The organism is Stenotrophomonas sp. YJH_SMC_29 (assembly GCF_059371235.1).
The window spans coordinates 166,597-214,745 of the sequence record NZ_JCAFUK010000007.1; the positions used below are offsets into that span (position 1 = coordinate 166,597).

Consider the following 48,149-nt stretch of genomic DNA (forward strand, 5'->3'; position numbering starts at 1 on the left):
TTCCGCATCCCGTTCTGGTACGCCCCGGACCCCTGAACGTTGGATCGATGCGGCCATGCCGCGCCGCTTGAACAGGCCGCTTACGACTTAATCCCCTCCGTCCCCTTTTCGGGCGAGGAGGCGCCAGGTGGCGAGGCTGCCGTAGAGCAGCAGCAGGACGGTGAGGGTGATCAGTTCGTGGCTGACGTCGGCCAGGCGGGCGTCCATCTGGTTCAGGCGGACCATCAAGTTGATGCCCGAGGTGGTCGGCAGCAGCTGTGCCAGCCAGACCAGCGGTTGCGGCGTCATCACCGCCGGCCATGACAGGTTGGCCAGGAAGAACAGCGGGATCGAGGTGGCGATGATGTACTGGAAGGCGCGCTCGCGGGTGCGGAAGAAGCTGCCCACGAACAGGCCGAAGGCCACGGTGGCAGCGATGAACAGCGTGCCCCCCAGCAGCTGGCCCGGCGGGTTGCCACCGCGTGGATAGTCCTGCACCCAGGCAGTGAAACCGGCATACCAGAACAGGCCGAACAGGCCGATCAGGCCGAAGCCCAGTGCCATGCCGGCCAGCGTCGGCAGGTCGAAGCGCAGGCGCCGGCCGAGTGCAAGGCGGCGGCCGCCGAGCAGGACGCCGATGCCCATCAGCAGCGTCTGGTGCACGATCAGTTCGGCCACGCCGGGTACGATGGCGCTGCCATAGCCTTCCTGCGTGTTGTACAGCGGGCGCTGCACAAGCGTGACCGGCGGTGCCTGCGGTGCACCCATGAAGGCGGCCTGGCCGACCACGGCATCACGCCCGAACGCACCCAGCGCATCAGCCACGCTGCCCAGCACCCAGCTGGCGCGGCCCAGGTAGGCACCGTTGCCAAGCAATACCAGTTTGGCCGGATGGCCGCGCAGGATGTCGCGTTCCAGGTTGGCCGGGATCACGACGATGCCTTCGGCATGGCCGGCTTCGAGCTGCCGGCGTGCGCTGTCGACGTCCGCCGGTTGCCCGACCACGCGCGCGACGCGCAGTGCGTCGAGCTTGCGCAGCAGCTCGCGGCTGGTCGCGCTGTGGTCTTCGTCCACCACCAGCACCGGCAGGTTGCCGGCCACCTGGTGCCGGTAGGCGGCTGGATAGAAGAACGAGTACAGGATCACCGCACCGACCATCACCACGATCGCGTAGCGGTCGCAGAGCACCGCCATCAAGGTCTGCCGCAGGCTGCGCCAGAGTGCGCTCATGCGTCGGCCCCTGCGGGTCGTGCGGCGGCGGGTGTGCGTGCAAAGGCGATCAGGCGCAGGCCGCCAATGCCACCTGCGACCCCCGCCATCAGCAGCAATGTGGCCAACGGCCCCAGCGAAACCTGCAGCGGCGAACCGATGAACTGCTGCTGGGTCTGCAGCTTGATGTAGGCGCTGAGGGGCAGCAGCTGATGCCAGACGCGGGTGAACAAGGGACCGTCGAGCACCGGGAAGGTGGCGCTGGAGAATGCCAGCGCGGTGCCGATGCTGAGGCCGACCGCCGACAGCGCGGTACCCATGTCGCGGGTGACGCCGACGAAGAACAATGCGTAGGCGGCCGTGGCCAGGTAGAACAGCGGCTGTGCGAGCAGCAGCAGGAATACGCTGCCCGCCACGCCATCGCCACGCAGCCAGGCCAGGTAGCCGATGCCGAGCGCGCCATACACCGAGAACAGCAGGATGTACGGCGCGACCTTGCCGGCAATCGCCGCCCACGGCGCGCGGCCCAGCCAGGCGGGCAGGGTGCCGTCGCGGATCTCGCGTCCAAGGCTGCCGGCCACCGCAAGTGCCAGTACCAGCGACAATACCGCCGGGAAGATCAACGGCAGCAGGAACAGCTCGTAGCTGCGCGCCGGGTTGTACAGAATGTCCGACTGCACCGCGATGGGTGCCGCGCGCAGCTTGCCCGGGCCGACCTGCAGGCCGATGCGCTCGCGCAGCAGGCGTGCGTTCCATGCGGAAACCGCGTCGCCGATGTCGCGCGACGCCGACTGGCCGGTGGTCATGTAGGTAGCGTTGTAATAGGCAAACACCGTGCCCTGGCGCCCACGCAGCGCCTGCCGGGTGACATCGCGCGGCACCAGCACGATCGCGAACACGTCCAGCCTGCGCAGCTGCGAACGTGCTTCTTCCAGATCGATCGGCTGGCTGGCGACGCGCACGCCGGGACTGGCGTCGAGCATGCGCAGCAGCAGGCGGCTGTCACCGCTGTGGTCGAGGTCGACCACGGCGATCGGGATATCGCGCATCACCGAGGGCGTGAACATCCATGCCATCACCGCCAGCATCAGCAGCGGCAGCAGGGTGACCAGCATCAGGTCGGCGCGGTTGCTGCGCAGCGACCGCAGCTCGCGCCGCCAGGAAGCGGAGAAGCCAGCCTGGCCGGGGCTCAGTGCTGGGGCCATGCGAACAGCACGCTCATGCCAGGGCGGAAGCCCTCGATGCGGCGTACCGGGCGCACCCGCACCTCGAAGCTGCGGACATCGTAGCCGGACGACTGGCGGGTGGTACGCCAGGTCGCATAGTCGCCAGCCGGGTTGATGAAATAGACCTCGAACTCGCCGTCCTGGCCGAGCGCGGGCACGCTGCCTTTCAGCTTGCTGCCGACCTTCAGGCCCTGCATCTGCGATTCGCGCAGGTTCATCGCCACCCACATGCGGTCGATGTCGACCAGGGTGAACACCGGGTAGCCGGCCGGCACCAGTTCGCCCGGGTCGGCCATGCGCTTGTTGATCTCGCCCGCCACCGGCGCGCGTCCTTCCACTTCGACACGCGCGGCGTTGACTTCGGCCACCGCGCCCTCGGCCTGCTGCACCTGGCCCTGCGCGGCGCGCTTGTCCTGCTCACGCGCGCCGGCCAGGGCCATGTCGTACTGCGCGCGTGCGGCACGGGCCAGCTCACGCGAACTGGTGGCCTGGGCCTGCGCTTCATCACGCTTCTGCCGGGTCATCACCCCTTCGTTGAACAGGTTCTGCACGCGCTGGTAGGTCGCTTCGGCCAGCGTCGCGCCTGCTTCGGCGCGCCTCCAGTTCGCTTCGGCGGCGCGGATGTCTTCGCTGCGCGCGCCTTCGTCGGCCTTGTCGGCCACTGCCTGCGCAGCGGCCAATGCGCCATGCGCCTGCTGTTCCTTGGCGGCCACTTCGGGGCTGTCGAGCAGGAACAGCACCTGCCCGGCCTGCACGCGGTCGCCCTCGCGCACCTTCAGTTCGGCCACGCGCGCGGTGATCTTGGCGGCCACGTTGATCGTGTCCGCATCGGCCATGCCCTGGATCTGGTCGCCAGGGCTGCGCCAGGCCAGCCACAGGCCGAGCACCACCACGACCAGCAGCACCACCACCAGGATCGGTCCCAACCGGCGCTTGCCCGGGGGCGTCGTCGCATCGTCGTGCAGCACATCACTCATGGTCGATCACCTCGTCCGCACGCCGCCGGAACTCTTCGAAACGGTCCATCTGTCCACTGACCTCCAGCAACTGTGCCAGCGCAATATCGTATTGGTAGGCGGCCTGTGCGCGCTCGACACGGGCGCCGCCCAGGCCGAGCCGCGCGTCGATCACATCCAGCGAGGTGGCCTGGCCTTCGCGGAACGCCAGCTCCTGCAGGCGCAGGTTTTCCTGCGCCTGGGCGATGCTGCTGTCGAGCAGCACGTACTGCTGGCGTGCGGTTTCCAGCTCGTTCCAGGCCTTGCGCACGCCCAGTGCGACCTGGTTCTCGGCCTCGCGCAGGCCGGCTTCGGCCTGGTCCTGCTGCGCACGCGCGGCGCTGATCTGCGCCGGCCGCGAGTTCGGCGACAGGAAGGTGTACTTCAGGCCGATGCCGAATGCCCAGTCCGGATCGGTCAGCATCTCGTCGCGGCGGCGGAAGTCGTACTGGCCGAAGGCGAAGATCTGTGGCTTCAGCTTGGCCTGCTGCACGCGCACGCCCTGTTCGGCCTGCGCCACCATCGCCCGCAGGCGCGCGATCTGTGGCTGCCGTGCCTGCGCGGTGCGCTCGAAGCTGGCAACCGGTTCCAGCGGCGCACGCTGCACGAACAGCGGCGACACCGGCTGCACCTCGCCGCCACTGCGCAGCAGCGTGGCCAGTGCGGCCTTGAGCGTGGCCAGGTCGTTCACTGTCTTCTGGTACTCACGCTCGGCCTTGTCGCGGGCCACGGTGGCCTGCAGGCGCTGGGCGCGGGTGGCGAAACCCTCGCGTTCCAGCTTCTCTGCGTCGGACAGGTGGCGGTTGAGGCCATCGCGCACATCGCGGCGCACGTCCACCGCCTGCTCGGCCAGGCGCTGCCCGAAGTAGGCCTGGGCCAGCTGCACGGTCAGCGATTGGCGTTGTGCTTCGCGCTCGGCGCTGGCCTGCTCGTGGGCGGCACTGGCCGCACGCTGCGCGGCCGGGATCACGCCGCCGGTGTACAGCGGCAACACTGCGGTGACCACTGGACGGGTGCGCCAGTCGCGCTCGGTGAACGACAGCGGCGAATCGATGCCGAAGGCTTCAGCCACCGGCGCCAGTGAGCCCAGCGGCAGGGTGAGCGTCTTCTGGAACTGCAGGCGGCGCACTTCGCCGGTGATCTCCGGCAGGCGCAGCAGCCGGGTGGCGTCCTGCAGGTCCTGCTTGTTGCGCACGGCGGCATCGGCAGCGGCCAACGCATCGGAGACCTGCTCCAGGCGTTGCCGTGCCTGTTCCCAGTCCAATGCCGGTGCGTCGCTGGTCGTCTGCGCGGGTGCCGCGAATGGCAGGCACGCTGCCAGCGCCAGCACGGCCTTCGCGCGGTGCGTCCCTGTACGTCGGCCGATCACGCCCATGCCGTCCCAGTGGTAAAGAAGTGCGCAAAAGGTAGTGCGCCTGGTGTGAAGCCGGGGTCTGCGGTCATCGTCTCGTCCTCAACGAAGGGTGCCGCTGGCCGCAGTGCGCAGCGCCTGGGTGATGTGCTGCAGCGTGCTTGAGCGCACGGCGGCATGCTGCCAGTACAGTGGCACATCGAGCCAGCGGCGGGGTTCCAGTACCACCACGCGGCCGGCGCGCACGGCGGGCGCGACCAGGGTTTCCGGGGCCATGCCCCAGCCGAGTCCGCACGCAGCGGCTTCGACGAAGCCGGTGGAGGAGGGCAGGTAGTGTAGCGGCGGCTGCAGGCGGGCGCGGGTCAGCCGTCGCACGAAGCGCCATTGCAGTTCATCTTTGCGGTTGAACACCAGCATCGGTGCGTGCGCCAGGGTTGCGGCCTGCATGCCATCGCTGAAGTACCGGCGGGCGAAGGCGGGCGAAGCAATTGCCTGGTAGCGCATGGCGCCCAGCGGGTGCACGTTGCAGCCCTTCACCGGCCGGCCTTCGGCAGTGACCGCACCCAGCACGCTGCCATCGCGCAGCAGTTGCAGGGTGTGGTCCTGGTCGTCCATGCGCAGGTCGAACAGGTAGCCATGGCGCTGGTGGAGGTCGGCGACGGCCGGCACGAACCATGTATCGAGTGAGTCATCGTTGACCGCCAGAGGGATTGGCCTGCGTCCGGCGTCGCTGCCGCGTTCGGGCAGCAGCTCGGCAAGGGCCTCGGCTTCCAGTGCCTGCATCGGTCGCACGCGGCGCAGCAGCGCTTCACCGGCGGCGGTAGGCCGGCACGGGGCCTGGCGCACCAGCAGCACTTGGCCGAGCCGGTCTTCCAGTGCCCTGATCCGTTGCGACAGTGCCGACGGGCTGATCGACAGGCGGCGTGCCGCAGCCTCGAAGCTGCCTTCTTCCAGCACGGCAGCGAATGCGGACAGTTGCGGATGTACCAGGTCCACGCCGGCGCCTCTTCAGTTTTTCTGTACAGGATAAAGAAAAACAAGATTGCCTGAAGGTGACCATCGGCCGCACCCTGCGCGTCCTCCTGCTGCCTGGCCCGTTCCTGATGTGGATCACCGCTTTCGCTGCCGGCCTGTTCGCAGGCGCCGGCCTCATCATCGCCATCGGTGCGCAGAACGCCTTCGTGCTGCGCCAGGGCCTGCAGCAGCGGCATGTGGGCAGGGTGGTGCTGGCCTGCGCCGGCGCGGATATCGCGTTGATCCTGGCCGGCGTGGGCGGCATGGGCGCACTGGTGCTGCAGTGGCCGCTGCTGCTGCAGGTGCTGCGCTTCGGTGGCGCGGCGTTCCTGCTCTGGTATGGCGTGCAGGCCGGGCTGCGCGCGTGGCGCGGTGGCAGCGTACTGGCCGCGGCCGAGGCGCAGCCCGGCAGTGCGCGCCAGGTGCTGCTCACCTGCCTGGCCTTCACCCTGCTCAATCCGCACGTCTACCTGGATACCGTGGTGCTGCTGGGCAGCCTGTCCACGCGCTATCCGGGTGACCTGCGCTGGGCCTTCGGCGCCGGGGCGTGCCTGGCCAGCGTGGCCTGGTTCTGCACGCTGGGCTATGGCGCGCGACTGTTGCAGCCGGTGTTCCGCAGGCCAGGTGCCTGGCGGGTGCTGGATGCCGCCGTGGCAGTCTTCATGTTCTGCCTGGCGACACTGTTGCTGGTGCGCCCGCTCTAGGCCGCGTCCACCGCGCACAGTGGCGCTTCGCCAGGGCGCAGGGTCAGCACGCGCACGCCGTTGCGGGTTACCGCCACCGTGTGTTCGAACTGCGCCGACAGCTTGCCGTCGCGGGTGTAGACCGGCCATTGGTCCGGCTGCTGGCGGATGGCCGGCTTGCCCTGGTTGAGCATCGGCTCGATGGTGAACACCATGCCTTCTTCCAGCACCAGGCCGGTGTTGGGATGGCCGTAGTGCAGGACCTGCGGTTCCTCGTGCATCTCCTGGCCAATGCCATGGCCGCAGTACTCTTTCACCACGCTGTAGCCGTGGCTGCGCGCGTGGCGGGCAATGGCGTGGCCGATGTCGCCCAGGCGCGCGCCGGGGCGCACTGCGGCGATGCCTTTCCACATCGCCTGGTAGGTAGCCTGCACCAGCCTGCGCGCGGCGTAGTCGACCTCACCGACCAGGTAGGTGGTGCTGGAGTCGGCGATGTAGCCGTTCTTCTCCAGGGTGATGTCGAGGTTGACGATCTGGCCGTTGCGCAGCACGTCGGTGGTGCTGGGAACGCCGTGGCAGACCACGTTGTCGATCGAGGTGTTGAGCACATACGGGAAGCCGTACTGGCCCTTGCTGGCCGGCCGCGCCTGCAGCTCGTCAACGATCATGCGCTCGACGAAGTCGTTGATCTCCATCGTGCTGCGTCCTTGCAGCGGCAACCGGTCGAGCGCGGCGAACACCTGCGCCAGCAGGCGCCCGGATTCGGCCATCAGCTCAACTTCTTCCGGCCGTTTGATGATGCCCATGGACTCAGGCCTGACCTGGCGCCAGCAGCGGCGGCTGCACCCCGGCCGCGCGCAGTTCACTGGCGACGATGTCCTGGAAACTCAGCGTCGGGTTCATTTCGCACAGCATGCCGACCCGGATCCAGAAGTTGGCCTGGGCGTTGATCGAGCGGCTGGAAACGGTGCAGGCACGGCGCAGCTGGTCGTGCAGGGTGTCATCGATGTTGACGATGCCCATGGGCGGTCCTGGAGGGGTGAATATATGAATCGTATATGTTTCGTATATCCAGCTCAAGGCCGCATCGTTCAGTCCACGTCGGTGGCAAAGCGCAGGCGGTTGCCGTCGGGGTCGCGCAGCCGCATCTCGCGGCTGCCCCATTCGGTGTCATGCGGCGGCTGTTCGATCGGCACGTTGGCAGCGCTGAAGGCGCGGTGCAGGGCGTCTACGTCCTCGACGATGAAGTACACCGCGCCGCCGACTTCACAATCGCCGCTGTGCTCGGTGAGGAAGATCGTCTGGCCGTCGCGGGTGAGCTGGGCGAACAGTGGGAAGCCTGGTTCGAAGCGGTGTTCCCAGTCGACCACGAAACCCAGTCCCTGCACGTAGAACGGCAGGGTGGTATCGGCGTGGCGCATGCGCAGTTGCGGGATGACGGTCTGGGGCATCGCGGCGGCTCCGGGGCGGGAGTCCAGTGTAGTGCCGGCCGCTGGCCGGCATCCGCATGCGCCCGGGAACAACGAGGCTGCCGGCCAGCGGCCGGCACTACCGGAGCTACGCTGGCCAGCGGCCGGCACGACCGGACGCGGTCAGCAGGCGGTTGGCACCGAAGCCATCGCCGCCAGCAGCTCGCGGTTCACCTGCTGGTGCCGCGCCTGCCACGCGGGCAGGTCATCGGCACGGATGTCGGGCTGGCCATCCAGCGAGGACAGCCAGCGCTTGAAGCGGCTGCGGTAGTGGGCCAGCGACACTTCGCCGGTGATGTCACTGCCGACCAGGCCACCGGCGCGCAGTGCTTCGATCACCACCAGCGCGTGTTCCAGCTGGAAGCGGCCCTGGTCCCAGTTGCTGCGGGCAACGTCCTCGGCGAACACATCCTTGTCGATCGACAGGTAGGTCGGCTGCGGTGACTTGGCCTGCTCGGCGGCGAACGCGGCGACCAGGGCCTCGGGATGCTCGAAACGGCGGAAGGCGTGGCCCATGCCGAGGCGATGGCCCCAGCCCACGTCCACATCCATGCACCAGTAGGTCAGGCGCCCGCCCATCAGCGGGCGCCAGTGGTTCTCCCAGGCGTGGCCGAGGCCGATGTCACTGGAGGTGATGCCCAGCACATGGACGTGCGAGATCTGCGGCAGCTTGCTGGCCGCGTTCACCCAGGAACCGCAGTGCATGCCGAACGGGAAACGCATGTTGTCCGGATGGTTGTCCAGCACCACCAGCTGGAACGGCGCCTGCGCGCGCATGCGGCGCAGCAGCGGCAGGCTGAGATGATGGAAATCACCACTGCCGAGCATCACCGTGCCGAGCTGGGCCGGCAGCGGTGCCAGCACTTCAGCGGCGAAACGATCGAGGGTGGCGTTGCTGCACGCGAAGCGCAGTGGATCGTGCCACTGCGGCAGCGCCAGGGTCTGCGCTTGGGGCAGCGGCAGCACGCCACCGTCCAGGTCCAGGATCAGCGGGGAACGCAACGGCATCGTTCAACCGCCTCCATCCGGTTCGCCCTGCAGATAGGGCGCCAGCCTGCGCAGCGCAACGCGCAGCAGCGGGGAGCGTGCGTGGATCGCGTGCCGGGTAGAAGTGAAGCGGGCGCCCAGCTCGGCCTTGATCCGCGAGTCGGTCCAGCCGGCCACGTAGTGGCTCAGGCCGTGCTGCAGCGCGTACTCCAGGTTGTGCATCCAGCTGACTGCGTACAGGTTGTGCTCGCGCGACTGCGGATAGGCCAGGCCGATGTACTTGTCCACCAGTTTGCCGGCATGCACGTAGCACAGGTTCCAGCCGATCAGCTGGCCCTGGTGGCGGTACAGGAACATCCGTCCCTGGCCCTGGCTGTCGGCCAGCAGGTACTGGAAATAGGGCAGGTCGAGCTGGTCGAAATGCACCGCGCTCTGCGCGTATACGCCCAGGTACAGCGCGTACAGCTCAACCTGCAGCCGCGGATCGGCCAGCGCCGGATCACCGGTGGCGATGCAGTCGACCTGCAGGTCGTCACGCGAACGCAGCTTGCGGCGGATGTTCTTGCGGCGCGAGGACGACAGGCGGCCAAGATAGCCATTGAGCGAATCGAAATCGATCGCCACCCAGGCCAGTGGCATGCCTTCCAGCTCGACGAAGCCCCGTGCCAGCAGCGCCTGCAGGAAGGCGCTGCTGTGGGCGTTGGCGGCATCGTCCAGCAGCGGCGAATCGACCGCCAGGTCCTTGACCACCAGCAGGCGCGCATCGCCGATCGCGTGACGCGTCACGTCCTCGGCCAATGCCTCCGGCGCCACGTGCGCCGGCAACGGGGTGTACTCGGTGCTGGTGGCACCGACGAAACGGGTCTTCCAGGTGATCCATGGCCGCCACAGGCGCGACAGCGGCAGGCCGAGCAGCCTGCCGCGCAGCCCGTCGTCCATCGTGGTGGTCAGGTCCAGCGGCGCACGGAAGGTCGGCAGGCCGCTGGGAAGGCGGCCTGCCTCGAATCCGAGCGGCGGGTGGGCCAGGAAGCCCTCCAGCAGCGCGGCCGGTTCCAGCGCGGTGCTGGATGCGCGTGACGTCATCTCCATCGGCACGGGAACCGGCGGCGCACCGGCCTCAGCCCTTGGCCTTGGTCAGCGCCTGGTCGAGCAGGGTGATGGCCAGGTCGATCTCTTCGTAGCTGATGTCCAGCGACGGCGCGAAGGTGATCACGTTCTTGTACCAACCACCCACATCGAGCACGAGGCCCATGCGCTTGCCGTCGTGCAGCAGGTCACCGGCCAGGCCGATGTCGACCATGCGGTCCAGCAGCTCCTTGTTCGGGGTGTAGCCGTCGGCCTGGCAGATCTCGGCGCGCAGGGCCAGGCCCAGGCCGTCGACGTCGCCGATTTCCGGGTGGCGCTTCTGCAGGCCACGCAGTCCGTCGAGGAAGTAGGCGCCCTTTTCCGGCACGGTGCGCTTGTAATCCATTTCCTTGCCCAGCTTCAGCACTTCCAGGCCCAGGCGGGTGCCCAGCGGGTTGGAGTTGAAGGTGGAGTGGGTGGAGCCCGGCGGGAATACGGTCGGGTTGATCAGCTCCTCGCGCGCCCACAGGCCCGACAGCGGGTTCAGGCCGTTGGTCAGCGCCTTGCCGAACACCAGCACGTCCGGGGTCACGCCGAAATGCTCGATCGACCACAGCTTGCCGGTGCGCCAGAAGCCCATCTGGATCTCATCGACCACCATCAGGATGCCGTACTTGTCCAGCACGCGCTTGAGGCCGGTGAAGAAGTTGCGCGGCGGGATGACGTAGCCGCCGGTGCCCTGGATCGGCTCGACGTAGAACGCGGCGTACTCGGCCTGGCCGACCTTGGGATCCCACACGCCGTTGTACTCGCTTTCGAACAGGCGCTCGAACTGCCACACGCAGTGGTCGGAATACTCGTCCGGGGTCATGCCCTTCGGGCGACGGAAGGGGTACGGGAACGGGATGAACATCGCACGCTCGCCGAAGTGGCCGTAGCGGCGGCGGTAGCGGTAGCTGGAGGTGATCGACGATGCACCCAGGGTGCGCCCGTGGTAGCCGCCCTCGAAGGCGAACATCAGGCTCTTGCCGCCGCGCGCGTTGCGCACGATCTTCAGCGAGTCCTCAATGGCCTGCGCGCCGCCGACGTTGAAGTGCACGCGGCCGTCGAGGCCGAACTTCTCGTGCATGTCCACGGCAATGGTCTTGGCCAGCTGCACGCGGGTCGGGTGCAGGTACTGGCTGGCGACCTGCGGCAGGGTGTCGATCTGGTCCTTCAGGGCGTCGTTCAGGCGCTTGTTGCTGTAGCCGAAGTTGCAGGCCGAGTACCACATCTGCAGGTCGAGGTAGGGCACGCCCGCACCGTCGAACATGTAGCTGCCTTCGCCGCGCTGGAAGATCTTCGGCGGGTCGACGTAGTGGACGGTATCGCCGAAGGAACTGTAGCGGGCTTCGTCGGCCAGCAGCTGCGCATCGGAGGCAGCCGCGTCGGCGTTCTTGTCAAAAATGTTCATGCAGTTCGGTTCCGTGGAGGACGTTCGGAAGGGCGCAACAGGGGAGCGTGCGTGGAGGAGAGGGCTCAGGCGGTGGCCAGCAGCAGGGGCAGTGCGGCGGGCTGCGGGCTGGCGTCGAGGCGACGTGGCTGCAGCAGGCTGCCATCGAGCAGGCGCGGCAACAGCGCGATTGCATCGTGGAAGGTATCGATGGCGGCATGCGCGATGCCGGCATTCGTGCAATGGGTGATCAGGCGGCGCTTGGCGAACACGAAGTCGGCATCTTCAGAGACGCAGAAGTCCGAGCTGCCGTCGCCGATCATCAGCACGCGGGGGGCTTCGTTGGCGCGCGCCTGCGCAGCGCAGGTGCACTTGCAGGTCCCGCTGCGGCACCCTTCGGCCTGGTAGGGCGACTCCAGTTCCCAATGATCTTCGCACCAGCGCAGGTGGTTGGCCACCACCGGCAGCGGTGGCAGACCATGGTTGGCAAGGATGCGGTGGATCGCGTAGTCCAGGCCGTCGCTGACGATGCGCAGCGGCAGGCCCAGCTGTTCGGCGCGGCTGACGAAGGCCGCGAAGCCCGGATCGATCTGCACCTGGTCCAGGTGCGCGTCGAGCGTGGCCGGGTCCAGCTTCAGCAGCCGCACCTGGCCCTGCATGCATTCACGCGAGCCGATCACGCCCGATTTCCACTGCTCTTCCAGCGCCTGCCAGCCGGGCTGACCGTACTTTTCCAGCAGCGAGTCGATGACATCTTCCAGGCTGATGGTGCCGTCGAAGTCACACAGGATGCTCCAGCGCATGGGCAGGTCCGTCGATGAGAGAAACGTCCGGCACGATGCCGGGGCAGGCTCAATGTAGGCAGGCCGCCTTTCGTGTTCCTTTCCTGTTGAAAGCCTGCACCGCAGGCGGGGGAAAGTGTTCAGGAATCGCGCTTGCTGAACGGGCGTAATGCCCTGGAAACCGCGGTTTCAGAGCTGCGCAGCGGCCAGCGCCCGCAGGATCTCCGCGGTTTCCTCAGGGGTCTGCCAGGCGCTGTTGCCGACGGTCAGCATGCGTGCGGCGAAGTCACGTGCGTTGGGCATGTCGTCCTGCGGCACGACGCCGCGCAGGTAGGCGTAGTCGGGCAGGGCATGGATGAACATGCGGCTGGCGCCAAGGCCGCGCGGCCACAATGCGTCCAGTGCGGCATCACGGGCGCGTTGGCTTGGCATCAACAGCATCAGCATCGGCCAGGTTCCGCCGGTACCGGCCAGGCCGTCGACCACCTCCACCGCCGGCAGCTGTGCCAGCTGCACACGCAGCTGCAATGCGCGCAGGCGCCCGGCCTGCAGGAACGCAGGCAGCCGCCGTGCAGCGTGGGCGCCGATGTTCTGCCGCCATTGGCTGACCCGGTGCTGCGGTATGTCCAGCGGGAAAATGTCACCGACCGCCTCTTCCAGATCACCGCGCTGCAGCGCGTTGCGCAGTGGATTGCCGTACACCAGCGACAGCAGCGAGGGGCGGTAGCAGGCGGCAAGGCCCAGCAGCTGCACGCTGCGCAGCAGCTCCCAGCGCAGGCTGGAACGCACCTGTTCTGCGGCATGCTCGGCCAGCGCGGCCCGCAGCTCGTCATCGCGGCTGACCAGCAGGCCGCCTTCGTGCAGGCTCAGGCCCTTGCCGGCGGCCAGGCTGAAGAATCCGATGTCGCCACGCAGGCCGACGCTGCTGTTGCCGATCCGGGCGCCCAGCGCCTGCGCGGCATCTTCGATGACCCAGGCCCCGGCGCGGCGGGCGATGTCGCAGGCCCGTTCGACATCGGCGATGCGACCGCCGAGGTGGGTCGGCAGGATGGCCAAGGTGCGCGCATCGGCCAGGCGCGAGAGCTGTGCCGGATCAAAGTCGAAATGGCCACGGCGGGTATCGCACAGCTGCACGCGCAGGCCGAGGCTGTGTACCGCGATCGGCACCAGCGGGCAGGTGTAGGCCGGCAGGATCACGGTATCGCGCTTGGGTGCGCGCTTGCGCAGGGTGCGCAGCGCGATCAGCAGGGCATGGGTGCCGGAGCAGGTCAGCTGCAGGGGAGGCGTGCCGAGCTGGCGGGCCAGGATCTCGCGCAAGTCGCCGCCACCAGGCAGGAAGTCGCTGGCCTGCATCGGCAGGCCGGCCGTCGGCGGCAGTTCGCGCGCGAACAGGCTCATCGCCGCGCGCTCATGGCGTGCTTGCGGCGGGGCTGTGTGGATCGTCTGCTTCGGCGCGACCGAGGCAGACGATGCCGGCCACGATCAGGACCGCACCGACCAGGTGGTGCAAGGTCAGTGGCTCGTTCAACAGCCACGCCGACAGCAGCAGCACGCTGATCACTTCCAGGTGCGAGGCCGCGAATGCGGGGCCGATCGGCGCATGGCGCAGCAGGCTCATCCAGGTGAAGAACGCGCCGACGTAGCCCAGGATCGCGCCGTACACCCACGGCTGCGACAGCACGCGCAGCAGCCAGTCGGTGTTGGCCTCGACCGGCAGGGCCGCCTCGCCGGCGTACTTGAAGCACAGCTGGGCCAGCGTATCGAAGGCCATCAGCAGCGGGAAGCCGATCACATACAGGCGCCTCATGAGCCGGCCCCTACCACCGCCACGCCTGCCGTGACCAGCAGCATGCCGGTCACCCGCAATGGCGTGAGCTTCTCGCGGAACAGGATGCGGCCAGCGATCATCAGCGCGACGATGTTGATCGAGCCCAGCAGCACGCCCTTGGACAACGGCACCAGCGACAGGAACGCGATCCAGGCAACGAACTCCAGCACGTAGCAGGCGATGCCGATCCACAGCCACGGGCGGCTGAGCATGTGCTTCCAGCGTTGCAGTCCTTCGCCGTCCTGCGGGTCGCTGGCGGCGGCCTTGAAGGCGAGCTGGCCACCGGTATCGAGCACGACATTGGCCAGCCACAGCAGCGTGGCGAGTGCCCCCATCTCAGGCCACCGCCTTGAGCACGCCGCTGCGTTCACCGATCCCGGTGAAGAAGCGCGCGCTGCGGCGGATCACCTCGCGGCGCTCGCGGTCGATCGTGATCATGTGGTAACTGTCTTCCAGTACCACCAGTTCCGCCGGGCCACTGACCCGCGACATCACCAGTTCGGCATTGCCCATGCTGGCCACGTCGTCTTCGCGGGCGTGCATCACCAGGCAGGGGGCGGTGACCTGGTGCAGGTGGCGGCGGGTCCAGATGCTCAGGGCGCGCATCTCGGCCAGTGCATGCCAGGGGTTGCCCGGGAGGCCGGCGGCCGCGCTGTCGCCGGACAGCATGGCGGCGCTGACCTGCGCGCGCAGGCGCTCGTCACGCAGGCCGTAGGGTGGTTCTTCCATGAACATGCGGTCGCGGCCGATGTTGAAGCGCTTGAACCACGGCAGCAGGAACGACAAGCGGGCCACGGCGGGAATGTTCCAGCCGTCGTAGCGGAACGTGGCGCCATACACCCCGACCCCGGACACCCACTCGGGGCGGCGCGCGGCCAGCGCCAGCGACAGCACCGCACCCATCGACAGGCCCCCGACGAACAACTGGTCGACCTTGCCACGCAGGCTTGCCGCCGCGTCTTCCACGCCCTGGTACCACTGTTCCCAGGTGGTCGCCAGCAGGTCGTCCACGCTGCCGCAATGACCGGGCAGCTGCACGCCGTGTACGGTGAAGCCCGCGTTGTTCAGGCCCTTGCCCAGCATGCGCATTTCCGCCGGGGTGCCGGTCAGGCCGTGGACCAGCAGCACGCCCTGCGGGCCACCAGGGAGGAAGAAGTCATGCGATTGGGTCACCTGGCGGCTCCGGGGCGGCAGTGGGGAAGGTCAGGATCGCAAGCGCGATTTTCACCAGCCTTTCAGCCCCCCGGTCCGGGTCAGGGGGCCTTCAGCAGCGGCAGCGTGATGGCAACTTTCAGGCCACCACCGGCACGGTTGAGGAAGGTCAGGCGGCCGCCGAGGTGCTCCACCGCTTCATGGGCGATGGCCAGGCCCAGGCCGGTGCCGCTGGCGGTGGTGCCGGGGGCGCGGAAGAAGCGCTCACCCAGCCGCGGCATCACATCCTCGGGCACCCCTGGCCCATTGTCCTCCACGTACAGTTCGACGTCATTGTCGTCCAGCGCGTGCACGCCGACGGTGACGGTCGCATCGCGGCCGGCATAGCGCAGTGCGTTGTCGATCAGGTTGTCCAGTGCCTCCTGCAGCTGGGCACCGTTGCCCAGGATGCGCAGCGGCTGGGGACTGCCGCGGTACCCCAGATCAATGCCATCGCGGATGGCTTCGGGCACGCGCATCCCGACCCAGTGCGGCACCCGTTCGCTCAGGTCCAGCGCTTCCACGGTTTCCGGAACGGTCTGCGCCCGGCTCAGCGCCAGCAGCTGGGTGCTGACCCGCGCGGTACGCTGGTTGAGGCGGCGGATGTGCTGCAGGGCCTCGCGTACCGTGTCCGGGTCTCCATGGGCCAGCGCCTGGTCCACGTGCAGAGCCATGCCGGCCAGCGGCGAGCGCAGCTGGTGCGCGGCGTCGGCGATGAAGCGGTTCTGCAGCGTGATCATTTCCGCCTGGCGGGCAAACAGGTCGTCGATGGTGCTGATCAGCGGCTGGATCTCCTCGGGTACATCGGCGTCGGAGATCGGTGCCAGTTCGCCCCGGCGCTGCGCCAGGCGGGTCCGCAACGGGGTCAGGATGCGCAGGCCGTAGGTCACGCCGAACCAGACCAGCGCGGCGGTGCCCAGCGCCAGCATGGTCATCAGCGGGATGATGATCATCAGGATCTCGCGCGCACGCTGGCGGCGGTCGGCCATGCTTTCGGCCACCGTCACCGCCAGCTCGTCCTGCGGGTCGTTCATCGCCCGCGTGCAGACAGTGGCCATGCGTACCTGCTGGCCGTTGAGCGTGCCGTCGTACAGCGCCGGATGCACCCCGGTGCAGTCCTGCGAAGGCGCATACGGGCTGAAGTCCGCATTGCCGCTGAGCGTGCCCTTGCGGCTGCTGTCGACGTTGAAATAGCGGTGGCCGTCGGGGTCGTATTCGATCAGGAAGCGCGCCTGCGGTGACAGATCGCTGGTCACCGGCATGGTGCTCAGCATCTGCGCGAACGAGTGCGTGTCGTCGATCAGGTTGCGGTCGTGGATGCGGTTGGAATAGTCCAGCGCAACGTAATAGGCCAGGATCGTGTTGAAGATGAGCAGGCCCAGCATCGGCAACGCCAGGAAGGCGAGCAGGCGCCGGCGCAGGCTCGGGGGGCCGCTGATCACGGGGCGCTGTCGTCCTGTGCGTCTTCCAGCATGTAGCCCAGCCCACGCACGGTGCGGATGCCCATGCCGCCGGGCTGCAGCTTGCGGCGCAGGCGGTGCAGGGCGATGTCCAGGCCGTTGTCGGTCAGGTCCTGTCCCCAGTCGCACAGGGCTTCCACCAGCTGCGCGCGCGACACAATGCGCTCGGCGCGTACCGCCAGCGCCGACAGCAGCCCGAACTCGCGTGCGGTCAGTTCCAGTGACTGGTCGTCGATCCACACCCGGTGCCCGGCCAGGTCCAGGCGCAGGCGGCCGATGCGCAGGTCCGGGGTGCCGTTGCTGGTGACCCGGCGCAGCTGTGCGCGCACGCGTGCTTCGAATTCGTCCAGTGCAAACGGCTTGACCAGGTAGTCGTCGGCGCCGAGGTCGAGCACGCGCACGCGCTCGGCCAGGCCGTCGCGGGCGGTCACCACCAGCACTGCCAGGCCATCGCCGCGCTGGCGCAGGCGTTGCAGCACGTCGCGGCCATCCAGTTGCGGCAGGCCCAGGTCCAGCACCAGCAGTGCGTACTGGGTCGAGCCCAGCGCGGCGTCGGCGTGCGCGCCATTGTCGACGTGGTCGACCACGTGCCCCTGCCGGCGCAGCGAGGCGCACAGGCCGGAGGCGATGTCCGGGTCGTCTTCAGCAATCAGTACGCGCATGCGCGGAGGCTCCTGTAACGGTCAGGCCCACCGGCTGGACGGGGCAGGCCTCTCGGCTGCCGAGGGTAGCCGCAAACCGGGGGAAGGTGGAGCGGGCCGGCACCTGCCGGCGCCGTCACGCTGTCCTGCCATTCAGTCCTGCAGGCCCGGTTCACCGAGCGCCAGCGGCACCCGCGAGCCATCCAGCAGCCCACGACTGAGCACACCGTTGTCGATGAACAGCAGCTCGCCGTTCTCGCCGTTCTTGATGCTGCTGTCGATGGCGATCACGCGGTCACCGTGGAAGCTGCTGACGTGTGGCATCGAGGTATGGCCGACCACGATCCGCTTGAGCTGCAGCCGGTCGAGCACGGCCTGCACCCCCGCGGTGTCGAGGCGGCCGTCGAAGTAACCGCGGTACCAGATCGGGCTGGTCTTGCCGTCGTACAGCGGTGCGGTGGCCGGGTCGGCCTTCACTTCGGCCTTGGGCAGCCCCAGCGAGGCCTGGTAGGCCGCGTTGGTGCGCGCCGGGTCCAGCGCCAGCTGCACCGCTTCGGGCGAGATGCCGCCGTGCAGGAACAGGGTGTCGCCGATCTTCAGCAGCACCGGGCGGGTGCGCAGCCACTGGCCGATCACCGAGTCCTTGCCGTACAGCTGCGGGTAGCTGCGGCCCAGCAGCTGGGCGCTGCGCAGGTACTTCGGGTTGACGTAGCGCAGGTCGTCGTACAGCACCATGGTCTCGTGGTTGCCGAGCACGAAGTGCACCGCACCGCCGGCGGCAGCGGCCTGCTGCTGCAGGCCATACAGCAGCCAGAAGGCTTCGGTGACCTGCGGGCCGCGGTCGAACACATCGCCGGCGACGACCAGCGTGTCCTTGCCCAGTGCCCAGCGGTCCTGGGCGTCGATGACCTGGTGGGCGCGCAGCAGGCGCACCAGCAGCCCGTACTGGCCATGGATGTCGGACAGCGCGACGATGCGCGGCGCGGCCGGCAGGACGGAAATCGAAGGCGCATTCGGCGCGGCCACATGCACGGTGTGCTCGTAGCCGCAGCGTGGGGCGATGTCGGTGCCTGCGGTCTGCGTGGCCAGCGTGCGCGATTCGACCCTGTCGGCGCAGATCCATTGGGCCTGCAGCTGGTCGCCCTGGCGGAACACATACGGGCCATCGGCCTGCACGTGGTCGGCGGGCGCGGCGACCTCGCGCGCCTGCGTGGCTGTCGCGCAGGCCAGCAGCGGCAGCAGCAGGGCGGTCAGCAGGGAAGGGCGAAAGCGCGGCATCGGCGGCATCCAGCGGCGGAAAGACCCGATGCTAACCGGCGCCGCCGCATCGCGGTGTGCGCGAATGGGCGGGTCAGGCGCCGCGCCCGTCGCCCTTGAGTTTGCGCACACGCGTGGCGGCGGCCTGCAGGGGCTGACCGTCGCGCCCGCACGGCTGCATGTACGGCAGCGGCCGCCGCGTCGCCGATTCGATCAGCTGCGAGTGGGCTTCGCCCGCCCCGAAGCGATGGCGCTCGCCCCATTGGCGCAGCGCCACCAGCAGCGGGAACAGTTCCTGGCCGGCGTGGGTGAGCACGTATTCCTGGTAGGCCGAGCCATCGGAGGCCGGTTGCAGTTGCAGGATGCCGGCCTCGACCAGTTTGCGCAGGCGATCACTGAGGATGTTGCGTGCCGCGCCGAGGCTCCGCTGGAAATCGCCGAAGCGGGTGATGCCGTCGAACGCGTCGCGGATCACCAGCAATGCCCAGCGGTCACCGAGCAGGTCGGCGCTACGGGCGACGGGGCAGGGGCTGTCGGCGTGCATGGCGGTCTCCGTTCTATGTGGTTGCAGTTTAAAACCAATGGAGCTAGCCTGCATATGGTTTCAATATGCAACCAGTCCATGAATGCCATGCCGATTCCACGCTCCCTGCTGGTCCTGCTCGCGGTGGCCGCCGGTGCCAGTGTCGCCAATGTCTATTACGCGCAGCCACTGCTGGATCGGCTGGCACAGGCGTTCGCGCTGGAGCGGGCGGCAGCCGGTACCGTGCTGGCGGCCACCCAGGCCGGCAGTGTGCTGGCACTGCTGGGCGTGTTGCCGCTGGCTGATCGAGGGGACCGGCGGCGCCTGTTGCGCGTGCAGCTGGCGGCACTGGTGGCCGCGCTGCTGTGGCTGGCGGCGGCACGCACGGCCAGTTGGCTGTTGTCGGGCATGCTGCTGGTCGGGTTGTTGGGGACCGCGCTGACCCAGGGCTTGATCGCCTGCACGGCGGCGATGGCAGCGCCCGCGCAGCGCGGGCGCGTGGTGGGCACGGTGCAGGGTGGCGTGTTCATCGGGCTGCTGCTGGCGCGGGTGCTGTCCGGCAGCGTGGCGGCCATTGCCGGCTGGCAAGCGGTCTATCTGCTGTCGGCTGCGGTGATGGCGGCGCTGGCCGTGCTGCTGTGGCGGCGCCTGCCGGCCGTGCCGGTACCGGCGGTGCGGCCGCGTTGGCGCGAGCTGCTGGGCTCGATGCTGGGCATGCTGCGCCGGGATCCAACCTTGCGCGAGCGCGGTCCGCTGGCCCTGCTGCTGTTTGCCGGGCTCAATGTGTTCTGGGCGGCGGCACCCTTGCCGCTGTCGGCACCGCCGCTGCACTGGTCGACGGCGGCCATCGGTGCGCTCGGTTTGGCCGGGGTGGCCGGTGCGTTGATGGCGGCGCGGGTCGGGCACTGGATGGACCGTGGCCTCGTGCATCGGGTCAGCGTTGGCGCGTTGCTGTTGATGCTGGTCGCGTGGTGGCCGCTGCTGGGGTTGCCGCAGTCGCTGCCGTGGCTGCTGCTGGGCGTGATCGTGCTCGACCTCGGCGGCCAGGCGTTGCATGTATCGAACCAGGCGCTGCTGCTGCGTGCACCGGGTGAGCAGCACGGACGCCTGGTGGCGCTGTACATGCTGTTCTACGCAGTGGGCAGCGGCGCCGGTGCGGCGGCCGGGCCCTGGATGCAGGCCCGGCATGGCTGGCCTGCGGTGTGCCTGCTGGGTGCCGGCATCGCGGCGCTCGCCCTGCTGTGGTGGGCAGCGTGGCGGGTGGGGGGCGTTCAATGCATCGGCTGGCGCGCGAACCGGTAGAGTCGACTGTTAGTCGACTGCTCTTCGTTCCGACGGCGAAAAGCTCCGCGCTGCGCGCGATAGTCGACTGGCAGTCGACTCTACACCTGGGTTGCCGTCCGCGTCGGGCTACCGCTGCAATGCCCGCCGTCCCGGCGCTTCCTGTAGTGCCTCGCTGGCCACCACCACGCGGTTGCGGCCGCTGCGCTTGGCCTCGTACATCGCTGCATCGGCCCGTGCCATCAGCCGCTCGTAGTCCGGATGGCCGTCATGGCCAGCCACGCCGATGCTGGCGGTCAGTGCCAGCACCTGGCCATTGGCCAGCGCAACGGGCGATTGTGCGATCTGCCGGCGCAGGCTCTCGGCGATCACGGTCGCCTGCGATTCGCTCGCCGCCACCAGCACCACCACGAACTCCTCGCCGCCATAGCGGAACAGGTAGTCGCTGCCGCGTGTCAGCTGGCCGAGCAGGCCAGCCACGTGCTGCAATGCGCGGTCGCCGGCATCGTGGCCGTGGCCATCGTTGATCGCCTTGAAATGATCCAGGTCGAGCAGCAGCAGAGAGAACGGCGTGCGGTTGCGCGTGGCCAGCTCGATCTCCCTGCGCAGGACCGTGGGCAGGAAGCGGCGGTTGAGCAGGTTGGTCAGTGCGTCGCTGCCGGCGTCCAGTTCGCCGATGCGCTCGAACAGCAGCGTCATCAGGGTGCGGATGGCCGCCAGGTCCTCGCGGATGGCAGGCAGCACCGCCAGGCGCTGCGCCGGCTCATCGCTGCGTGCGCGCTGGAGATGGCTGTCGATGCGGGACATCAACTGGCCGACCTGCTGGGTCTCGCTGCTCTCGCCGAAACTGGGAATCCCCTTGTGGGTGAACCACAGGCCGAATTCCGAGGTGGCCAGGCGGGCGCTGTCACTGGCCTGCACATGGCCGGCCAGCGCGTAGAGCAGGGTGTTCTCCCAGTCCAGCAGCAGTGCACGCTGGCGCTCGCGTTCGGCGCCGACGTTCTGCACCAGAGAGAACAGGCGGTATGCCGCATCGGCACGGGTCGAGCGCTCGCGTGCATGGGTGTAGGCCAGGGTCATGCCTTCCATGGCGATGTCCATGATCGCGCTGAGGCAGTCGATGGCGGCGAACGCGGTGGCACTGTCGGGCGCGTCGTCGCGCAGGCGCACGAACAGGTCGTGCTTGAGCACGCGCGCGCCGCGGGTGACCAGGTCGACCGGAATCCCGACCCGGGCATGCACATCGCCGATCACCCGTTGCGAGGCAACTGCGCTGGCAATGCCGTCGGCACCCGTGGTCAGCAGCTGCACCAGCCAGCGCTGCATGGCCGGCTGAAGGCGCTGCTTGACCTGGTCGTGGGACAGGAAGCGGCGCGCGCGCGGGTCCTGCAACAGGACGTCATAGAAGCGCTGGGCCAGCGCAGGTGGCGCATCGGCAGCGGCGGCGTGCAGCAGCGCGGTGGCGGTGGGGCCGGCCTGCAGCAGGCACTTCTGCCAGGCGTCGGCCAGCGGCTGGCTGGCGTCGTCCAGTTGGGGTGTTTCCACGTCGTTCTCTGACTGCGTACGGCAAACCACCGATATCGGCCGGGCTGGCGTGCGGTTGATGGCGGGTTGGCCCGCCAGTTTAAGCGTGATGCAGGCGCGTGCCATGCGCGCAGCACATCGGCATCGCCGCTGCAATGAGTGAACGCATTTGAGAATCACTCGCATTGATGGGAGAATGCCCGCACGGATCGGGCCGCAGGCGACTGCAGCGACGCTCCGCCTCCCTCCTCGTCGTTGCCTCAAGCCCTTTGCCAGAGGCCCCGTTGCCCTGCCAGAAGGTCCAGATCATGTCCCCTGCCGTTGTCCTTTCGCCGCGCCCGCTGGCGCTTGCCGTTGCTGCCCTGCTGGCCGGCAGCGCCCTGACCGCCCAGGCTGAAACCGACGCCACCGATATCGACACGGTGCATGTCACCGCTTCGCAGATTGCCCGCCAGGCGCTGGGCACCTCGACCATTACCGCCGAGGACATCGCCCGGCGCCCGCCGGCCAACGACATCGCCGAACTGCTGCGGACCATGCCGGGCGTCAACCTCACCGGCAACAGTGCCTCGGGCCAGTACGGCAACAATCGCCAGATCGACCTGCGCGGCATGGGTCCGGAAAACACCCTGATCCTGGTCGATGGCAAGCGCATCGGCGCGCGCGATGCCGTGCGCATGGGCCGCAGTGGCGAACGCAATACGCGCGGCGATACCAACTGGGTGCCGGCGGAAATGATCGAGCGCATCGAAGTGCTGCGCGGCCCGGCGGCGGCACGCTATGGTTCCGGTGCGTCCGGCGGCGTGGTCAACATCATCACCAAGCGCCCGACCGGCGACCTGACCGGCGCGGTCGACCTGTATGGCCTGGTGCCCGAGCACAGCGCCGAAGGCGGCAGCGAGCGCGTCGGCCTGCAGCTGAGCGGGCCGATGACCGATACCCTGTCGTTCCGCCTGTACGGCAACCTCAACAGGACCGACGCCGACTCACTGGACCTCAACCGCCAGTACGCGACCAACCCGAACGCGGTGCCGCCGGCTGGCCGCGAGGGCGTCAAGAACCGCGACGTCAACGCGTTGCTGCGCTGGGACGTGACCGCCGACCAGGTGGTGGAGTTCGAAGCCGGCACCAGCCGCCAGGGCAACATCTATGCCGGTGACCGCGCGGTCAGCACCACCGGTACCTCGACCGGCGTTGACCTGGCGGCGCTGGCCGAAGGCGAAGCGGAGACCAACCGCATGTACCGCACCACCGGCGCGATCACCCATCGTGGGCGCTGGGGCGACGTGACCTCGCGAGTGACGGCTGCGGTGGAGGCGGTCAACAACTCGCGCATCAACGAAGGCCTGGCCGGTGGCCCGGAGGGCAGCTTCAACGGCACCGACTGGTCGACCTCGCGCCTGCGCAACTACCAGCTGGATGGCGAAGTGAGTTTCCCGACCACGCTGGGCGGCGCCGAGAACGTCTGGACGCTCGGCTTCGAGTACCTGGACAGCCGCTTGACCGATCCCTATTCGATGAGCCAGTCCAGCAGCAGCGGCGGCGGCATCCCGGGGCTGTCGGCCGATCGTGCGCGTGGCAAGGCCGACGCGCAGACCACTGCGGTGTTCGTGGAAGACAACATCTACCTGGGCGAGCGCTGGATCGTCACCCCGGGCCTGCGCTTCGACCACCACAGCCAGTTCGGCAACAACACCAGCCCCAGCCTCAATGCGCAGTTCCGCATCAGCGGCGACTGGGTGGTGAAGGGCGGTATCGCCCGGGCATTCAAGGCGCCGAACCTGTACCAGTCCAATCCGGACTATCTGTACTACACCCGTGGCAATGGCTGCCCGAATGCACTGCCGAGCCTGGGCGCCGGCTGCTACATGCGCGGCAATGCGGACCTGAAGGCGGAAACCAGCCTGAACAAGGAACTGGGCGTCGAGTGGGCACCGCAGAGCGGCTGGCAGGCGTCGTTGACCTACTTCCACAACGACTACAAGGACAAGATCCAGGCCGGTTACACCCAGATTGGCCTGACCGCCGACACCAAGGGTCGCATCTTCCGCTGGGAGAACGCCCCGAAGGCGATCGTGCAGGGGCTGGAAGGCAACCTGGTGATCCCGTTGATGGGCGAGCAGGGCAGCCGCCTGAAGTGGAGCAACAACTTCACCTACATGGTGGAGAACGAGAACAAGACCACGCGCCAGCCGCTGTCGGTGATTCCGAAGTACACGATCAACACCATGCTGGACTGGCAGGCCACCGACAGGCTGTCGCTGCTGCTGACCGGCACGTTCTACGGCAAGCAGGAACCGGCCACCGCCAACATCAACAATGATCCGCGCTGCACCGGCAGCTGCGATCCCTCGATCGCGCTGCAGGACCGGGGTGCCTACAACATCTGGGGCGTGAGCGCCCGCTACAGGGTGACCGAGACCGTCAGCTTCGGCTTCGGCGTCAACAACCTGGCCGACAAGCGCCTGTTCCGCGAGGCCAACAGCAGCGATGCCGGCGCGGCGACCTACAACGAGCCCGGCCGCGCCTACTGGGCCAGCCTGCGCTTCGGGTTCTGATCCGATGAGCGCTGCGCCGGGGCGTTCCCCGGCGCAGCCTGAAGGCTACTTCACCTGCCGGCAATCGCGCAGGTGGACGCCCCCGGTGTCCATCTTGTCGACCACGCCTTCCAGCTTTATCCAGTCGTTCTCGCGCAGCGTGGCGCCCAGCGCCATCTGATCCGGTGCGAGCGCACAGTGCACGGTGAAGTTGGCGTTGTTGTCGTCGTTCGACTGGCGCCCGCCGATGCCACCGATGCCCTTCATCTTGGTGACCAGATAGCCGACCTCGAAGGTCTTGGCAAAGCGGTTGGGCTGGGCGGTATACACCTGGCCATCGATGATGAAACGACGGCCGAAATACTTGACCAGCAACGGCTGGTACATCGCGTCGGTATCCGGTGGGGTGTTGCCGCCGGAGAACAGTGCCCTGAGCGGTGCGGTGTTGATTTCCCGCTGCAGCCGCTTGGCGTCCTTGCCCATTTCGGTGGACATGCCGACCGCAGTGGCCTGGATCGGCTTGTCGAAACCGCTGGAGACACGCACGGCTTCTGCGATCGCCTCGCCTTCGGGGCCGGTCTTGAGCTTGTCCAGCCAGCCACACAGCGCGCTGCGTGCGTCCTCTTCCTTGGCGGTCTGCCCGCGTGACAGCTTGGTACCGACCACCACGTTGCCGCCATTGGAGGCGGTGATGATACTGACCAGCGGCATCTTGGTGTCGGTCTGCAGCACGTACATCTGGCCTTCGGTCTCGGTGATGACATCTCCGCTGACGAAGTTGTTGCCCTCATCAAGCGCTGCCTTGCGCAGCTGGCCCAGGGCGCTGCGGGGCTTCAGGCCGGGGAGGGTGACTTCGGAGGTGAAGAACTGGCCATTGCGGGGGTCGCCTACCGCCTGGAAGTTCTGCTGACAGGTCTTGGCCGAGGCGCTTGCGGCCGTGCCCAGCGCGCAGGCCACGGCGACGGCGACGGCGACCCAGGGGGTCTTGGTAGTCCACATGTTCCGGATTCCTTGTGCTTGGGTGTCCATTGCGGGCAGCAACGCCGAAGCGATCCGGCTGCCCGTTCCCCATCCAGAGGGGATGTGGTCATCATAGTGTGGCCCGGCACGGGCGCAAGCTGCGGCGAGCCGCGACGTGCAGTCTGCAATGTTATAAACACCGTGATAGTTTCCCCACGGCCGCCGGCGTAGCCTGCACCGCATCGCAAAGGAGCTGTTGCCATGGGCCACGACCACGATCACCTGCCGTCCCAGATCCGCCACGAGAAACCCTTGTGGTGGGCGCTCGGCCTGACCTCCACCTTCCTCGTCGTCGAGGTGGTGGGCGCGTTCTGGACCAACAGCCTGGCGCTGCTGTCCGACGCGGCACACATGGCCACCGACGCGCTGGCGCTGATGATCGCGCTGGTTGCGGTGCGGCTGAGCCGGCGCCCACCCGATGCGCGCCGCACCTACGGCTATGCACGGCTGGAGGCGCTGGGCGCGATGATCAACGGTGCCATGCTGTTCGTGGTCGCCGCCTACATCCTGTGGGAGGCGGTCGGCCGTTTCCGCCAGCCGCAGGAGATCGCGTCCTCCGGCATGCTGGTGATCGCGGCCGTCGGTCTGGTCATCAACCTGATCTCGATGCGCCTGCTGCAGGCCGGCAGCGGCGAGAGCCTCAACGTCAAGGGCGCCTACCTGGAAGTGTGGGCGGACATGCTCGGTTCGGTGGCGGTGATTGCCGGCGCATTGTTGATCAAGTGGACCGGCTGGAAGCCGATCGATCCGATCCTGGCGGTACTGATCGGGCTATGGGTACTGCCGCGCACCTACGTGTTGATGCGCGAGGCGATCAACGTGCTGCTGGAAGGCGTGCCCAAGGGCATGGACGTGGCCAAGGTGCGCGACAGCCTGTCCGGTCATGCCGCGGTGATGGACGTGCATGACCTGCATGTGTGGGCGCTGGCCTCGAGCACGCCGGCGCTGACCGCGCACATCGTGATGCGCGACGGCACCGATGCCGATGTGCTGCGCCGCGAGCTGGGCGGGCGCCTGCACGATGACTTCGGCATCGAACACGTGACGCTGCAGATCGAAGCGGACCACTGTGGTGAAGCCTGTGCTGGACCGGCGTCGGCCAAGGGCGGCGCGCAGCAGGGCCATGAAGGCCACGACCACGCTGAGGATGCGCAGGGCCATCGCGGCCACGTGCATCGTTGAATGAAAATGAAGGCCGCACCGGGGAATGCCCGGTGCGGTCATTCGTCGCGTCGCGAGGCCAGCCGATCCGCCAGCCGGGTCGGCTCCGGCAGCCGGTAGCCGCGCAGCGTGCGCTGCACCCAGTCCAGCGCGGTATCGGCGCTGACCCGATGGCCGCCGGCCACGAACAGCGGCTTGCAGCGCACCTTGCTGCGCAGCACCCAGCCCAGTTGTTCGTCGCCATCCTGCAGCGGCGCATGTGCACCGGCCTCGGCGCCCGGTTCGACGAACCGCCCCACCAGCTTCGACTTCGCTACCCCGATGCTCGGCAGGTCGGTGACCACGCCCAGATGCGCGGCCACGCCCAGCCTGCGCGGATGGCTGATGCCGTGGCCATCGACGAACACCAGGTCCGGCACACGTGGCAGCAGCGCCAGTGCGGCCAGCAGTGCCGGCAGCTCGCGGAAGCTGAGCAGGCCGGGGATGTAGGGCATCACCGTGGGGATGCGCGCGATCTCCTGCGCCACGGGCTTCAGCGTCTCCGCGTCCAGCAGTACCGCCGCGGCGCGGGTGATGGCGCCGTTGTCCTCGAAGCCGACATCCATCCCGGCCAGCCAGCGCACGTTGCGTGGCAGGCGGTCCTGGCGCTCCACGCGGCCTGCCAGTTGCAGCTGCTGCGCACGGGCGGCAGCGACGCTGCCTTCCCAGCGTCCGGGGTCGATCACCGTATTCATGGGTCACAGCATCGCACGGGCGGCGCCACGGCCCGGTGAGCGGCGGCCGGGCTACAATGGCGGCCTGCCTTTCCTCGCGTTGGAGACCCTGCAGTGACCCGTAGACTCGTACTGTTGCGCCATGGCCAGAGCCAGTGGAACCTGGACAACCGCTTCACCGGCTGGGTCGATGTCGACCTGACCGAGCAGGGGCGTCGCGAAGCGGCCGCCGCCGGCCGCCTGATGCGCGAGGAAGGCCTGCAGTTCGACGTTGCGCACACTTCCGTGCTCAAGCGCGCCATCCACACCCTGCAGGGTGCGCTGGCCGAGCTGGAGCAGGACTGGCTGCCGGTGAACAAGTCCTGGCGCCTCAACGAGCGGCACTACGGCGGCCTGCAGGGGCTGGACAAGGCCGAGACCGCGGCCAAGCACGGCGAAGAGCAGGTCAAGGTCTGGCGTCGTTCGTACGACATCCCGCCGCCGCCGATGGACCTGGAAGATCCGGGCCACCCGATCCATGACCGCCGCTACGCCGGCCTGGACCGCAACGCGCTGCCGGGCACCGAGTCGCTGGCCACCACCCTGGACCGCGTGCTGCCGTACTGGCACGACGCCATCGCACCGCAGCTGAAGGACGGCAAGACCGTACTGGTCACCGCGCACGGCAACTCGCTGCGCGCGCTGTACAAGTACCTCAACAATGTCTCGCGCGAGGAGATCCTCGAGCTGAACATCCCGACCGGCATCCCGCTGCTGTTCGAACTGAACGACGACCTGACCGTGCAGTCGTTCCGCTACCTGGGTGACCCGGAAGCAGCACGCAAGGCTGCCGAAGCCGTGGCCAACCAGGGCAAGGCGAAGTAAGAAGCAGAAGGCCGGCGCAAGCCGGCCTTTCTTTTTGTAGAGCCGAGCCCACGCTCGGCCGCTTTGGGCTTTCGCCGCAGGAAGCATGAACCCGGAACGGAGAGCAGTCGAGCATGGCTCGACTCTACAGAAGCCGCGTGCTGTGACCTTTGGCCGGTCCCCGGCGTCGCTCCCCCGGCTACCCTGTGAAATTACCCGCAGGAGAGCCTCATGAACGTCCGCAACCTGGTCCCGCTGGGCCTGACCATCGCCATCGCTGCCTCACTGGCGGCATGTGGCAAGAACGAAACCGCCCCGGCGGCCAGTGCCGACGCCAAGCCGGCCTTCGACCTGTCGCAGATCAAGACGCCGCTGATCTCGCTCAACAGCGCCGACCTCGATCCGGCCATCTCGGCCTGTACCGACCTCAATGGTTTCGTCAACAGCAAGTGGCTGAAGGCCAACCCGGTGCCGGGCGACCAGACCACCTGGGGCAGCTTCGAGATCCTGCGCGAGCGCTCGCTGGAAGTGCAGCACGCGCTGGTGCAGCAGGCCGCCGCCAGCCAGGCCAAGGCCGGCTCGGTGGAAGCCAAGATCGGTGACATCTGGAAGACCGGCAACGACGAAGCAAAGATCGAAGCTGCCGGCCTGGCGCCGCTGCAGCCGCAGCTGGACAAGATCGCCGCGCTGAACGACACCGCCGCCATCACCCGGTACCTGCGCGACAGCCAGGCCGAGGGCAAGGGCGTGCTGTTCTCGCTGTTCGCCAATGCCGACTACAAGGATTCGGCCAACGTCATCGCCTACGTCGGCCAGGGTGGCCTGGGCCTGCCGGAGAAGGGCTACTACTTCGACGATGCGCAGGCCAAGATCCGCGATGCCTACGTGGCCTACATCGCACAGGTGCTGACCCTGTCCGGCGTGGACGCGGCGCAGGCCGCCGAGCAGGCCAAGGCCGTGATGGCCTTCGAAACCCGCCTGGCCAAGGCCTCGATGTCGCGCATCGAAATGCGTGATCCGGCCAAGCGCTACAACCCGCTCAGCGCCGCCGACGCCGACAGGCTGACCCCGAACTTCAGCTGGACCGCGCTGTTCGACACCCTGAAGGTGCCGGCCGCGCAGAAGTTCTCGCTGGCCCAGCCCGGCTTCTTCAGTGAAATGGACAAGATGCTCGCCGACGTGCCGGCCAGCACCTGGCAGGCCTATCTGCGCTTCCACACCATCGACGACGCCTCGCCGTACCTGAGCAGCCAGTTCGAGAAGGCCAACTTCGATTTCTACGGCACCACCCTGCGCGGCCAGAAGGAAATGCAGCCGCGCTGGAAGCGCGTGCTGGAGTCGGTCAACGGTGGCATGGGTGAAGCGCTGGGCCAGCTGTACGTCGACGCCGTGTTTCCGGCCGAGTCGAAGGTCGCCATGCAGCACCTGGTGGAGAACCTGTCGCAGGCGCTGAAGGCGCGCCTGGAGCAGCTGCCGTGGATGGGCGAAGAAACCAAGAAGAAGGCGCTGGAAAAGTGGGCCAGCTTCACCCCGAAGATCGGTTACCCGGACAAGTGGCGTGACTGGGCGGGCCTGCAGACCAACGGCGACAGCTACCTGGGCAACATGCAGGCGGCGCGGGCGTTCAACTACCGCTACATGCTGGACAAGATCGGCAAGCCGGTGGACAAGACCGAGTGGGGCATGACCCCGCAGACCGTCAACGCGTACTACAACGCCACCAAGAACGAGATCGTGTTCCCGGCGGCGATCCTGCAGGCGCCGTTCTTCGACGCCAAGGCCGATCCGGCGCTGAACTACGGCGGCATCGGCGCGGTCATCGGCCACGAGATGATGCATGGCTACGACGACTCGGGCAGCCAGTTCGCCGCCAACGGCAACTTCGACAACTGGTGGACCGACGCCGACCGCAAGGCCTTCACCGAGCGTACCGACCAGCTGGTCGCGCAGTTCGACGGCTATGAAGCGGTGCCGGGGGTGAACGTGAAGGGCAAGCTGACCCTGGGCGAGAACATCGGCGACCTGGGCGGCCTGACCGTGGCCTATGACGCGCTGCAGATGGCGCTGAAGGAAGACCCGAAGGCGAATGTCGAGGTCGATGGCCACAGCCAGGACCAGCGCTTCTTCATGAACTGGGCCACGGTGTGGCGCCGCAATTTCACCGATGGTGAGCTGCGCGTCCGCCTCAACACCGATCCGCATGCGCCGGCCAACTTCCGTGCCAACGGTGCACCGTCGAACATGCCTTCGTTCGCGGCCGCCTTCCAGTGCAAGGCTGGCGATGCAATGGTGCGTGCCGACGACAAGCGCGTGGTGATCTGGTAATCGATCATCCGTGAACGCGTGATGCGAAAGGCCCGGCGAATGCCGGGCCTTTTGTCTTCCAGGCCGGCAGCACAGCGCCGACTGGTAGAGTCGACTGTTAGTCGACTATCGCGCGCAGCGCGGGATTTTCGCGATCTGGACGAAGAGCAGTCGACTAACAGTCGACTCTACCGGCGGGTTGTTTCACCGTCGGGAAGATCTCAGGCCAGCGCCGGCGCGCGCGCCAGCATGCGATGGAAGCGCTGCAGCACGTAGGGGTCCACCAGCCCGCCAGACTGCGCTTCGATGATCCGCAACGCGGTTTCGTGCTCCATCGCGTCGCGATACGGGCGTACGCTGGTCAGCGCATCGTAGGCATCGACGATGGTGACGATGCGCGCGCCCAGCGGGATGGCCTCGCCGCGCAATCCGTCGGGGTAGCCGCTGCCATCGAAGGCTTCGTGATGGGCGCGGATCAGCCGTGCTACCGGTGCGGCATCGCTGCGGCCGGTGGCCAGGAAGATATGCTCGCCGCGCACCGGATGCTCGCGCATGATCGCGCGTTCTTCTTCGGTATGCTGGCGCGGCGCCAGCAGAACATCGTCGGGTATGCCGATCTTGCCGATGTCGTGGAAGCGTGCGGCCAGGCCGATCTGCGCACAGGCCGGGGGGGCGAGATCGCAGTGCGTGGCCAGGCAGCGGGCCAGCAGGCCCACGCGGTCGCAGTGGTGACGGGTATAGGCGTCGCGCATCTGCAGCGACATCGAGAGGGCATCGATCAGGCAGGCCTGCGCGTGCAGCAGGTCGGGGGCGGGTACGGCGTCAGGAAACATGGTCATCCGCCCGCACCGGCTGCGCGCCGATGCGGGTGTGCGGGGGGGCGATCAACCCGGGGCGAGGGTGGTCAGAAGGGCGCGGGCCGCGTTGAAGCGGTCTTCCGGCAACGGCAGCGGATGCTTGATGCGCAGCTTGTCAGGCCCTTCCATGGCGTAGAGGTTCGGTTGCTTCTGGATCAGCTGGATCACCGCCATCGGGTCGATGTTGGGCTTGGACTCGAACACGATGCGGCCACCGTTCTCGCCCAGGTCCAGCTTGCGGATGCCCAGCGTGTTGGCCTTCAACTTCAGCTCGGCGATGGCGAACAGGTGCTTGGCTGCATCCGGCAGCAGGCCGAAGCGGTCGATCATCTCCACCTGCAGCTCACGCAGCGCGTCGCTGTCGCGCGCGCTGGAAATGCGCTTGTACAGCGTCAGGCGGGTGTGCACGTCGGGCAGGTAGTCTTCCGGGATCAGCGCCGGCACATGCAGCTCGACCTCGGCGCCGCGTACTTCCTCGCCGGCATCCAGGTCGGGCAGCTTGCCCAGCCTGATGCTGCGCACCGCGCGCTCCAGCAGCTCGGTGTACAGGCTGAAGCCGACTTCGGCCATCTGCCCGCTCTGGTCCTCGCCGAGCAGTTCACCGGCGCCACGGATCTCCAGATCGTGCGTGGCCAGGGTGAAACCGGCACCCAGTTCGTCCATCGAGGCGATCGCTTCCAGGCGCTTTTCGGCATCGGGCGTGATCGCGCGGCGGTCAGGGGTGATCAGGTAGGCGTAGGCGCGGTGGTGTGAACGCCCGACGCGGCCGCGCAGCTGATGCAGCTGGGCCAGGCCGAAGCGGTCGGCGCGGTTGATGATGATGGTGTTGGCGTTGGGGATGTCGATGCCGGACTCGATGATCGTGGTCGACAGCAGCACGTTGAAGCGCTGCTTCTGGAAATCCAGCATCACCTTTTCCAGCTCGCGCTCGGGCATCTGCCCGTGCGCGATACCGATACGGGCTTCGGGCACCAGCTCGGACAGCTCGCGCTGCATGCGGCCGATGCTCTCCACGTCGTTGTGCAGGAAGTACAGCTGGCCACCACGCGCCAGCTCGCGCTGGAACGCCTCGTGCAGCAGAGCGTTGTCCCACTGGGTGATGAAGGTCTGCACCGCCAGCCGGTTCGGCGGCGGCGTGGCGATGATCGACAGGTCGCGCAGGCCGGCCATGGCCATGTTCAACGTGCGCGGGATCGGTGTGGCGGTCAGGGTCAGCAGGTGCACATTGGCGCGCAGCGCCTTCAGCGCTTCCTTCTGGCGCACGCCGAAACGCTGCTCTTCGTCGACGATGACCATGCCCAGGTCCTTGAACTTCACGTCCGGCTGCAGCAGGCGGTGGGTGCCGACGATCACGTCGATGGTGCCGGCGGCGACCTTCTCCAGTTCGGCCTTGATTTCCTTGCTGGTCTTGAAGCGCGACAGCACCTCGACCTTCAGCGGGTAATCGGCGAAACGGTCGCGGAAATTGCGGTAGTGCTGCTCGGCCAGCAGCGTGGTTGGCACCAGCACGGCCACCTGCTTGCCGGCGCTGGCCGCGGCGAAGGCAGCCCGCACCGCAACCTCGGTCTTGCCGAAGCCCACGTCGCCGCAGACCACGCGGTCCATCGGCTGGCTGCTGGCCAGGTCACGCAGCGTGGCATCGATCGCCGCCAGCTGGTCCGGGGTTTCCTCGAACGGGAAACCGGCCGCGAACGGCTCGTACATCGCGCGGTCCACCTGCAATGCCAGGCCGGCACGCGCCTGGCGGCGGGCCTGGATTTCCAGCAGTTCGGCGGCAACGTCGCGCACCTTCTCGGCGGCCTTGCGCTTGGCCTTGCTCCACTGCTCGCCACCGAGCGAGTGCAGCGGCGCGGTTTCCGGCGACGCACCGGAGTAGCGGCTGATCAGGTGCAGCTGCGCGACCGGCACATACAGCCGGTCGCCCTTGGCGTACTCGATTTCCAGGAACTCGCCGGGCATGCCGCCGACATCCATTGCGATCAGGCCACGGTAGCGGCCGACGCCATGGTCCTCGTGCACGATCGGCGCGCCTTCGGTCAGTTCGCCGAGGTCGCGGATGATCGCTTCCGGCTCGCGCCCGGCACGGCGCGTGCGGCGGGTGCTGCCGGCGCGCTCGGGGAACAGCTGGCGCTCGGTCAGTACCGCGATGCGCGGGTCGTCCAGCGCGAAGCCATCTTCCAGCGGCGCCACCGCGATCGCGAAGCGCGCATCGTCGGCGAGGAAGCCGGGCAGGTCGGCCACCACCGGCGGCTTCAGTTCAGCGGCCTGCAACACTTCCAGCAGGGCCTCGCGGCGGCCGGGCGAATCGGCCGCGATCAGCACCCGGCCCGGGTAATGGCCGAGGAAGGATTTCAGCGCCTCGCCGGCCGGCGCATCGCGCGCCGCCACCGGCAGCGGTGGCAGCGGCTGGTCGCCCAGCGCGTGCGCGTCGGCGATGCGTGCGTGGTCCGCCGACCACACCTCGATGCGCGGGGCATCATTGAGGCGCTCGCGCAGCAGCTCCGGTGACAGGTACAGCGCCGACGGCGGCAGCAGCGGGCGCTCCACATCATGGCGGCGCTGCTCATAGCGGTCAGCGGTCTGCGCCCAGAACGCGACGGACGCTTCATACGCACCGGTACAGACCACCGGCAGGCTGCCGTCAGGCAGATAGTCGAACAGCGTCGCGGTGCGCTCGAAGAACAGCGGCAGGTAGTACTCGACGCCGGCCGGGGCCAGCCCGGACTTCAGATCCTGGTACAGCGAACTGCGGCGGGTGTCCACGTCGAAGCGCTCGCGCAGGGTGGCCAGCACGCGGGCGATGCTGGCCTCGTCCATCGGCACTTCGCGGCCGGGCAGCATGTGCACGGCGTCGACCTTGTCCAGCGAGCGCTGGCTTTCCGGGTCGAAGGCGCGGATCGAGTCGATGTCCTCGTCCAGCAGCTCGATCCGCAGCGGCTCGTCGGCACCCATCGGGAACACGTCGAGCAGGCCACCGCGCACGGCGAAGTCACCCGGGTCCATCACCTGCGGCACGTTGCGGTAGCCGGCGCTTTCCAAGCGCCGCCTCTCGGCGTCCAGGTCCAGGCGCTGGCCGACCTTCAGGTCGAAGCTGCCACCGATCACGTAGCTGCGCGGGGCCAGCTGCTGCAGCAGGGTCTGCACCGGCACGATCACCAGGCCGCGCTTCAGCGTGGGCAGGCGGTGCAGGGCGGCCAGGCGCTGCGAGATGATGTCCGGGTGCGGGCTGAAGCGGTCGTAGGGCAGGGTTTCCCAGTCCGGGAAGGCGACCACCGGCACGGCCGGGTCGCCGCCGAGCAGGGTCTGCAGGTCGGCTTCGAGCTGGTTGGCCCCGTGGTTGTCACGGGCGATCACCAGCAGCGGGGCATCGTGCGAGCGCGCGGCCTGGGCCAGGTACCAGGCCAGGGCGGTCGGCGATGCGGGGGCGCGCCACCAGGCGCGGAGCTGGCCGGCGCGCGGCAGCGGCGGGGCGGGGTATGAGGTACGCGACATGGACCGCCGATTTTAGCAGAAGCCCGGTCAACGCCCGTCCGGTCGTGCCGGCCGCTGGCTGGCCGCCTCATGTACCGTTGGGGTTTGGCAATGCCGGCCAGCGGCCGGCATTACCGGAATGCGTCGGCGGGCAAGGCCCGGCGCCTCCGTCAGTTGTCCAGCTCCAGCACCATGCGCACCAGCCCCTCGGCACCGGCCGGGTGCGGCACCGGCTTGAAGCCCAGCGAGGCGGCCAGCTGCTTCATCGGCTCGTTTTCGGCGGCAACATCGCCGTACAGGCGGTCCAGGTACTTGCCACGGCCCCACTTCACCAGCTTGCGCATCAACTGCCGGCCCAGGCCCTGGCCGATCAGGAAGCGGCTGATCAGGATCGCGTACTCGGCCTCGCGGGTACCGGGGATGATCGAGGCCCGGGCAACCGCGCCGACCACCGCTTCGCCCGCGGGCAGCGATTCGGCTGCGACCAGGGTGATCTCGGTCTTGGGATTGGGATGGGTCAGGCGCTGGGTGGTTTCCGGCGACAGCTCGGTCACCGCCTGCAGGAAACGATCGCGGATTTCTTCCGGCCCGAACAGGCTGAACGCCGCTTGCAGCGGTGCGCCATCTTCCGGGCGGATGGGGCGGATCAGCAGCTCGTGGCCGCTGGGAGCCTTGAAGATCTCATGCCAGGGCGGCATGCGGTTGCGAGTGGCCATACCGGGTGATTCCTTGGTGGTCCATCGATTGTGGCATCACCGGGGCTGCATTCCGTGAACGAAAGGCTCACGGCGGTACAGCCTCGTGAAGGCCGCTATTCGGGGGCTTTGAGCCAGTCCAGGCGGGTGCTGGCGCCGGGTTCGCCGAGGTGCTGGCGCAACGCCGGCAGGGCCGGGCCGACCACCCGGTCGAACTGCCATGGCGGGTTGAGCAGCAGCATGCCACTGCCATTGAGGCGCAGCGGCGAGTCGTCCGGACGCACCAGGAACTCGATCGTCATCGCCGATTTCACCGGCAGGGCGGAGGCCTTGCGCAGGAAATGCAGGATGGTGCGGCGCTGCTTGATCGGGAACCAGACCGCACAGGTGGCCTGCGGCCAGCGCGCCAGGGTCTCGGCCAGGGCGGCCAGGATGTTCTGGTACTCGGCGTCCTGCGCCTCGTAGGGCGGGTCGATCAGCACCAGGCCCCGACCGATCTTGCTGCCGTTGAATTTCGGCGGCAGCAGCGAACGCAGCAGGGCGTAGCCGTCGCCGGCGCGCACGTCGACGCGGCTGTCATGGGCGAACAGTGCCTTCAGCGTGGCCGTTTCAGCTTCCTGCAGTTCGCACACCGCCATCCGGTCCTGCGCACGCATCGCCTGGGCGCTCAGCAGCGGCGAACCGGGGTAATTGGTCAGTGCCCCCACCGGATTGTCGGCCTGCACGGCCTTCAGATAGCGCTCGACCACCTCCGGCAGCCTGGGCTGTGCCATCAGCCGCATGATCCCCGATTCGGCCTCCAGGGTCTTGCGGCTCTCTTCGCTGGCCAGCAGGTAGCGGCCGGCACCGCCGTGGGTGTCCAGCACGAAGAACGGGCTGTCCTTGCGCTTGAAGCTGTCGATCAGGGCCAGCTGCACGATGTGTTTGAGCACGTCGGCGTGGTTGCCGGCATGGAAGGCGTGGCGATAGTTCATGGGCGGCAGTGTACGGGGCGGCGGCCGCAGCGGCTATGCTGCGCGCCATGACAGCTCCCGTTGCCCATGTCCTGGTGGTCGAGGACGAAGCCGCCATCGCCGAAACCGTGCTGTACGCGCTGCGCAGCGAAGGCTATGCCGCCAGCCACTGCCTGCTGGGCGGGGAGGCCCTGCAGCGGCTGCAGGCCGGTGATATCGACGTGGTGGTGCTGGACGTGGGCCTGCCCGACCTGGGCGGTTTCGAGGTCTGCCGGCGGCTGCGCGCGCAGCCCGGGCCGGCGGCGCAGCTGCCGGTGATCTTCCTGACCGCCCGCAATGATGAAGTGGACCGCGTGCTCGGCCTGGAGCTGGGCGCCGACGACTACATGACCAAGCCGTTCTCGCCGCGCGAACTGGTGGCGCGGGTGCGCGCGCGGCTGCGTCGTGCGGCACCGGCGGTGGCAGCAACCAGCGCCGAGGCGGGCTGGCAGGAACATGGCGCCTTCGCCATCGACCGCGAAGGCCGGCGCATCCGCTTCCGTGGCCACGCGCTGGACCTGACCCGTTACGAGTACGCGCTGCTGGAGGCCCTGCTGCAGCGGCCGGGGGCGATCCTCAGCCGTGCCCAGCTGATGGATCGCGGATGGGACAGCAGTGCCGACAGCGCCGACCGAACGGTCGACACCCACGTAAAGACCCTGCGCGCCAAGCTGCGCGCGGCCGGCGCCAGCGACCCGATCCGCACCCACCGTGGCCTCGGCTACGCGCTGGAGGTCTAGCCATGCGCCTGGTACTGAAGCTGTTCCTCGGCTTCTTCCTGATCACCGGCATCGCCGCGTTCTTCGTGATGCGCGTGTTCGTCAACGAGGTGAAGCCCGGCGTGCGCCAGGCGATGGAGTCGACCCTGGTCGATGCTGCCAACGTGCTGGCCGAGATGGCGGCCGCCGACGTCAAGGCGGGCACGCTCCGCAGCGGCAGTTTCACCCGCAACCTGGCCAAGGCGCGGCAGCGCGACCTGAAGGCGATGGTCTGGCGCTTCCCTAAGCGCTCGCTGGACTATCGGGTGACCATCACCGACGCCAAGGGCATCGTCATCTATGACTCGCTGGGCCGCGACCTGGGGCGCGACAACTCGCGCTGGAACGACGTGTACCGCACCCTGCGAGGCGAGTACGGTGCCCGTTCCAGCCCCGAGATCCCGGGTCAGGAAGGCGATACGGTCATGCATGTGGCCGCGCCGGTATACGACCCGGCCGATGGGCGGACCCTGATCGGCGTGCTCAGCCTGGCCCAGCCCAATCGGAGCATCGATCCGTTCATCGCCGCCAGCCAGCGCGCCATCATCGAGCGCGGTGCCTGGCTGATCGGATTGTCGGCACTGGTCGGCGTGCTGGTGACGATGTGGCTCACCACCGGCCTGGGCCAGCTGAGCCGCTATGCGCGCGCGGTCACTGCCGGCGAACCGGTGCCGCCGCCGCGGCGGCGCCGCGACGAGATCGGCGACCTGGGCCAGGCTTTGGAAACGATGCGCCGCAAGCTGGAAGGCAAGGCCTACGTCGAGCAGTACGTGCAGTCACTGACGCATGAAATGAAGAGCCCGCTGGCGGCGATCCGCGGTGCTGCCGAGCTGCTGCAGGAACCCTTGCCGGAGGCTGACCGCGTGCATTTCGCGCGCAGCATCGTCGACCAGCAGGAGCGGTTGACCGAGACCATCGACAAGCTGCTGGCCCTGGCCGAGGTGGAACAGCATGGCTGGTTGCAGACCCGCGACCCCATCGCGCTGCCGTCGCTGCTGGCCGATGCGGCAGCGTCCGCGCAGGTGCGCGCGCAGGCGGCCGGCGTGCAGGTCAGCATCGGCAGCGCGCCCGACCTGCGCGTGCAGGGCGACGCCTATCTGCTGCGGCAGGCGCTGCACAACCTGATCGACAACGCGATCGCCTTCTCGCCGGCCGGCGCGGACATCGCGCTGCAGGCCGAGGTGGATGGGCAGGGCGTGCGCCTGCAGGTGGCCGACCGCGGTACCGGCATTCCCGACTATGCGCGCGAACGCGTGTTCGAGCGCTTCTATTCGCTGGCGCGACCGGGCAGCGGCCGGCGCAGTTCCGGCCTGGGCCTGCCGTTCGTGCAGGAGGTCGCGCGCCTGCATGACGGCCGCGCCAGCGTCGACGCCCGCGACGGCGGTGGCACCGTGGCCAGCCTGTGGCTGCCGTTGGCGAACCCGGGCCAGCGCCCGCGCCGCTGACTTCACCCTCGCTTCAAATTCGCCACAAACCCCGCTCACCGCGGCGGTCCATCCTGCAGCCCTCTCCAACGAGGATGGACCATGAAATCCCTGAAGATGCTGCTGCGGTTCGCCATTGTCGGCGGGCTGATCCTGTTGCTGCTGGTGCCGCTGATGATGATCCGCGGCGTCATCAACGAGCGCAGCCAGTACAGTGACGAAGCCTTTACCCGGGTGGCCGACAGCCGCGCCGGGGCGCAGCAGCTGGTGGGGCCGGTACGGGTGGTGCCGTGGGTGGAACGCAAGCAGGTTGAACTTGTTGACCCGCTGGGCGTCAAGAAGACCGAGATCCAGGTGACCGAGGGCCACTGGCTGCAGATGCCGGCGTCGCTGGAGGTGGGTGGCGAGATGCTGCCGAGCCAGCGCGAGGTCGGCCTGTTCAAGGTGCCGGTGTACAGCTGGAACGGCCAGCTGAAGGCGAGCTTCGCCGCCGACGACTATCCGGTGAAGGCGGGACGCACGTATGGGCAGCCGTACGTTGCCCTCGGGGTTTCCGATGTGCGTGGCCTGGTGGGAACGCCGAACCTGCGGGTGGACGGCAAGCCGCTGCGACTGTTGCCGGGCGTCGGCGCGGCCAGCGAGATCGGGCGTGGCCTGCATGCGCCGGTAAGGGGTTTCGCGGTGGATCAGGGCGGCACCCTCGCGGCCAGTACCGTTGAGCTGGACCTGCGCCTGGATGGCAGCCGCATGCTGTCGGTGGTGCCGGTGGGTGACGACACCCGCATCGCGCTGCGGTCGAGCTGGCCGCATCCGTCGTTCAGCGGTGCTTTCCTGCCCAACGAGCGCCGCGTCGATGCCGGCGGCTTCGATGCACAGTGGGCGGTGTCTTCGCTGGCCTCCGACGCACAGCGCCAGCTGCGTAGCGACGGCGCCATCGATTCGCAGGCAGTGACGGTGTCGCTGGTCGATCCGGTCGATGCCTACACGCAGGCCGACCGGGCCTCCAAGTACGGCGTGCTGTTCGTGGTGCTGACCTTCGTCGGCTTCATCCTGTTCGAGCTGATCAAGTCGCTGCGCATCCATCCGCTGCAGTACCTGATGGTCGGGCTGGCGCTGGCGATCTTCTTCCTGCTGCTGATCAGCCTGTCCGAGCACATCGCTTTCTGGAAGGCCTACCTGGTTTCGGCGGTGGCCTGTATCGGCCTGCAGGCGGTGTACCTGGCCAACGTGCTGGGCCACTGGAAGCGCGGCCTGGGCTTCGCTGCGCTGCTGACCGTGCTGTACGGCGCGCTGTATGGCCTGCTGGTGTCGGAGAACAACGCTCTGCTGATGGGGTCGCTGCTGCTGTTCGTGATCCTGGCGCTGGCGATGTGGGTGACCCGCCGGGTCGACTGGTACGCGCTCGGCGCGGACCTGAAGTAAGGAGCGCGCCATGGGCTGGCGCCAGAGTTTCCGGCAACGGGCGCGGCAGGGCATTCCGGCTCTGCTGGAAGTGGATGCACTGCTGCAGGCACATGGCGTGCTGGCGGCCCTGCCGGGGGCACGGATCGCCCCCGGCCTGGTCCGCTTCCAGCTGGCGGCGGTGACCTGCGAGGGACTGCGGGGCCAGGGACTGGCCTGGTTGCAGCACGCGCGGCAGGGACGCGGCGCGCTGGCGGGGAAGGTGCCGCGCTACCGGCCATGGAAGGCCGGGGCGGACGCGCTGGCCGAGATCGGCATCGGCGGCCTGCCCGATGACTGGCCTGCGCATGCGGCGGTGTACGGTTGCAGCAGCTTCGACCGGCGGCACTGGTTGCTGCTGCTCCCGGAGCGGGCGCAGCTGTGGCTGGGGTGGAGTGGGTGAAGCGGCTCGGCAGGTGCGAACCAAGCACTCTTCTGTGGGTGCGAACCGTGGTTCGCACGCTTCTACCGCTGTCCATGACCGATGGGACGGTATCCGCCCGTCCCCGCTGGCTAGACTCGGTGGGTTGATGATCGAGCCGAAGGGCAGGGGTGCGATGTGTTGAAGTGGGGTGTGCTGGCCGTAGCGCTGGCGATCGGGGGCAATGCCGTGGCGCAGCAGCGCGAGGCGGTGGACCTGGACATGGTCAGCCGCATCCGGCAGGAGGCGTTCCACCGTTCGCAGGTGATGGACACCTTCAGCTATCTCACCGAGCGCATCGGCCCGCGCCTGACCAACTCGCCGGCGATGGGCCGCGCCAACGCATGGACCCGCGGCAAGTTCACCGAATGGAAGCTGGACAACGTCCACGATGAAGCCTTTGATGACTTCGGCCGTGGCTGGGAGTTCACCTCGGCCAGCGTGGAAATGCTGGGTGACCGCATCCAGCCGCTGCATGCGCTGCCGAAGGCCTGGACGCCGGGCACGAACGGGCCGGTCGAAGGCGAACTGGTGCAGGTCGACATCAAGAAGCCCGAAGACATCGAGAAGTACCGCGGCAAGCTGCGCGGCAAAATCCTGCTGCTGGGCGAGGCGCGCGAGTACAAGCGCGGCACCGAACCGGATTCGCACCGGCACGACGCGACCTCGCTGGAAGGCCTGCAGGCGTTCACCGTGCCCAAGGACCAGGACGCCACCGCCGAGCGCGCCAAGCGGGTCAAGGAATACCAGGAGCGCCAGCTGCTGGCGAGCAAGGTCAACGCCTTCTTCGTCGAAGAGGGCGCGCTGGCCTCGATCAGCGTCAGCAGCTGGGACAACGGCATCATCCGCGTCGCCGGTGGCGGTTCGCGCAAGGCCGGCGAGGCGGTCGGCATTCCCGAGCTGGCGATGATCAGCGAGCACTTCAACCCGCTGGTGCGCGCGCTGAAGGCCAAGCAGCCCGTGCGCCTGCGCGTGGACGTGGCCGCGCGCTTCACTGACGAGGCCGACCAGCCCGGCTACAACACGCTGGCCGAGATCCGTGGCAGCAGCAAGCCCGATGAAGTGGTGATGATCGGTGCGCACCTGGATTCCTGGCACAGCGGCACGGGCGCAGCCGACAACGCCGCCGGCGTGGCGGTGATGATGGAGGCGATGCGCATCCTCAAGGCCACTGGCGCCAAGCCCAAGCGCACGATCCGCGTGGCGCTGTGGAGCGGCGAAGAGCAGGGGCTGATCGGCTCGCAGGCATATGTGGCCAAGCATTTCGGCCGGTTCCCGGAGCCCACCGACCCGGCCCAGAAGGCGCTGCCGGCGTCGCTGCGCGAGCCAACCGGTGCGCTGCAGAAGACCCGCGATTACAGCAGGTTCCAGGTCTACTTCAACATGGACAACGGCTCGGGCCGGTTCCGTGGCATCTACGCGCAGGAAAACCTGGCGGCTATGCCGATCTTCGAAGCCTGGCTGGCCCCGTTCCATGACGTGGGCGCCACCACCGTGGCCACCCGCAACACCGGCAGCACCGACCACATCAGCTTCGACCGCATCGGCCTGCCGGGCTTCCAGTTCATCCAGGACCGGCTGGACTACTTCACCAATGTCCACCACAGCCACCTGGACACCTGGGACCACGCCGAGCCGGAAGACCTGAAGCAGGCCGCGGCCATCGTCGCCTCGTTCGCCTACAACGCCGCCATGCGCGAGCAGCCGTTCCCGCGCAAGGCCGAACCGTAAAAGGGGACGGAGGGGATTAAGTCGTATCTCCCCTCCGTTGCCCGGTTGCAGTGCCCACGGGCTGGGCAATCGCGACTTAATCCCCTCCGTCCCCTTTTTCCGTCGGGGGCGGTGGGCTGGTAAAATCGGGGGGATTCCCGTTCCTCGAGCCCTCCATGACCTGCCGCACCCGCTTCGCCCCCAGTCCCACCGGTTACCTGCATATCGGTGGTGCCCGCACCGCGCTGTACTGCTGGCTGGAGGCCCGCCACCGCGGCGGCGAGTTCGTGCTGCGCATCGAGGACACTGACCGTGAACGCAGCACCCAGGGCGCGATCGACGCCATCCTGGAGGCGATGGACTGGCTGGGCCTGGATTACGACGAAGGCCCGATCTACCAGACCGACCGCGTTGCCCGCTACCGGGAAGTGGCCGAGCAGCTGATCGCTGAAGGCAAGGCGTACTACGCCTATGAAACCCGCGAAGAACTGGACGCCATGCGCGAGGCCGCCACGGCCAGGCAGGAGAAGCCGCGCTACAACGGCGCCGCGCGCGAGCTCGGCCTGCCGTACCGGGACGACCCGAACCGTGTCATCCGCTTCAAGAATCCGCTGGAAGGCACGGTGGTGTTCGATGACCTGATCAAGGGCCGCATCGAGATCGCCAACAGCGAGCTGGATGACATGGTGATCTTCCGCCCGGATGGCTACCCGACCTACAACTTCGCGGTGGTGGTGGACGACTGGGACATGGGCATCACCGAGGTCATCCGCGGCGACGACCACATCAACAACACCCCGCGCCAGATCAACCTGTACGAAGGCATCGGGGCCCCGGTGCCGAAGTTCGGCCACATGCCGATGATCCTGGACGAGCAGGGCGCCAAGCTGTCCAAGCGCACCGGTGCGGCCGACGTGATGCAGTACAAGGACGCCGGCTACCTGCCCGACGCGCTGCTGAGCTATTTGGCCCGCCTGGGCTGGTCGCACGGTGACCAGGAGCTGTTCAGCCGCCAGGAGCTGATCGACCTGTTCGACGTGAAGGACTGCAATTCCAAGGCCTCGCGCCTGGACATGGCCAAGCTGGGCTGGGTCAACCAGCACTTCCTGAAGACCGAGGACGTGGCCAGCATCGTGCCGCACCTGGTCTACCAGCTGCAGAAACTGGGCCTGGACGTGGCCGCCGGCCCGGCCCCGGAGGACGTGGTGATCGCCCTGCGTGAACGCGTGCAGACCCTGAAGGAAATGGCCGAGAAGGCCGTGGTCTGGTACCAGCCGTTGACCGAGTACGACGAAGCGGCGGTGGCCAAGCACCTCAAGGCCGGTGCCGAGGTCGCGCTGGGCAAGGCCCGCGAGCTGCTGGCGGCGTTGCCGGAGTGGACCGCCGAGGCGGTGGGCGTGGCCCTGCATGACGCGGCGGCGGCACTGGAAATCGGCATGGGCAAGGTCGCCCAGCCGCTGCGCGTGGCCATCACCGGCACCCAGGTCAGTCCTGACATTTCCCACACCGTGTACCTGGCCGGCCGCGAGCAGGCCTTGAAACGCATCGATGTGGCCATCACCAAGGTAGCAACGGCCTGACGCATCCCCGCCAGGCCCGAACCGGAGAACACGCATGCCCGCCAAGACCGCCACTGCCTGTACCGCCCCGCACCACCACGTCCACGACGCATCGGATTTCGTGGCGGTGGTCGAGCGTGTCTCGCGCGAACGCGGGCTGCGCCTGACCCCGATCCGCGCCAATGTGCTGAAGCTGATCGCCGAGGCCGGCAAGCCGGTCAAGGCCTACGAGCTGCTGGAATGGGTGCGCAACGGCAAGGGCGTGGGCGCGGATGCCCCGCCCACCGTGTACCGCGCGCTGGACTTTCTGATGGCCAACGGGTTCGTGCACAAGCTGGAATCGGTGAATGCCTTCGTGGCCTGCCACCATCCCAGCAGTGCCGCGCATTCGGTGCCGTTCCTGATCTGCAACAGCTGCCACAGCGCAGTGGAGCTGGAAGACCGCGAGATCGTCACCCAGCTGGAGAAGCGCGCCAAGGAGCTGGGCTTCCAGCCACAGGCGCAGACGCTGGAAGTGCACGGCCTCTGCGCGCGCTGCGCCGGGTAACGGATCGGTAGTGCCGGCTGCTGGCCGGCATTTTGGAAACGGGGTCAGATCCCTTTGCCAGTGGCAAAGGGATCTGACCCCGTTTCATATCGGTGCGACAGGGCCTGCGTCCTAGTCCATCGGCTTGGACCGGGTATCCACCCGCACGATCACCGACATGCCCGGGCGCAGCCGTGCCGCCAGTTCCTGGCCCGGCTCGATCGATATCCGCACCGGCAGCCGCTGCACCACCTTGGTGAAGTTGCCGCTGGCATTGTCCGGGCGCAGCACGCTGAATTCCGACCCGGTGGCCGGCGCGATCTCCTGCACGCGGCCCCGCAGCACCTGGCCCTGGAACGCGTCCACTGAGAACGTGGCCGGCTGGCCGATCGCCATTCCCCAGGTCTGGCCCTCCTTGTAGTTGGCCACCACCCACAGCGTATCGGGGACCAGGAACAGCAGCTGCGAACCGGCCGCGACGTACTGGCCCACGCGTACGCTGGCCTCACTGATCTGGCCGTCGCGCGGCGCGTGGATCACCGTGTTGGCCAGGTCGATGCGTGCCAGCTCCAGCTGCGCCTGCGCGCTCTCCACCTGGGCCTCCAGGCTCTTGCGCGCCACCTGGGTCGATACCAGGGTCTCCTCGGCGATGCGGATCTGCGCCTGCGCCTGTTGCACGCTGGCCTGTGCCGACGCCTGGGTGGTGCGGAACTTGTCGCGGTCGTTGATGGACACCAGCTGCTGCGCCGCCAGTTCCTCGTAGCGTTTCAACTCATTGCGCGAACGCTGCAGTTCCGCCTGGCCGGCCGACAGCGTGGCGCGGGCGGACGCAATCTGTGCGCGGTTCTGCGCCTGTGACTGGTCCGAATTGGCCAGCGCCGCGCGCGCGCTGTCCAGCGTCGCCTGCGCCTGGGCCACGCGCTGCGCATAGATGCGGTCATCGATGCGCAGCAGCGGCTCGCCCTGCCGCACATGCTGGAAATCCTTCACCAGCACTTCGGTGACATAGCCGTTCACCTGGGGTGCCATCACCGTGATCTGCCCGCGCACGTAGGCGTTGTCGGTCACCATCACGCTGCTGGTGAACGGCCACAGGTGCCACGCGCGCAGGATCAGCGCGATGCCCAGCAGGGCCACCACCACCATCACTACCACGCTGCGCGCGCTGGGCTTGAGGTATTTCGGCGCGGCCGCCGGTTCAACGGGCGTGGGCGCAGGCGCCGCGTCGGTCGGCGGCGGTGGGGTCACGTTGTCGGCGTCGTCGGGTCGGGGCGGGACGGGGGGCATGGTCGAGAACTCAGCGGGGCGCGGCTGGCGTGGCCGCAATGGGAGGAGTGGGGTGGCGCTTGCGCCATTGCTTGCGTACGGCAGTGCGCAGCGAGAGCAGCAGCAGCCAGCACAGGAAGCCGATCGCCAGCCAGCCGCTCAGCGTGAACACGTCATTGAAGCCACGCACGTTGGCTTCGCGGCGCGTGGTCTGTGCCAGCTGCGCGCTGCCCTGCGCACTGCGCAGCACCGGGTCGGTGATCTGCGCAGCGTACAGCTGCTGCTGGATGCGCAGGCGTTGCGCGACCACCGGATCGGCCGGGTCGAGCTGGCTGGTCAACGCGCTGGAATAGAGTTGCTCCCGATGCAGCTGGAAGGTGCCCAGCACTGCCGAGCCGGCCAGGCCGCCGAGCGTCTGCGTGATCGACAGCGTCACCAGGAAGGTGATCATGTGGTCCACGCCCTGCTTCAGCGCGGCGGAAATGCCGAGCATGATCAGCGGGCCCATGAACATGCCGGCGCCCACCGACGCCAGGAACTGGCTGACATAGAAGTCGTGCGGCCGATCGAGGCTGGTGCGGTGCTGGTCGAAGAACGCGGCGGCTCCCAGCAGCAGGATCGCCATCAGCAACTGGGCGATCAACCGCTTGGGCCCGAAGGTCAACGCGGCGCCGGCGATGCCGGTGACCACGCCGGCCAGGATCACCACGAACAGCGGGCGCATCTGGTCCGGCCCCATGCCCAGCGTACGCATCAGGTTGACCACCCCGTAAGACTGCTCGGTGGTCAGGAAGCGGATCAGGAAGGCGCCGACGATGAAATGCAGGACCGGCAGCGTCGACAGCCAGCGGATCTGCAGCAACGGGTTGCGCCGGTAGTGCTCGATGATCAGGGCGGTGGTGGACAGCACGATCGAGGCGATCAGCGCCCAGCCCAGCCACGCAGTGTTGAGCCACCAGCGCGTGTAGCCCTGCGCCAGCACGATCACCAGCAGGGCAACGGCCGGGGCAAGCAGGGCGAAGGTGAGGAAATCCAGCGGTTCGAAGGCCTTGACCTGGATGCCCGGCGGCAGCTTCAGCAGCACCACCGCCGCGAACGCACACAGGGCCAGACCGGCCTCGAACGAGTACAGCTGGTGCCATTGGCCGGTATCGACCAGGCCCGGCGAGACGATCCAGGCAATCGGCACCGCCAGCTGCGAAAGGCCGACACCGATCACCAGCAGGTTGCCGGTGAACCTTCGCGGCAGTGCCTGCAGCATGTACAGCGTGCCCAGCGTTGAACACGCCGCGCCGGCGAAGCCGCTGGCGGCACGGGTCAGCATCGTGGTCTCGAAGCTGCCGACGAACAGGTGCAGCACTGCCAGCGCCGCATACAGGCCCAGCCCGATCTCGGCGAACAGGCGGATGCCGTACTGCTGGCGGAACTTGAAGGCCAGCAGGTTGGCGGTGACGTTGACCATGGCATAGGCCGCTACCAGCCAGCTGCCCTGGGTCGGTGTCAGTGCCAGCTGGCCCTGCAGGAACGGCAGGTTGGCGGTGACCAGCGCATTGCCGAGGCCGCCGGTGATCGCCACCAGCAGCGATACCAGCGCATAGGCCGCGCGCCGGTACGGCGGGTGCCAGGGCATCGACGCCGAGCCGGGCATGGTCGGCTTCTCATGCTCCTCCCAATCCGGAACCGGCTTCAGATACGGCTGGACCATCAACGGGCCTCGCTGGCAGCTCCCTGGAGACCCCCACGCAGCAGCTGCAGGGCGCGCCCGGCCAGCTGGGCGCGCTCGTCGCGGGTCTTGCCGCGAAGGGCCGCACCCAGCATGCCCGAGATCAGTGAAATATCCGTCTTTTCCAGGTCGGCACGGCACAGCCCGGCGGCCTTGGCGCGGGCGATCGGTTCCTCCAGCAGGTCGCGCACGGTCTCGCGCGCGGCGCGCATGGACGGCACGTCCGAATCGACCGCACGCCAGTAGTCGGCCAGTGCCGGCGAATCGATGATGCGCTGGGCCATGCCTTCGAACACCTCGAACAGGGCGTCGTCGCGGTCGCCGAGCTGTTCGACCTGGCGCCGGATGCGGTCGACCGTACGCTGCAGCAGCGCCTGGATCAGCGCGGTGCGGTCGGGGAAGTTGCGGTACAGGGTGGCGCGGCCCACCTGGGCACGTTCGACCACCAGGTCCAGCGGGGCGGTGACGCCATGTTGGCCGAAGACATGATCGGCGGCGTCGAGGATGAGGGCACGGCGGGCGGCAGCATCGGCACGTTGAGCGGTCATGGATTGATTTTCGGACAAAATTGTCCGTTTGGCGAGACAGTGAGTGACGGGATTGTCCGGTTGTTGTCGTACGCACATCTTTGTGACGGATGCGTGATGGCATCGCATCGATATGCGGGAACCCAATGGCTCCCGGAGGGGGCAGTAGCAACTGTCTTGTCAGGGGCAGCCGAGGGCCACCTCGGCGTCCCGCTTACGGGCGTTGAGGATCACCAGCATTTTGCGCATGACCGCCACGAGCGCCACCTTGCTCGCTTTGCCCTTGGCCTTCAGGCCAGCGTAAA

Annotated in this window: 43 protein-coding genes and 2 pseudogenes (1 of these 45 running past the window's edge); 14 read left to right on the forward strand and 31 right to left on the reverse strand. The window is 68.0% G+C overall.

The window, feature by feature from the left end; genetic code table 11:
- Positions 1-36, forward strand: the 3' end of a protein-coding gene (locus tag AC5P9I_RS10085) for a hypothetical protein (protein WP_176422011.1). It extends 1,575 nt beyond the left edge of the window; only the last 36 of its 1,611 coding nucleotides appear in the window; its start codon lies off the left edge, out of view; its stop codon occupies positions 34-36.
- 51 nt (positions 37-87) lie between these two features.
- Here the strand turns inward: AC5P9I_RS10085 and AC5P9I_RS10090 are convergent, their stop codons facing one another.
- The 5 genes from AC5P9I_RS10090 to AC5P9I_RS10110 all read right to left on the reverse strand — a co-directional run bounded on the left by AC5P9I_RS10090 (position 88) and on the right by AC5P9I_RS10110 (position 5,756).
- Complete coding sequence (locus AC5P9I_RS10090) at positions 88-1,209, reverse strand: ABC transporter permease (protein WP_049464896.1); 1,122 nt, start codon at positions 1,207-1,209, stop codon at positions 88-90.
- The gene (locus AC5P9I_RS10095; protein WP_049464894.1) at positions 1,206-2,393 is read right to left on the reverse strand and encodes an ABC transporter permease; all 1,188 of its coding nucleotides are present in this window, start codon (positions 2,391-2,393) and stop codon (positions 1,206-1,208) included. The genes AC5P9I_RS10090 and AC5P9I_RS10095 overlap by 4 nt, the downstream gene beginning before the upstream one ends.
- Complete coding sequence (locus tag AC5P9I_RS10100; RefSeq protein ID WP_049464893.1) at positions 2,378-3,391, reverse strand: HlyD family secretion protein; 1,014 nt, start codon at positions 3,389-3,391, stop codon at positions 2,378-2,380. Before AC5P9I_RS10100 ends, AC5P9I_RS10095 begins: the two co-directional genes overlap by 16 nt.
- Positions 3,384-4,784 carry a TolC family protein gene (locus AC5P9I_RS10105; RefSeq protein ID WP_053462495.1) on the reverse strand — a complete coding sequence of 467 codons (1,401 nt, stop codon included), beginning with the start codon at positions 4,782-4,784 and terminating at the stop codon, positions 3,384-3,386. Before AC5P9I_RS10105 ends, AC5P9I_RS10100 begins: the two co-directional genes overlap by 8 nt.
- Positions 4,785-4,862: 78 nt before the next feature.
- Positions 4,863-5,756 (reverse strand): LysR family transcriptional regulator ArgP, encoded by an 894-nt coding sequence (locus tag AC5P9I_RS10110; protein WP_103282663.1) that lies wholly within the window; start codon positions 5,754-5,756, stop codon positions 4,863-4,865.
- A gap of 107 nt (positions 5,757-5,863) precedes the next feature.
- Between AC5P9I_RS10110 and AC5P9I_RS10115 the strand changes: the two genes are divergently transcribed.
- Positions 5,864-6,478 (forward strand): LysE/ArgO family amino acid transporter, encoded by a 615-nt coding sequence (locus AC5P9I_RS10115; protein WP_130768616.1) that lies wholly within the window; start codon positions 5,864-5,866, stop codon positions 6,476-6,478.
- On the opposite strand, the gene map is transcribed toward AC5P9I_RS10115, so the two are convergent.
- The 15 genes from map to AC5P9I_RS10190 form a co-directional block, all read right to left on the reverse strand.
- On the reverse strand, positions 6,475-7,257 hold the full coding sequence (map, locus tag AC5P9I_RS10120; protein WP_176422012.1) for a type I methionyl aminopeptidase: 783 nt from the start codon (positions 7,255-7,257) through the stop codon (positions 6,475-6,477). The genes AC5P9I_RS10115 and map overlap by 4 nt on opposite strands.
- A gap of 10 nt (positions 7,258-7,267) precedes the next feature.
- Positions 7,268-7,480, reverse strand: coding sequence for a ParD-like family protein (locus AC5P9I_RS10125; protein ID WP_019659200.1), 213 nt, complete (start codon positions 7,478-7,480; stop codon positions 7,268-7,270).
- A 68-nt stretch (positions 7,481-7,548) separates the two neighbouring features.
- On the reverse strand, positions 7,549-7,908 hold the full coding sequence (locus AC5P9I_RS10130; RefSeq protein WP_049464885.1) for a bleomycin resistance protein: 360 nt from the start codon (positions 7,906-7,908) through the stop codon (positions 7,549-7,551).
- A 141-nt stretch (positions 7,909-8,049) separates the two neighbouring features.
- A complete protein-coding gene (locus AC5P9I_RS10135; RefSeq protein ID WP_130768601.1) occupies positions 8,050-8,934 on the reverse strand; it encodes an arginase family protein in 885 nt (294 codons plus the stop codon).
- Between the two features lie 3 nt (positions 8,935-8,937).
- Entirely contained in the window at positions 8,938-10,002 is a 1,065-nt protein-coding gene (locus AC5P9I_RS10140) for a GNAT family N-acetyltransferase (RefSeq protein WP_130768600.1), read from the reverse strand.
- Between the two features lie 28 nt (positions 10,003-10,030).
- Positions 10,031-11,431, reverse strand: a complete 1,401-nt coding sequence (locus AC5P9I_RS10145; RefSeq protein ID WP_130768599.1) for an aspartate aminotransferase family protein — start codon at positions 11,429-11,431, stop codon at positions 10,031-10,033.
- A 65-nt stretch (positions 11,432-11,496) separates the two neighbouring features.
- A complete protein-coding gene (locus AC5P9I_RS10150; RefSeq protein WP_130768598.1) occupies positions 11,497-12,213 on the reverse strand; it encodes an MtnX-like HAD-IB family phosphatase in 717 nt (238 codons plus the stop codon).
- 168 nt (positions 12,214-12,381) lie between these two features.
- A complete protein-coding gene (locus tag AC5P9I_RS10155) occupies positions 12,382-13,590 on the reverse strand; it encodes a DegT/DnrJ/EryC1/StrS family aminotransferase (RefSeq protein WP_130768597.1) in 1,209 nt (402 codons plus the stop codon).
- A gap of 10 nt (positions 13,591-13,600) precedes the next feature.
- On the reverse strand, positions 13,601-13,999 hold the full coding sequence (locus AC5P9I_RS10160; RefSeq protein WP_130768596.1) for a DMT family transporter: 399 nt from the start codon (positions 13,997-13,999) through the stop codon (positions 13,601-13,603).
- Entirely contained in the window at positions 13,996-14,355 is a 360-nt protein-coding gene (locus AC5P9I_RS10165; protein WP_014646430.1) for an EamA family transporter, read from the reverse strand. The genes AC5P9I_RS10160 and AC5P9I_RS10165 overlap by 4 nt, the downstream gene beginning before the upstream one ends.
- Before the next feature lies 1 nt (position 14,356).
- The gene (locus AC5P9I_RS10170) at positions 14,357-15,193 is read right to left on the reverse strand and encodes an alpha/beta hydrolase (RefSeq protein ID WP_130768595.1); all 837 of its coding nucleotides are present in this window, start codon (positions 15,191-15,193) and stop codon (positions 14,357-14,359) included.
- An 80-nt stretch (positions 15,194-15,273) separates the two neighbouring features.
- Positions 15,274-16,653 (reverse strand): sensor histidine kinase, encoded by a 1,380-nt coding sequence (locus AC5P9I_RS10175; protein ID WP_049464872.1) that lies wholly within the window; start codon positions 16,651-16,653, stop codon positions 15,274-15,276.
- Entirely contained in the window at positions 16,650-17,333 is a 684-nt protein-coding gene (locus tag AC5P9I_RS10180) for a response regulator (protein ID WP_049464871.1), read from the reverse strand. Before AC5P9I_RS10180 ends, AC5P9I_RS10175 begins: the two co-directional genes overlap by 4 nt.
- 132 nt (positions 17,334-17,465) lie before the next feature.
- Positions 17,466-18,590 carry a metallophosphoesterase gene (locus tag AC5P9I_RS10185; protein WP_049464869.1) on the reverse strand — a complete coding sequence of 375 codons (1,125 nt, stop codon included), beginning with the start codon at positions 18,588-18,590 and terminating at the stop codon, positions 17,466-17,468.
- 73 nt (positions 18,591-18,663) lie between these two features.
- On the reverse strand, positions 18,664-19,113 hold the full coding sequence (locus AC5P9I_RS10190) for a winged helix-turn-helix transcriptional regulator (protein WP_057493902.1): 450 nt from the start codon (positions 19,111-19,113) through the stop codon (positions 18,664-18,666).
- 78 nt (positions 19,114-19,191) lie between these two features.
- Here AC5P9I_RS10190 and AC5P9I_RS10195 point away from each other — a divergent pair.
- A pseudogene (locus AC5P9I_RS10195) lies at positions 19,192-20,407 on the forward strand (MFS transporter).
- A 95-nt stretch (positions 20,408-20,502) separates the two neighbouring features.
- On the opposite strand, the gene AC5P9I_RS10200 reads toward AC5P9I_RS10195, so the two are convergent.
- Positions 20,503-21,918 carry a GGDEF domain-containing protein gene (locus AC5P9I_RS10200; RefSeq protein ID WP_130768593.1) on the reverse strand — a complete coding sequence of 472 codons (1,416 nt, stop codon included), beginning with the start codon at positions 21,916-21,918 and terminating at the stop codon, positions 20,503-20,505.
- Between the two features lie 287 nt (positions 21,919-22,205).
- Between AC5P9I_RS10200 and AC5P9I_RS10205 the strand changes: the two genes are divergently transcribed.
- A complete protein-coding gene (locus AC5P9I_RS10205; protein ID WP_130768592.1) occupies positions 22,206-24,455 on the forward strand; it encodes a TonB-dependent siderophore receptor in 2,250 nt (749 codons plus the stop codon).
- Positions 24,456-24,500: 45 nt separating this feature from the next.
- Here the strand turns inward: AC5P9I_RS10205 and AC5P9I_RS10210 are convergent, their stop codons facing one another.
- Positions 24,501-25,433: a hypothetical protein gene (locus AC5P9I_RS10210; protein WP_130768591.1), complete on the reverse strand. Its 933-nt coding sequence runs from the start codon at positions 25,431-25,433 to the stop codon at positions 24,501-24,503.
- A 222-nt stretch (positions 25,434-25,655) separates the two neighbouring features.
- On the opposite strand from AC5P9I_RS10210, the gene AC5P9I_RS10215 reads away from it, so the two are divergent.
- Positions 25,656-26,636: a cation diffusion facilitator family transporter gene (locus AC5P9I_RS10215; protein ID WP_053462507.1), complete on the forward strand. Its 981-nt coding sequence runs from the start codon at positions 25,656-25,658 to the stop codon at positions 26,634-26,636.
- Positions 26,637-26,674: 38 nt separating this feature from the next.
- Here AC5P9I_RS10215 and nfi read toward each other — a convergent pair whose 3' ends face one another.
- Positions 26,675-27,349, reverse strand: a complete 675-nt coding sequence (gene nfi / locus AC5P9I_RS10220; RefSeq protein WP_049464859.1) for a deoxyribonuclease V — start codon at positions 27,347-27,349, stop codon at positions 26,675-26,677.
- A gap of 93 nt (positions 27,350-27,442) precedes the next feature.
- Between nfi and gpmA the strand changes: the two genes are divergently transcribed.
- Both gpmA and AC5P9I_RS10230 read left to right on the forward strand, forming a co-directional pair.
- Complete coding sequence (gene gpmA, locus AC5P9I_RS10225) at positions 27,443-28,192, forward strand: 2,3-diphosphoglycerate-dependent phosphoglycerate mutase (RefSeq protein ID WP_005415787.1); 750 nt, start codon at positions 27,443-27,445, stop codon at positions 28,190-28,192.
- A 210-nt stretch (positions 28,193-28,402) separates the two neighbouring features.
- On the forward strand, positions 28,403-30,496 hold the full coding sequence (locus AC5P9I_RS10230) for a M13 family metallopeptidase (RefSeq protein WP_053505390.1): 2,094 nt from the start codon (positions 28,403-28,405) through the stop codon (positions 30,494-30,496).
- A 200-nt stretch (positions 30,497-30,696) separates the two neighbouring features.
- Here the strand turns inward: AC5P9I_RS10230 and AC5P9I_RS10235 are convergent, their stop codons facing one another.
- From AC5P9I_RS10235 to AC5P9I_RS10250, 4 genes are all read right to left on the reverse strand, one after another.
- Positions 30,697-31,314: an HD-GYP domain-containing protein gene (locus AC5P9I_RS10235; protein ID WP_049466880.1), complete on the reverse strand. Its 618-nt coding sequence runs from the start codon at positions 31,312-31,314 to the stop codon at positions 30,697-30,699.
- Positions 31,315-31,359: 45 nt separating this feature from the next.
- Complete coding sequence (gene mfd, locus AC5P9I_RS10240; RefSeq protein ID WP_130768590.1) at positions 31,360-34,824, reverse strand: transcription-repair coupling factor; 3,465 nt, start codon at positions 34,822-34,824, stop codon at positions 31,360-31,362.
- A 149-nt stretch (positions 34,825-34,973) separates the two neighbouring features.
- Positions 34,974-35,519, reverse strand: coding sequence for a GNAT family N-acetyltransferase (locus AC5P9I_RS10245; protein ID WP_014646444.1), 546 nt, complete (start codon positions 35,517-35,519; stop codon positions 34,974-34,976).
- Between the two features lie 95 nt (positions 35,520-35,614).
- Positions 35,615-36,472, reverse strand: a complete 858-nt coding sequence (locus AC5P9I_RS10250; protein WP_049466883.1) for a 23S rRNA (adenine(2030)-N(6))-methyltransferase RlmJ — start codon at positions 36,470-36,472, stop codon at positions 35,615-35,617.
- Positions 36,473-36,507: 35 nt separating this feature from the next.
- Here AC5P9I_RS10250 and creB point away from each other — a divergent pair, with 35 nt between their 5' ends.
- The 7 genes from creB to AC5P9I_RS10285 all read left to right on the forward strand — a co-directional run bounded on the left by creB (position 36,508) and on the right by AC5P9I_RS10285 (position 44,349).
- Entirely contained in the window at positions 36,508-37,230 is a 723-nt protein-coding gene (gene creB, locus AC5P9I_RS10255; protein WP_080375629.1) for a two-component system response regulator CreB, read from the forward strand.
- Positions 37,231-37,232: 2 nt separating this feature from the next.
- Complete coding sequence (gene creC / locus AC5P9I_RS10260; protein WP_049466885.1) at positions 37,233-38,693, forward strand: two-component system sensor histidine kinase CreC; 1,461 nt, start codon at positions 37,233-37,235, stop codon at positions 38,691-38,693.
- 81 nt (positions 38,694-38,774) lie between these two features.
- On the forward strand, positions 38,775-40,094 hold the full coding sequence (creD, locus tag AC5P9I_RS10265; protein WP_049466888.1) for a cell envelope integrity protein CreD: 1,320 nt from the start codon (positions 38,775-38,777) through the stop codon (positions 40,092-40,094).
- A gap of 10 nt (positions 40,095-40,104) precedes the next feature.
- Complete coding sequence (locus AC5P9I_RS10270; protein ID WP_049466889.1) at positions 40,105-40,515, forward strand: hypothetical protein; 411 nt, start codon at positions 40,105-40,107, stop codon at positions 40,513-40,515.
- 156 nt (positions 40,516-40,671) lie between these two features.
- A complete protein-coding gene (locus AC5P9I_RS10275) occupies positions 40,672-42,264 on the forward strand; it encodes a M20/M25/M40 family metallo-hydrolase (RefSeq protein ID WP_088476018.1) in 1,593 nt (530 codons plus the stop codon).
- A 155-nt stretch (positions 42,265-42,419) separates the two neighbouring features.
- On the forward strand, positions 42,420-43,823 hold the full coding sequence (gene gltX, locus AC5P9I_RS10280; RefSeq protein WP_049466891.1) for a glutamate--tRNA ligase: 1,404 nt from the start codon (positions 42,420-42,422) through the stop codon (positions 43,821-43,823).
- A 34-nt stretch (positions 43,824-43,857) separates the two neighbouring features.
- The gene (locus AC5P9I_RS10285) at positions 43,858-44,349 is read left to right on the forward strand and encodes a Fur family transcriptional regulator (protein ID WP_004150412.1); all 492 of its coding nucleotides are present in this window, start codon (positions 43,858-43,860) and stop codon (positions 44,347-44,349) included.
- A 111-nt stretch (positions 44,350-44,460) separates the two neighbouring features.
- Here AC5P9I_RS10285 and AC5P9I_RS10290 read toward each other — a convergent pair whose 3' ends face one another.
- From AC5P9I_RS10290 to AC5P9I_RS10305, 4 genes and pseudogenes are all read right to left on the reverse strand, one after another.
- Positions 44,461-45,615 (reverse strand): HlyD family secretion protein, encoded by a 1,155-nt coding sequence (locus AC5P9I_RS10290; RefSeq protein ID WP_049466896.1) that lies wholly within the window; start codon positions 45,613-45,615, stop codon positions 44,461-44,463.
- A gap of 10 nt (positions 45,616-45,625) precedes the next feature.
- The gene (locus tag AC5P9I_RS10295) at positions 45,626-47,299 is read right to left on the reverse strand and encodes an MFS transporter (protein ID WP_049466893.1); all 1,674 of its coding nucleotides are present in this window, start codon (positions 47,297-47,299) and stop codon (positions 45,626-45,628) included.
- Positions 47,299-47,865 carry a TetR/AcrR family transcriptional regulator gene (locus tag AC5P9I_RS10300; protein ID WP_019659167.1) on the reverse strand — a complete coding sequence of 189 codons (567 nt, stop codon included), beginning with the start codon at positions 47,863-47,865 and terminating at the stop codon, positions 47,299-47,301. The genes AC5P9I_RS10295 and AC5P9I_RS10300 overlap by 1 nt, the downstream gene beginning before the upstream one ends.
- Positions 47,866-48,024: 159 nt before the next feature.
- Positions 48,025-48,149 (reverse strand): annotated as a pseudogene (locus AC5P9I_RS10305) (IS110 family transposase); the annotation flags it as partial.

What these genes read in the sequence shown, in the direction of transcription:
- AC5P9I_RS10090 (WP_049464896.1), bottom strand. Translation starts at nt 1,209, where the DNA reads ATGAGCGCACTCTGGCGCAGCCTGCGGCAGACCTTGATGGCGGTGCTC.
- AC5P9I_RS10095 (WP_049464894.1), bottom strand. Translation starts at nt 2,393, where the DNA reads ATGGCCCCAGCACTGAGCCCCGGCCAGGCTGGCTTCTCCGCTTCCTGG.
- AC5P9I_RS10100 (WP_049464893.1), bottom strand. Translation starts at nt 3,391, where the DNA reads ATGAGTGATGTGCTGCACGACGATGCGACGACGCCCCCGGGCAAGCGC.
- AC5P9I_RS10105 (WP_053462495.1), bottom strand. Translation starts at nt 4,784, where the DNA reads ATGGGCGTGATCGGCCGACGTACAGGGACGCACCGCGCGAAGGCCGTG.
- AC5P9I_RS10115 (WP_130768616.1), top strand. Translation starts at nt 5,864, where the DNA reads ATGTGGATCACCGCTTTCGCTGCCGGCCTGTTCGCAGGCGCCGGCCTC.
- AC5P9I_RS10125 (WP_019659200.1), bottom strand. Translation starts at nt 7,480, where the DNA reads ATGGGCATCGTCAACATCGATGACACCCTGCACGACCAGCTGCGCCGT.
- AC5P9I_RS10130 (WP_049464885.1), bottom strand. Translation starts at nt 7,908, where the DNA reads ATGCCCCAGACCGTCATCCCGCAACTGCGCATGCGCCACGCCGATACC.
- AC5P9I_RS10135 (WP_130768601.1), bottom strand. Translation starts at nt 8,934, where the DNA reads ATGCCGTTGCGTTCCCCGCTGATCCTGGACCTGGACGGTGGCGTGCTG.
- AC5P9I_RS10140 (WP_130768600.1), bottom strand. Translation starts at nt 10,002, where the DNA reads ATGGAGATGACGTCACGCGCATCCAGCACCGCGCTGGAACCGGCCGCG.
- AC5P9I_RS10145 (WP_130768599.1), bottom strand. Translation starts at nt 11,431, where the DNA reads ATGAACATTTTTGACAAGAACGCCGACGCGGCTGCCTCCGATGCGCAG.
- AC5P9I_RS10150 (WP_130768598.1), bottom strand. Translation starts at nt 12,213, where the DNA reads ATGCGCTGGAGCATCCTGTGTGACTTCGACGGCACCATCAGCCTGGAA.
- AC5P9I_RS10155 (WP_130768597.1), bottom strand. Translation starts at nt 13,590, where the DNA reads ATGAGCCTGTTCGCGCGCGAACTGCCGCCGACGGCCGGCCTGCCGATG.
- AC5P9I_RS10160 (WP_130768596.1), bottom strand. Translation starts at nt 13,999, where the DNA reads ATGAGGCGCCTGTATGTGATCGGCTTCCCGCTGCTGATGGCCTTCGAT.
- AC5P9I_RS10165 (WP_014646430.1), bottom strand. Translation starts at nt 14,355, where the DNA reads ATGGGGGCACTCGCCACGCTGCTGTGGCTGGCCAATGTCGTGCTCGAT.
- AC5P9I_RS10180 (WP_049464871.1), bottom strand. Translation starts at nt 17,333, where the DNA reads ATGCGCGTACTGATTGCTGAAGACGACCCGGACATCGCCTCCGGCCTG.
- AC5P9I_RS10185 (WP_049464869.1), bottom strand. Translation starts at nt 18,590, where the DNA reads ATGCCGCGCTTTCGCCCTTCCCTGCTGACCGCCCTGCTGCTGCCGCTG.
- AC5P9I_RS10190 (WP_057493902.1), bottom strand. Translation starts at nt 19,113, where the DNA reads ATGCACGCCGACAGCCCCTGCCCCGTCGCCCGTAGCGCCGACCTGCTC.
- AC5P9I_RS10205 (WP_130768592.1), top strand. Translation starts at nt 22,206, where the DNA reads ATGTCCCCTGCCGTTGTCCTTTCGCCGCGCCCGCTGGCGCTTGCCGTT.
- AC5P9I_RS10210 (WP_130768591.1), bottom strand. Translation starts at nt 25,433, where the DNA reads ATGTGGACTACCAAGACCCCCTGGGTCGCCGTCGCCGTCGCCGTGGCC.
- AC5P9I_RS10215 (WP_053462507.1), top strand. Translation starts at nt 25,656, where the DNA reads ATGGGCCACGACCACGATCACCTGCCGTCCCAGATCCGCCACGAGAAA.
- nfi (WP_049464859.1), bottom strand. Translation starts at nt 27,349, where the DNA reads ATGAATACGGTGATCGACCCCGGACGCTGGGAAGGCAGCGTCGCTGCC.
- AC5P9I_RS10230 (WP_053505390.1), top strand. Translation starts at nt 28,403, where the DNA reads ATGAACGTCCGCAACCTGGTCCCGCTGGGCCTGACCATCGCCATCGCT.
- AC5P9I_RS10235 (WP_049466880.1), bottom strand. Translation starts at nt 31,314, where the DNA reads ATGACCATGTTTCCTGACGCCGTACCCGCCCCCGACCTGCTGCACGCG.
- mfd (WP_130768590.1), bottom strand. Translation starts at nt 34,824, where the DNA reads ATGTCGCGTACCTCATACCCCGCCCCGCCGCTGCCGCGCGCCGGCCAG.
- AC5P9I_RS10245 (WP_014646444.1), bottom strand. Translation starts at nt 35,519, where the DNA reads ATGGCCACTCGCAACCGCATGCCGCCCTGGCATGAGATCTTCAAGGCT.
- AC5P9I_RS10250 (WP_049466883.1), bottom strand. Translation starts at nt 36,472, where the DNA reads ATGAACTATCGCCACGCCTTCCATGCCGGCAACCACGCCGACGTGCTC.
- creB (WP_080375629.1), top strand. Translation starts at nt 36,508, where the DNA reads ATGCTGCGCGCCATGACAGCTCCCGTTGCCCATGTCCTGGTGGTCGAG.
- creC (WP_049466885.1), top strand. Translation starts at nt 37,233, where the DNA reads ATGCGCCTGGTACTGAAGCTGTTCCTCGGCTTCTTCCTGATCACCGGC.
- creD (WP_049466888.1), top strand. Translation starts at nt 38,775, where the DNA reads ATGAAATCCCTGAAGATGCTGCTGCGGTTCGCCATTGTCGGCGGGCTG.
- AC5P9I_RS10270 (WP_049466889.1), top strand. Translation starts at nt 40,105, where the DNA reads ATGGGCTGGCGCCAGAGTTTCCGGCAACGGGCGCGGCAGGGCATTCCG.
- gltX (WP_049466891.1), top strand. Translation starts at nt 42,420, where the DNA reads ATGACCTGCCGCACCCGCTTCGCCCCCAGTCCCACCGGTTACCTGCAT.
- AC5P9I_RS10285 (WP_004150412.1), top strand. Translation starts at nt 43,858, where the DNA reads ATGCCCGCCAAGACCGCCACTGCCTGTACCGCCCCGCACCACCACGTC.
- AC5P9I_RS10290 (WP_049466896.1), bottom strand. Translation starts at nt 45,615, where the DNA reads ATGCCCCCCGTCCCGCCCCGACCCGACGACGCCGACAACGTGACCCCA.
- AC5P9I_RS10295 (WP_049466893.1), bottom strand. Translation starts at nt 47,299, where the DNA reads ATGGTCCAGCCGTATCTGAAGCCGGTTCCGGATTGGGAGGAGCATGAG.
- AC5P9I_RS10300 (WP_019659167.1), bottom strand. Translation starts at nt 47,865, where the DNA reads ATGACCGCTCAACGTGCCGATGCTGCCGCCCGCCGTGCCCTCATCCTC.